52 protein-coding genes, 2 tRNA genes and 3 rRNA genes are annotated in these 50885 nt (G+C 48.3%); 54 read left to right on the forward strand and 3 right to left on the reverse strand.

All coding sequences use genetic code 11. The features are described from left to right. The 13 genes from GLV97_RS18250 to rsmI all read left to right on the forward strand — a co-directional run. Positions 1-189 (forward strand): 23S ribosomal RNA (locus GLV97_RS18250); the annotation flags it as partial. 78 nt (positions 190-267) lie between these two features. Beyond that, positions 268-381, forward strand: a 5S ribosomal RNA gene (rrf, locus tag GLV97_RS18255). 140 nt (positions 382-521) lie between these two features. Further along, positions 522-704: a sigma factor G inhibitor Gin gene (locus GLV97_RS20190; protein ID WP_160839864.1), complete on the forward strand. Its 183-nt coding sequence runs from the start codon at positions 522-524 to the stop codon at positions 702-704. 157 nt (positions 705-861) lie between these two features. Next, positions 862-2277, forward strand: coding sequence for an aminotransferase class I/II-fold pyridoxal phosphate-dependent enzyme (locus GLV97_RS20295; RefSeq protein WP_160890272.1), 1416 nt, complete (start codon positions 862-864; stop codon positions 2275-2277). Between the two features lie 2 nt (positions 2278-2279). After that, complete coding sequence (gene tmk / locus GLV97_RS18270) at positions 2280-2909, forward strand: dTMP kinase (RefSeq protein WP_160839866.1); 630 nt, start codon at positions 2280-2282, stop codon at positions 2907-2909. Between the two features lie 55 nt (positions 2910-2964). After that, a complete protein-coding gene (locus tag GLV97_RS18275) occupies positions 2965-3294 on the forward strand; it encodes a cyclic-di-AMP receptor (RefSeq protein WP_160839867.1) in 330 nt (109 codons plus the stop codon). Between the two features lie 9 nt (positions 3295-3303). Next, complete coding sequence (locus GLV97_RS18280; RefSeq protein WP_160839868.1) at positions 3304-3744, forward strand: YaaR family protein; 441 nt, start codon at positions 3304-3306, stop codon at positions 3742-3744. A 13-nt stretch (positions 3745-3757) separates the two neighbouring features. After that, entirely contained in the window at positions 3758-4744 is a 987-nt protein-coding gene (gene holB, locus GLV97_RS18285; protein ID WP_160839869.1) for a DNA polymerase III subunit delta', read from the forward strand. 7 nt (positions 4745-4751) lie between these two features. Further along, entirely contained in the window at positions 4752-5579 is an 828-nt protein-coding gene (locus GLV97_RS18290; RefSeq protein ID WP_160839870.1) for a PSP1 domain-containing protein, read from the forward strand. 16 nt (positions 5580-5595) lie between these two features. Then, positions 5596-5946 carry a DNA replication initiation control protein YabA gene (yabA, locus tag GLV97_RS18295; RefSeq protein WP_160839910.1) on the forward strand — a complete coding sequence of 117 codons (351 nt, stop codon included), beginning with the start codon at positions 5596-5598 and terminating at the stop codon, positions 5944-5946. 73 nt (positions 5947-6019) lie between these two features. Next, on the forward strand, positions 6020-6763 hold the full coding sequence (locus tag GLV97_RS18300; RefSeq protein WP_160839871.1) for a tRNA1(Val) (adenine(37)-N6)-methyltransferase: 744 nt from the start codon (positions 6020-6022) through the stop codon (positions 6761-6763). After that, complete coding sequence (locus GLV97_RS18305) at positions 6753-7037, forward strand: GIY-YIG nuclease family protein (protein WP_160839872.1); 285 nt, start codon at positions 6753-6755, stop codon at positions 7035-7037. The genes GLV97_RS18300 and GLV97_RS18305 overlap by 11 nt, the downstream gene beginning before the upstream one ends. Further along, complete coding sequence (gene rsmI, locus GLV97_RS18310) at positions 7015-7893, forward strand: 16S rRNA (cytidine(1402)-2'-O)-methyltransferase (RefSeq protein ID WP_337194117.1); 879 nt, start codon at positions 7015-7017, stop codon at positions 7891-7893. The genes GLV97_RS18305 and rsmI overlap by 23 nt, the downstream gene beginning before the upstream one ends. 122 nt (positions 7894-8015) lie before the next feature. Here rsmI and GLV97_RS18315 read toward each other — a convergent pair whose 3' ends face one another. After that, positions 8016-8291, reverse strand: a complete 276-nt coding sequence (locus GLV97_RS18315) for an AbrB/MazE/SpoVT family DNA-binding domain-containing protein (protein WP_027953495.1) — start codon at positions 8289-8291, stop codon at positions 8016-8018. A 414-nt stretch (positions 8292-8705) separates the two neighbouring features. On the opposite strand from GLV97_RS18315, the gene metG reads away from it, so the two are divergent. The 27 genes from metG (at position 8706) to GLV97_RS18450 (ending at position 35152) form a co-directional block, all read left to right on the forward strand. Further along, complete coding sequence (gene metG / locus GLV97_RS18320) at positions 8706-10664, forward strand: methionine--tRNA ligase (RefSeq protein WP_160839874.1); 1959 nt, start codon at positions 8706-8708, stop codon at positions 10662-10664. Positions 10665-10737: 73 nt separating this feature from the next. Next, on the forward strand, positions 10738-11511 hold the full coding sequence (locus GLV97_RS18325) for a TatD family hydrolase (protein ID WP_160842428.1): 774 nt from the start codon (positions 10738-10740) through the stop codon (positions 11509-11511). 211 nt (positions 11512-11722) lie between these two features. Next, positions 11723-13012 (forward strand): G5 and 3D domain-containing protein, encoded by a 1290-nt coding sequence (locus GLV97_RS20195; RefSeq protein WP_160890273.1) that lies wholly within the window; start codon positions 11723-11725, stop codon positions 13010-13012. Positions 13013-13112: 100 nt separating this feature from the next. Then, positions 13113-13676: a ribonuclease M5 gene (gene rnmV, locus GLV97_RS18335; RefSeq protein WP_160839877.1), complete on the forward strand. Its 564-nt coding sequence runs from the start codon at positions 13113-13115 to the stop codon at positions 13674-13676. Beyond that, a complete protein-coding gene (gene rsmA / locus GLV97_RS18340; RefSeq protein WP_160839878.1) occupies positions 13666-14535 on the forward strand; it encodes a 16S rRNA (adenine(1518)-N(6)/adenine(1519)-N(6))-dimethyltransferase RsmA in 870 nt (289 codons plus the stop codon). The genes rnmV and rsmA overlap by 11 nt, the downstream gene beginning before the upstream one ends. A gap of 60 nt (positions 14536-14595) precedes the next feature. Next, entirely contained in the window at positions 14596-15468 is an 873-nt protein-coding gene (yabG, locus tag GLV97_RS18345) for a sporulation peptidase YabG (protein WP_160839879.1), read from the forward strand. A gap of 245 nt (positions 15469-15713) precedes the next feature. Next, positions 15714-15974: a biofilm formation stimulator Veg gene (gene veg, locus GLV97_RS18350; RefSeq protein WP_160839880.1), complete on the forward strand. Its 261-nt coding sequence runs from the start codon at positions 15714-15716 to the stop codon at positions 15972-15974. 182 nt (positions 15975-16156) lie between these two features. Further along, entirely contained in the window at positions 16157-16336 is a 180-nt protein-coding gene (locus tag GLV97_RS18355) for a small, acid-soluble spore protein, alpha/beta type (RefSeq protein WP_160839881.1), read from the forward strand. 126 nt (positions 16337-16462) lie between these two features. Further along, positions 16463-17329: a 4-(cytidine 5'-diphospho)-2-C-methyl-D-erythritol kinase gene (gene ispE / locus GLV97_RS18360; RefSeq protein ID WP_160839882.1), complete on the forward strand. Its 867-nt coding sequence runs from the start codon at positions 16463-16465 to the stop codon at positions 17327-17329. Between the two features lie 61 nt (positions 17330-17390). Then, positions 17391-18209: a pur operon repressor gene (gene purR, locus GLV97_RS18365; RefSeq protein ID WP_160839883.1), complete on the forward strand. Its 819-nt coding sequence runs from the start codon at positions 17391-17393 to the stop codon at positions 18207-18209. Between the two features lie 174 nt (positions 18210-18383). Then, positions 18384-18683 carry a septation regulator SpoVG gene (gene spoVG / locus GLV97_RS18370; RefSeq protein ID WP_027953484.1) on the forward strand — a complete coding sequence of 100 codons (300 nt, stop codon included), beginning with the start codon at positions 18384-18386 and terminating at the stop codon, positions 18681-18683. Between the two features lie 146 nt (positions 18684-18829). Beyond that, on the forward strand, positions 18830-20209 hold the full coding sequence (glmU, locus tag GLV97_RS18375; RefSeq protein WP_160839884.1) for a bifunctional UDP-N-acetylglucosamine diphosphorylase/glucosamine-1-phosphate N-acetyltransferase GlmU: 1380 nt from the start codon (positions 18830-18832) through the stop codon (positions 20207-20209). Between the two features lie 15 nt (positions 20210-20224). Beyond that, positions 20225-21178 (forward strand): ribose-phosphate diphosphokinase, encoded by a 954-nt coding sequence (locus tag GLV97_RS18380; protein WP_160839885.1) that lies wholly within the window; start codon positions 20225-20227, stop codon positions 21176-21178. A gap of 79 nt (positions 21179-21257) precedes the next feature. Continuing rightward, positions 21258-21914 carry a 50S ribosomal protein L25/general stress protein Ctc gene (locus tag GLV97_RS18385; protein ID WP_160839886.1) on the forward strand — a complete coding sequence of 219 codons (657 nt, stop codon included), beginning with the start codon at positions 21258-21260 and terminating at the stop codon, positions 21912-21914. Between the two features lie 173 nt (positions 21915-22087). After that, positions 22088-22651: an aminoacyl-tRNA hydrolase gene (pth, locus tag GLV97_RS18390; protein ID WP_160890274.1), complete on the forward strand. Its 564-nt coding sequence runs from the start codon at positions 22088-22090 to the stop codon at positions 22649-22651. Positions 22652-22732: 81 nt separating this feature from the next. After that, positions 22733-22963 carry an anti-sigma-F factor Fin family protein gene (locus GLV97_RS18395; protein WP_160839888.1) on the forward strand — a complete coding sequence of 77 codons (231 nt, stop codon included), beginning with the start codon at positions 22733-22735 and terminating at the stop codon, positions 22961-22963. A 50-nt stretch (positions 22964-23013) separates the two neighbouring features. Next, positions 23014-26550 carry a transcription-repair coupling factor gene (gene mfd, locus GLV97_RS18400; protein WP_160890275.1) on the forward strand — a complete coding sequence of 1179 codons (3537 nt, stop codon included), beginning with the start codon at positions 23014-23016 and terminating at the stop codon, positions 26548-26550. 267 nt (positions 26551-26817) lie between these two features. Next, on the forward strand, positions 26818-27354 hold the full coding sequence (gene spoVT, locus GLV97_RS18405) for a stage V sporulation protein T (protein ID WP_160842433.1): 537 nt from the start codon (positions 26818-26820) through the stop codon (positions 27352-27354). A gap of 84 nt (positions 27355-27438) precedes the next feature. Next, complete coding sequence (locus tag GLV97_RS18410) at positions 27439-29016, forward strand: putative polysaccharide biosynthesis protein (protein WP_160890276.1); 1578 nt, start codon at positions 27439-27441, stop codon at positions 29014-29016. Between the two features lie 5 nt (positions 29017-29021). Next, entirely contained in the window at positions 29022-30485 is a 1464-nt protein-coding gene (mazG, locus tag GLV97_RS18415) for a nucleoside triphosphate pyrophosphohydrolase (RefSeq protein WP_160890277.1), read from the forward strand. 3 nt (positions 30486-30488) lie between these two features. Then, positions 30489-30752 carry an RNA-binding S4 domain-containing protein gene (locus GLV97_RS18420; RefSeq protein ID WP_160890278.1) on the forward strand — a complete coding sequence of 88 codons (264 nt, stop codon included), beginning with the start codon at positions 30489-30491 and terminating at the stop codon, positions 30750-30752. A gap of 229 nt (positions 30753-30981) precedes the next feature. Continuing rightward, positions 30982-31287: a sporulation protein YabP gene (gene yabP, locus GLV97_RS18425; protein WP_160839892.1), complete on the forward strand. Its 306-nt coding sequence runs from the start codon at positions 30982-30984 to the stop codon at positions 31285-31287. Beyond that, positions 31284-31874 carry a spore cortex biosynthesis protein YabQ gene (gene yabQ, locus GLV97_RS18430; protein ID WP_160890279.1) on the forward strand — a complete coding sequence of 197 codons (591 nt, stop codon included), beginning with the start codon at positions 31284-31286 and terminating at the stop codon, positions 31872-31874. Before yabP ends, yabQ begins: the two co-directional genes overlap by 4 nt. Positions 31875-31890: 16 nt before the next feature. Beyond that, positions 31891-32274, forward strand: coding sequence for an FtsB family cell division protein (locus GLV97_RS18435; RefSeq protein ID WP_160839894.1), 384 nt, complete (start codon positions 31891-31893; stop codon positions 32272-32274). A gap of 76 nt (positions 32275-32350) precedes the next feature. Further along, positions 32351-32737 carry a S1 domain-containing RNA-binding protein gene (locus GLV97_RS18440; protein ID WP_160839895.1) on the forward strand — a complete coding sequence of 129 codons (387 nt, stop codon included), beginning with the start codon at positions 32351-32353 and terminating at the stop codon, positions 32735-32737. Between the two features lie 196 nt (positions 32738-32933). Beyond that, positions 32934-34301 carry an aspartate aminotransferase family protein gene (locus tag GLV97_RS18445; RefSeq protein ID WP_160842438.1) on the forward strand — a complete coding sequence of 456 codons (1368 nt, stop codon included), beginning with the start codon at positions 32934-32936 and terminating at the stop codon, positions 34299-34301. An 8-nt stretch (positions 34302-34309) separates the two neighbouring features. Next, entirely contained in the window at positions 34310-35152 is an 843-nt protein-coding gene (locus GLV97_RS18450) for a MurR/RpiR family transcriptional regulator (protein WP_160890280.1), read from the forward strand. A 71-nt stretch (positions 35153-35223) separates the two neighbouring features. Here GLV97_RS18450 and GLV97_RS18455 read toward each other — a convergent pair. Together GLV97_RS18455 and GLV97_RS18460 are read right to left on the reverse strand one after the other, a co-directional pair. Continuing rightward, positions 35224-35295, reverse strand: a tRNA-Glu gene (locus GLV97_RS18455). 23 nt (positions 35296-35318) lie between these two features. After that, positions 35319-35392 (reverse strand) — tRNA-Met (locus GLV97_RS18460). Between the two features lie 283 nt (positions 35393-35675). Here GLV97_RS18460 and spoIIE point away from each other — a divergent pair. From spoIIE to GLV97_RS18530, 14 genes are all read left to right on the forward strand, one after another. After that, positions 35676-38123, forward strand: a complete 2448-nt coding sequence (gene spoIIE / locus GLV97_RS18465) for a stage II sporulation protein E (protein ID WP_160839898.1) — start codon at positions 35676-35678, stop codon at positions 38121-38123. 63 nt (positions 38124-38186) lie between these two features. Beyond that, positions 38187-38924, forward strand: a complete 738-nt coding sequence (locus GLV97_RS18470; RefSeq protein ID WP_160890281.1) for a VWA domain-containing protein — start codon at positions 38187-38189, stop codon at positions 38922-38924. Beyond that, on the forward strand, positions 38905-39825 hold the full coding sequence (locus tag GLV97_RS18475; RefSeq protein WP_160890282.1) for a serine/threonine protein kinase: 921 nt from the start codon (positions 38905-38907) through the stop codon (positions 39823-39825). Before GLV97_RS18470 ends, GLV97_RS18475 begins: the two co-directional genes overlap by 20 nt. A 73-nt stretch (positions 39826-39898) precedes the next feature. Further along, complete coding sequence (gene tilS, locus GLV97_RS18480) at positions 39899-41296, forward strand: tRNA lysidine(34) synthetase TilS (protein WP_160890283.1); 1398 nt, start codon at positions 39899-39901, stop codon at positions 41294-41296. 11 nt (positions 41297-41307) lie between these two features. Continuing rightward, positions 41308-41847: a hypoxanthine phosphoribosyltransferase gene (gene hpt, locus GLV97_RS18485; RefSeq protein ID WP_160839902.1), complete on the forward strand. Its 540-nt coding sequence runs from the start codon at positions 41308-41310 to the stop codon at positions 41845-41847. Positions 41848-41964: 117 nt separating this feature from the next. Further along, a complete protein-coding gene (gene ftsH / locus GLV97_RS18490; RefSeq protein ID WP_160890284.1) occupies positions 41965-43995 on the forward strand; it encodes an ATP-dependent zinc metalloprotease FtsH in 2031 nt (676 codons plus the stop codon). A 118-nt stretch (positions 43996-44113) separates the two neighbouring features. Further along, on the forward strand, positions 44114-44905 hold the full coding sequence (locus GLV97_RS18495; protein ID WP_160890285.1) for a type III pantothenate kinase: 792 nt from the start codon (positions 44114-44116) through the stop codon (positions 44903-44905). A gap of 6 nt (positions 44906-44911) precedes the next feature. After that, positions 44912-45793, forward strand: a complete 882-nt coding sequence (hslO, locus tag GLV97_RS18500) for an Hsp33 family molecular chaperone HslO (RefSeq protein WP_160839905.1) — start codon at positions 44912-44914, stop codon at positions 45791-45793. A gap of 154 nt (positions 45794-45947) precedes the next feature. Further along, a complete protein-coding gene (cysK, locus tag GLV97_RS18505) occupies positions 45948-46880 on the forward strand; it encodes a cysteine synthase A (RefSeq protein ID WP_272917358.1) in 933 nt (310 codons plus the stop codon). Between the two features lie 119 nt (positions 46881-46999). Next, positions 47000-47833, forward strand: a complete 834-nt coding sequence (folP, locus tag GLV97_RS18510; RefSeq protein WP_160842445.1) for a dihydropteroate synthase — start codon at positions 47000-47002, stop codon at positions 47831-47833. Next, the gene (folB, locus tag GLV97_RS18515; protein WP_160839908.1) at positions 47826-48194 is read left to right on the forward strand and encodes a dihydroneopterin aldolase; all 369 of its coding nucleotides are present in this window, start codon (positions 47826-47828) and stop codon (positions 48192-48194) included. The genes folP and folB overlap by 8 nt, the downstream gene beginning before the upstream one ends. Then, on the forward strand, positions 48187-48684 hold the full coding sequence (folK, locus tag GLV97_RS18520; protein ID WP_160839909.1) for a 2-amino-4-hydroxy-6-hydroxymethyldihydropteridine diphosphokinase: 498 nt from the start codon (positions 48187-48189) through the stop codon (positions 48682-48684). The genes folB and folK overlap by 8 nt, the downstream gene beginning before the upstream one ends. 191 nt (positions 48685-48875) lie before the next feature. Then, complete coding sequence (lysS, locus tag GLV97_RS18525) at positions 48876-50366, forward strand: lysine--tRNA ligase (RefSeq protein ID WP_160839912.1); 1491 nt, start codon at positions 48876-48878, stop codon at positions 50364-50366. A gap of 430 nt (positions 50367-50796) precedes the next feature. Continuing rightward, a 16S ribosomal RNA gene (locus GLV97_RS18530) occupies positions 50797-50885 on the forward strand; the annotation flags it as partial.

Here is a 50885-nt window from a genome sequence, read left to right on the forward strand (position 1 = left end):
TCGCTGGGTAGCTACGTGTGGTCGGGATAAGTGCTGAAAGCATCTAAGCATGAAGCCCCCCTTGAGATGAGATTTCCCTCTGCTTCGAGCAGATAAGATCCCTCAGAGACGATGAGGTTGATAGGTCTGAGGTGGAAGCGTGGTGACACGCGGAGCTGACAGATACTAATGGATCGATGACTTATCTATAAATACTTCGTGAATGATGTTTGATCAATAAATGTTTCCTTATCCAGTTTTGAGGGTTCACCTCAAACTTTATATCGATGTGGTGGTGAAGGCGAAGAGGTCACACCTGTTCCCATGCCGAACACAGCAGTTAAGCTCTTCAGCGCCGATGGTAGTCGGGTTTACCCCCGTGAGAGTAGGACGCTGCCACGTCACACAGAACCTTCAGGATTCTCCTGGAGGTTTTTTTGTATGCTTTTTTATAGCTGCTTGGAGAATCAAAGTATAAGATTCATAGTTTCGGTCATACTAAAGGTATAGGATTCAAATCGCACGGAAAGAAGGGGATAGCGGTGACCAGGAAGGATCAATGCAGCATCTGTGAAAGAGAAACCGACCAAGGATTATATCTATTGAAAATCTATATCTGCGAAGCTTGTGAATCAGAAATCAAGGACACGCCGGCGGATGATCCAAAGTATATGCATTTCGTGAAAAAGATGGCAGAGGCGCAGAAGTCGATGATTCTCTCGTAACCTTTACAAGGATATCGATGTATGTATTTTAGACCCTGAACGCAAAAAAGGATGACGGAAATACTCCGTCATCCTTTTTAATGTTGGAAACGGTCGTTGGATTGCCTGCGGCTTGGAAGTCCGGTAGGGTGTAGAGAGAAGAAAGGATGGAGTACACGTGAATGTGAAATCTACGCCGCTTTACGAGGCATTACAGAAGAATAGAGAGAGAGAACCTATTTCTTTTCATGTTCCCGGACATAAATACGGGAAATTATATAAAGGGATGCATGCTGATTTTCTTGGACTGGATGCGACAGAAATCTCCGGACTGGATGATCTGCATGCCCCGGAAGGCGTCATACGCCAAGCACAGGAGAAGGCTGCTGACTTTTTCGGAAGCGATGAGACGTTCTTTCTCGTTAATGGAACGACTGTGGGGAACCTAGCCCTGCTTTTAACGGTATGCGGTCCGGGAGATGAAATCATTGTGCAGCGCAACTGCCATAAATCCGTGTTGAATGGTATAGAACTGGCAGGGGCAAAGCCGGTATTTATTGCACCTGAATTTGAGGAAGATACAGGACGCTACAGCCGGGTGACACCGGGGTCTATTAAAAACGCATTGGAGCAGTATCCGGAAAGCCGGGCGGTTTTTCTCACTTATCCGGATTATTTCGGACGGGCTTATCCCTTAAGGGAAATCGCCTCCATTATCCACCAAATGGGCATTCCTCTTCTCATCGATGAAGCTCACGGTGTTCATTTCCATTTAGGCTCCCCGTTCCCGGAACCGGCCTTAACAGCGGGAGCAGATGCGGTCGTCCAGTCGGCCCATAAAATGGCGCCGGCGATGACAATGGCCTCTTACCTTCATATTCAAGGCAGGCGCATTTCTTCTTCCCGTCTGCGTCATTATCTGCAGATGCTTCAATCAAGCAGTCCATCCTATCCATTGATGGCGAGTCTTGATCTGGCAAGGGATTATTTACAACAGTGGTCGGAAGAGGATCGAAGAAGGCTGCTGTCATTTATTGAAGAAGTCCGTGCGGTATGGAAAGGTTATCCGGAGCATTGGCGCGTTCATTCCGGCAGTTCGAATGATGATGATTTAAAGATCATTCTGGAGCCTGAGAAGGACACAGGCTTTGCTGTAGCTGATGTGTTGGAAGAGGAAGGGCTGATCCCCGAGATGGCTTCATCGGATCAGGTGCTGCTTGTATTAGGTCTGGAGCCTTATTTTTCCTTGGATAACTTAAAGAAACAACTGGCTTTCGTTGATAACAAATTAAAAAAGATGGGAAACCATGCTACAATAAAGCAAGATCATATTTCGTTTCCACCTATTCAAACATTGGAATGGAGTTATTCAGAGATGAGGGAAAAACCGGCAGTGGTTATGGATTGGAATAAGGCGGAAGGCTGGGTAGCGGCCGAAGCCATTATTCCATATCCACCCGGGATCCCTTTGATTCTTAAAGGGGAACGCCTTTCCAGTACACATATCCAGGCCGTCCACTCTTTATTAAAGAAAGGCGCACGGTTCCAAAACTTAGATATGGCAACAGGGGTGCGAGTGTTTAAAGGAGAATGATTGTGAAGGGATTGTTTGTAACATTTGAAGGCGGCGATGGAGCAGGGAAGTCATCCATGCTGAAAGAAATGGCCGCCGATCTTCGGAGTGAAGGATACCCGGTTATGGAAACCAGGGAGCCGGGCGGGATTCGAATTGCAGAAAAGATTAGGGAAGTGATTCTGAACCCGGACCATACGGAAATGGATGCACGGACAGAGGCCCTGCTTTATGCGGCGGCCCGGAGGCAGCATCTGGTTGAAAAAGTATTCCCTGCGTTAGAGAAAGGGACTATTGTCTTGTGTGACCGTTTTCTCGATTCCAGCCTGGCCTACCAGGGGGCAGCCCGCGGGCTTGGCATGGATGAGGTTTACAAGATCAATGAATTTGCTATTGAGGACTGCATGCCGGATCTGACCCTGCTGTTTCAGATCAGACCGGAAGATGGTCTGGAGAGAATTACGCAGAATAAAGGCCGGGAACAGAATCGTCTCGATCTTGAACATCTTGCTTTTCATAAAAAGGTGCATCAGGCTTATGAGGAGCTCGCTGCACGCTATACCGGGCGTATTCAAGTTATCGATGCCGGGCGGGCGTTTGATGAAGTAAAAAAGGATGCGTCACGGGTGCTGCGCGCGTCCTTACCCTCATAAACCTTCCGCCATTTGTTATAATAGGAGAAAACACCCAAACAGGAGGGCTGTTCTCATGAAAATGATTATTGCGGTCGTCCAGGATAAGGACAGCAGCCGTTTAAACGATGCATTATCCAAAAATGACTATAAAACAACGAAACTGTCGACGACCGGCGGTTTCCTGAGGGAAGGAAATACCACATTTATGATCGGCTGTAACGATGATGATGTGGATAATGCCCTCGATATCATCCGGGAAAACTGCAGTCAGCGCGAACAGATGGTAGCTCCGATTTCCCCAATGGGAGGGAATGCCGATTCCTATATACCAAAGCCTGTAAAAGTGGAAGTCGGCGGAGCGACGGTCTTCATCCTGCCTGTTGATTCTTTTTTCCAGTTTTAAGAAGACGCTATGAAAATCAATCAGGATTTAAGATCAAAGGTCGAAGCACCTGTCAAAAACGCTGAAAAGCCCCCTCGTGGAAACCGGACGTTCGGCACTATGATCCAGTCCCAGACCCAGCAGCTGCATCAGCATCAGCTGAATCAGCTCTTAGAGACCATTACCGCCCAGGGGGAACGTGTCGCCCGCTCCCGTTCTTTCAGTGATCTCGCTAAGTATAAGCGGCTGATCAAGAGTTTCATCAAGGAAGCGGTGCAATACGGAACGAACCTCAATCAGTCCCAGCATTGGAGCCCGAATGGACAGCCGCGCAGGCTCTCGCTCATTGAAACCATCGATGAGCAGCTTCTGGAACTTACGGAAATGGTGATGGATCAGGAGAAGCGTTCGGTCGACCTGCTTGGGCTCATGGGTGAAATGAAAGGTCTGCTGATCAATCTTTACACATAAGGACGGTATGTACATGCAGACGTGGCAGGATATGAAACAATTACAGCCGTTAGCGGCCCAGATGCTGGTCAACAGCTTCAAAAAAGACCGCATCTCCCACGCCTATCTGTTTCAGGGAGACCGCGGCACCGGAAAAAAAGAAATGAGTTTACTATTTGCTAAAAGTATTTTCTGTAAAAACAAAGACGGGGCGGAACCGTGCCAAAACTGCCGGGACTGCCACCGTATTGATTCAGGCAACCATCCGGACCTGCACTGGATCGAGCCGGATGGACAATCCATTAAAAAAGATCAGATCCTTCACCTGCAGAAGGAGTTCACGTATACAGGACTGGAGTCCAACCGTAAGGTATATATCATCGTGGATGCAGAAAAGATGACCGTCAACGCATCGAATCGTCTGCTGAAGTTCCTGGAGGAGCCAAGCCGCCAGACGACAGCGATGCTGTTAACGGAAAGCGGCGCCACGATTCTTGATACCATCCGCTCCAGGTGTCAGCTTCTCGCTTTTCAACCACTTCAAGCGCATGTCATCGAGAAAAAATTAGTTGAAGAAGGCGTTTCCAACTCAAACGCCCGCCTGCTTGCGGCTTTGACGAATAACATGACGGAAGCCCTGGAGATGAATGAGGATGAGTGGTTTGCGAATGCTAGAAAATTAGTGATACAATTAATTGAAGTGCTTCAAAATAAACCAAATGAAGGACTTTTGTTTATCAACCATCAATGGATGCCTCACTTTAAGGAACGCACGCAGCTGCAGCGCGGTCTTGACGTGCTCATGCTCTGGTTTCAGGATATGATCCATCAACTTCTGGACCGGGAAGATTCGATCGTTTTCACTTCAGAGAAAGAGAAACTGAACCAGTCGGTAATGAGGTGGTCACGACAGTCGGCAGCCCGCGGTCTTTCCAGCATTCTTGAGGCAAAAAGAAAGATAAATCAAAATGTCCATCCTAATTTAGTGATGGAACAACTTACCCTTCAACTACAGAGGTGATGATCATATGATCGAAGTTGTAGGTGTCCGATTTAAACAAGCTGGTAAGGTCTACTATTTTGATCCGGGTGGACTGCGCATGACGACGGAGGATTATGTCATTGTTGAGACAGTCCGCGGGATTGAATTCGGAAAAGTTGTCATTGCTAATAAATCCATAGATGAAGAAGATGTGGTGCTGCCTCTTAAGAAAGTGATCCGCATGGCGGATGACAAGGATAAACTCACCGTGGATGAAAACAAGGACAATGCGCAAAAAGCCTACCAGGTTTGTGTGAAAAAAATCCGTGAACATAAATTGGACATGAATCTTGTCGATGTTGAATATACATTTGATCGCAATAAAGTGATCTTTTATTTTACAGCCGATGGACGCGTCGATTTCCGGACACTCGTCAAGGATCTCGCGTCTGTTTTCAAAACGAGAATCGAGCTTAGACAGATCGGTGTCCGTGACGAAGCCAAGATGCTCGGCGGCATCGGCCCCTGCGGAAGAATGCTCTGCTGTTCTACATTCCTCGGGGACTTCGAGCCGGTATCTATTAAAATGGCGAAGGACCAGAATCTATCGCTCAACCCAGCCAAAATTTCAGGCCTGTGCGGCCGTTTGATGTGCTGTCTGAAGTACGAGAATGATGATTATGAAAGTGCGAAAAAAGAGCTTCCGGATCTCGGCGAGAATATATCAACTTCTTATGGGAAAGGCAGAGTGGTCGGTCTCAACATGCTTGAACGCATGGTTCAAGTTGAATTCCGCGAGAAGGAACGTGTATTGGAGTATTCCCTTCAGGAACTGATCGATGAAGGAGTCCTTCAAACCGAAGCCTCAGAATAAAAGGGTGAAATCGACCGTGAACAAGAAAGCCATTTTTGAACAAGTATCCCATTTCGAAAGTCAGATCGGCGAGCTGTATGAACAGCTGGGAGATCTGAAAAAGCAGCTGGCCTACCTATTGGAGGAGAACCAGCATTTATCACTTGAAAATCATCATCTGCGGCAGCGGCTGGAGAAGGAAAATGAGAAACAGGAGACCGCTTCCTCTCCCTCGTCGAAACAGGACAAAGGCACGGTCGTCGGAGAAGGCTATGATAATCTGGCCAGACTCTATGAAGAAGGCTTTCATATTTGCAACCTGCATTTCGGCAGCCCGAGGGACGAGGATTGCTTGTTCTGTCTATCATTTTTGAACAAAAAGAAATAAATCCAGGTCCAGGCCCTTTCCTTGCTTGTTCGAGGAAGGGCTCTCTTTATATCGGGAAGAAAGGAACAGACGGATGGTACAATTGAAAGATGATGAACGAATTGACGATTTATTAGCCAAGGAAGACAGAAGGATTATCCAAAGCCCGAGCGCTTTTGCCTTTTCGCTGGACGCTGTTCTGCTGGCCGACTTTACGTACGTACCGAAGACAAGGGGGAAGATTCTTGACTTGTGTACGGGAAACGGCGTCATACCGCTGTTTCTGTCGACACGCTCTTCCGTACCCATAACCGGAGTGGAAATACAGGAGCGGCTGCATGATATGGCGGTTCGGAATGTGGAATTGAATGGGCTCGATGACCAGCTTCAGATGATCCATGGTGATTTAAAGGAGATGCCGGCTTATTATGGCAACAACAAGTTTGACCTCGTCACCTGTAATCCCCCCTATTTCCCAACACCCAAATCAGATGAGCACAACTTGAATGAATACCTGGCTGTCGCACGCCATGAAATTCACTGTACCCTTGAGGATGTGGTGTCCGCGTGCAGCCGTCTGGCTAAATCCGGAGGCAAGGTATCCATGGTGCACAGACCTGACCGTCTGGTGGAGATTATCGAACGCTTCAGAGCTCACAAACTGGAACCGAAGCGGATGCGGCTCGTTTATCCGAAAGAAGGAAAGGAAGCGAATATTCTTTTGATTGAAGGGGTGCGTGATGGCCGGCCTGGTTTGAAAATCCTTCCGCCTTTATATGCCCTTCAGGAAAGCGGCGGTTACACCGATGAATTGAAGGAAATCTTAAATGGCCGGTAGTCATTATGTCTATATGCTCCGCTGCGGGGACGGCAGCCTTTACACCGGGTATACGAATAACCTCGAAGACCGTCTGCAGAAGCACCGGGAAGGTAAAGGGGCCAAGTATACCAGGGGACGCGGCCCACTCGTGCTGGAAGCGTGGCAGTGTTATGATCAGAAGAAAGAAGCCATGCGGGAGGAATACCGATTAAAACAGCTGGCCAGAACGAAGAAAGAACGATGGATTGCACAGCGGAAGGAGGAAGCTGGTGAAGATTCAAAAGAGCTTTAGTGAACACTCGACAGGTACGCTTTATATTGTCCCTACACCGATCGGGAATCTGGAGGATATGACGTACCGTGCGGTATCCACTTTAAGGACTGCCGATGTGATTGCGGCGGAAGATACCCGGAATACAAGGAAACTGCTGAATCATTTCGATATCCAGACATCGCTGATCAGCTACCATGAACATAATAAGCATACAAAAGGATCCCAGTTGATTGAACACATGCAGGAGGGACAGACGATTGCTCTTGTCAGTGATGCAGGAATGCCGGGAATTTCAGACCCGGGTACGGACCTTGTCGCTGAAGCGGTGGAAGCAGATCTTCCTGTCGTTGTTCTCCCGGGGGCTAATGCGGCGCTCCCTGCCCTGGCCGGATCCGGTTTACCTACGAAGGAATTTTATTTTTGTGGCTTTCTGCCACGTAAAAAGAAAGACCGGGCAGCTGTATTCGGACGCTTGAAACCATATCAAGCGACACTGATTTTCTATGAATCCCCCCATCGTTTGAAGGAAATGCTCTCCCATATGAATGAAGAGCTGGGAGCACGGAGGGCGTCGCTGGTAAGGGAGTTGTCCAAGCGCTTTGAGGAATATGTACGCGGCACCCTCCCTGAACTGGTTCAATGGGCAGATGAGCAGGAAGTACGCGGGGAATTCTGCATTATTGTAGAAGGGTCTTCGGAAGAGGAAAGACAGGAAGAAGCATGGTGGACGGGGATTTCGCTGATTGACCATGTCGAATACTATATCGAGAAAGAAAGCATGAAAAGCAAGCAGGCCATTAAGCAGACGGCCCTGGACAGGGAACTGCCTAAACGGGATGTTTACCAGGCGTATCACGTCAACCAGGATGAATAGATAGAAGAACCCCCTTACTGTCAGGCCTTCACAGTAAGGGGGTTGTTTTTGGAGCATATGTCAGACTGATTATCTCTCTATTCGTTAACCAGTAAGTGTCGTCGTCTTTTGTTTATCTCTTTTTATTTAAGGTTGTCTTGTAGTTCATTAAGAAGCATTTGAGCTCCTTCTTTGCTTAGTACCAAGTTGCCGTTGGCCAGTTTCATGTTGTCGTCTGAAACTTCGCCAGTAATATGACATGTCATATTCGGCTTGTACTTTTTGAGAACGATGCGGTCATCGTCCACGTAAATTTCTAATGCGTCTTTTTCATTGATCCCCAGTGTGCGGCGAAGTTCGATCGGGATAACAACGCGACCAAGCTCGTCCACCTTACGTACAATACCTGTAGATTTCATTTTTCTATCTCCCCTCAATCAAAAGTTTGATCGTCATGTTTCGACATATGTCTCGACATAATAGTACCAACCATTCCCAGACGTGTCAATTACTAAAAAAGGTGCAGAGATTTCCATATCCCTATACGAGGTGAGGTATATAAAATGGGTGGGAGGAGTGAATTCCACAGGCCTGACCTCCTCTTCCCCACTTATATCGGTTCCAAATATGGATAGTTTATCCACTTTGGTTATATATGTTCTATTTTACCATGGTATTTACAGATGTGAAGCACTAATGTGTGCTTCTTTTGACAGTTTTACACAACTTTCGGTATATTTTAATGTTAGGAATGGAAATAAAAGAAATAAATCGATAGAATGATACCATGACCTTTCATGGCGTAAGGATGATTTTTTTTAGGAGGGAACAGGATGCCAGAGGAAAAGAAGACGTTCTATATTACGACACCAATCTATTACCCAAGTGGTAATCTGCATATTGGACATGCCTATACAACGGTGGCCGGCGATGCCATGGCCCGTTACAAACGCCTGCGGGGGTACGACGTAATGTACCTGACAGGGACGGATGAACACGGACAGAAAATCCAGAGGAAAGCCGAGGAGAAAGGGGTTTCCCCACAGGCGTACGTCGATGATATCGTCAGCGGAATCAAACAGCTGTGGGATAAGCTGGATATTACGTATGATGATTTTATCCGTACGACACAGGACCGCCACAAAGTAGTCGTGGAGAAAATCTTCGACTATTTAATGAAAAAAGGGGATATCTATCTCGACGAATATGAAGGCTGGTACTGTACATCCTGTGAGTCTTTCTTTACAGAGCGCCAGCTTGATGACGGGCACTGCCCGGACTGCGGTGGTGAAGTGGAGAAAGTGAAAGAAGAATCCTACTTCTTCAAAATGAGCAATTACGTGGATCAGCTTCTTGAATTTTACGAGAAGAATCCAACGTTCATTCAGCCGGAAAGCCGGAAGAATGAAATGATCAACAACTTCATTAAACCAGGGCTTGAGGATCTGGCGGTTTCCCGGACCACCTTTGATTGGGGAATCGGCGTACCGGGCAATGAAAAACACGTCATTTACGTATGGATTGATGCGTTGAGTAACTACATTACAGCCCTTGGCTACGGTACAGATGATGATACACGCTATCAGAAATACTGGCCGGCTGATGTCCAGCTGGTAGGGAAGGAAATCGTTCGTTTCCATACGATTTACTGGCCGATCATGCTGATGGCGCTTGATCTTCCACTTCCGAAAAAAGTGTTTGCCCACGGGTGGATTCTGATGAAGGACGGCAAGATGTCCAAATCCAAAGGGAACGTCGTCGATCCCGTTCAGCTTAGTGACCGCTACGGCCTTGATGCTCTGCGCTACTATCTGCTTCGTGAAGTACCGTTCGGATCTGATGGTGTCTTCACTCCGGAAGCGTTCGTAGAGCGGACCAATTATGATCTGGCCAATGATCTTGGGAACCTGCTGAACCGTACGGTGGCGATGATCAGCAAATACTTTGATGGACAGATCCCGGCTCTTACACTGGCTGAGGATTCCTTTGATGAAAGTCTGGAGAGTCTTGCCCGTGAAACGCTTGACGGTGTTGAAGAGTCATTGGAAAACATGGAGTTCTCTGTGGCGCTTTCCACTCTGTGGAAATTCATCAGCCGTACGAACAAATACATTGATGAAACGCAGCCATGGGTGCTTGCCAAAGATGAAGCGAAGCGGGAGCGTCTTGGGAATGTCATGGCTCACCTGGCAGAAGCACTCCGCCATACTGCAGTGATGCTGCAGCCGTTCCTGACACAGACTCCGGATCGGATTTTCCAACAGCTTGGCTTGAATGAAGACCGCTTCAAATCATGGGAAAGCCTTGCTGAGTTCGGATTGATTCCAGCAGGAACGACGGTCCAGAAAGATGAGCCGATTTTCCCGCGCCTTGACGCAGAGGAAGAGACGCAGATCATTAAAGATATGATGAAGCAGCCGGCTCCGAAGGAAGAAGAGAAGAAGGAAGCTCCGGCGGCCGACCTTGCTGATGAAGTCACCATTGAAGACTTTGCAAAACTGGATTTCCGTGTAGCGGAAGTTCTGCAGGTGGACAAAGTGAAAAAGGCCGATAAACTGCTGAAAATCCAGCTGGATCTTGGCTTTGAGCAGCGTCAGGTTGTGTCAGGCATTGCCGAGCATTATTCACCGGACGAACTGGTTGGTAAGAAGGTTATCTGCATTGCCAATCTGAAACCCGTGAAGCTGCGCGGAGAATTGTCCCAGGGGATGATTCTTGCCGGCGAAGATAATGGAAAGCTTTCCCTTGCTTCAGTCGATCAGACGTTAAGCAACGGGACAAAAGTGAAATAACCAATGGATAAAAAGGGAAAGCTCTAATCAGCGCTTTCCCTTTTCCAATGAAAAAAAGAAAGGCGGGACAACGATGCTTTTTGATACACACGTTCATTTGAATGCCGATCAATTCGAAGAAGATCTGGAAGAAACGATCCAAAGGGCACGTCAGGCCGGTGTCACTTATATGACTGTCGTCGGTTTTGACAGAAAGACGATTCCTAAGGCACTGGAAATTGCGGAATCTGATGAGAATATTTATGCAGCGGTAGGGTGGCACCCGGTGGACGCCATAGACATGACAGAGGAAGACCTTGCCTGGATTGAAGAGCTGACTTCGCATCCGAAAGTAGTCGCCCTCGGAGAAATGGGGCTCGACTATCACTGGGATAAGTCGCCCGCTGATGTGCAGAAGGAAGTCTTCCGGAAGCAGATCAGGCTTGCTAAAAAAGTCCGCATGCCGATTATCATTCATAACCGGGAAGCGACAGAGGATATCGTGCAGATATTGAAAGAGGAGAATGCAGCGGAAGTCGGCGGGATTATGCACTGTTACAGCGGACCAGTGGAAACGGCCCGGGAATGCATCGACATGAATTTCCTCATCTCCCTGGGCGGACCGGTGACATTTAAAAATGCCAAGCTTCCGAAAGAAGTCGCCAAAGCTGTTGACTTAAAGCATATGCTTGTGGAGACGGACTGTCCATTTCTCGCTCCTCACCCAAATCGAGGCAAACGGAACGAACCGGCTTACGTAAAGCTTGTGGCCGAACAGGTCGCTGAATTGAAGGGGATCTCTTATGAAGAGGTCAGCCGTGTCACGACAGAGAATGCCCTGTCCTTCTTTGGTATTTCCCATTCGTAATGGAGGACTTTGGTCATAATATTACAGGGGAACGACAATTGTATGGGAATTGTAACACAGCTGTTATGTTATTCTTCTGGGCATAAATGCATAATGGAGGAGTCAGTGATCGTCAACTGACTCCTCCATTTTATTTGCAGGGGGATTCGGTTGACATCATTTTGTCACTTGAATACAATGGAACGCGTGCTTTAGAGAGGGGGCCATTAGGATGAATAGAATAGAAATTATAAAAAAAGCTGTCAGTCAAACGACTTTCTGGGCCGTATTATCTGTTGTCCTGGCATCCGCCTTTTTAGTGACCGTTACCTATGAAGCGACAAAAGCTTCTGTGCAGGTGACTCAGAACGGAGAAAAAGAATTGATTCGAACACATGCGGATACTGTAGATGAATTGATGTCTGAGATGGACATTACGGTGCAGCCGCATGATGAACTATCACATAAATTATCTGATTCAGTTGAATACGGTATGGATGTTGAATACATAACATCAAAATCGATTCACCTGGCCATCGATGGCGGGGAACAGAAAGACTATTATACAACGGCAGATACTGTCGGGGAGTTTTTCAAAGAGAATGATCTGGAATTCAAGGAACACGATCAGCTGTCCCATCAATCCGGTGAACGTCTCGCTGATGGCATGAGTATTGAGGTCGCTGAAGCCTTTCAGGTTACCCTGAATGATGGCGGAGACGAAGAAAGTGTATGGACGACGAAGTCCACCGTGGGAGACCTGCTGGATGAACAGAGAATTGAACTCAATGACCTGGATGAACTGAACCTTGATGAAGAGGCTTGGCTGACCGCAGATACACCGCTGGAAATCACGCGGGTGGAAAAGGTCACCGAGATTGTGGAAGAAGAAACGGATTATTCGGTTGAAGTGAAAAAGGACGACTCCCTTCCGAAAGGGGAGCGCAAGGTACTGGAAGACGGGCAGGAAGGTCTTGTGACGAAGGAGTATGAAGTTACGATTGAAAATGGGGAAGAGGTCAGCCGTGAGCTTGTAGAAGAGACGGTGGATCAGGAAAGCCGAAGGGAAATCGTAGCGCTTGGTACAAAAGTGGATGAACCGGATCCTCAGCCGGCCATGACCGCGTCCGCCTCCCAACCGGAAGAAGAGCCTTCATCTTCCGGTAAAGTCGTCCAGACTTCTGCTAAAGTTTCAAAAAGCAGTGAAGAGACAAGCCGTGAAAAAGAATCGAGCCAAACACTGCAGATGCATGCGACCGCCTACACCGCTGAGTGCACGGGCTGCTCCGGCATTACAGCAACAGGGATTGATTTGAACGCAAACCCTGATAAGAAGGTTGTAGCTGTAGATCCGAGCGTTATTCCTCTGGGCAGCCGTGTCTGGGTGGAAGGCTATGGAACTGCCGTTGCAGGTGATACAGGCGGAGCGATCAATGGTAAACGCATTGACCTTCACGTGCCTTCCAAGAGTGAAGCCTACAGCTTTGGTTCAAAAACGGTAAAAGTGAAAATACTGGATTAGTGAAGACAGCAGAGGAACCGTTCCTCTGCTTTTTTCCGTGTATAGACTCGTGGTATGCTAGGGAGAGGTTTATAAACGGACGTGCAGGGAGGATACATCATTGAAAATTAAAGAGGTCATCGTCGTGGAAGGCAGGGACGATACGGCCAAAATAAAACGGGCTGTTGATGCAGATACCATTGAAACGAACGGGTCTGCTATTGATGAAGGTGTGCTGAAACGCATCAAGCATGCGCAGGAGAAACGGGGCGTCATCATTTTTACAGACCCTGACTACCCCGGGGAACGGATCCGGCATATCATTACGCAGCACATTCCGGACTGCAAGCATGCCTTCCTTCCGAAACAGCAGGCCAGAGCCAGGCGGGATAAAGGGATTGGCATTGAGCATGCCTCCATTACAGATATTCAAGCTGCTTTGAGCGTGGTCTACGAATTGATGGATGAAAAGGCGGGCGAAATTTCAAAGCAGGATCTGATTGACCTCGGTTTAATCGGAAGCCCTCATTCGGCTGAGTTACGAGAAAAGTTAGGGATGGATTTAAATATAGGAAAAACCAATGGAAAGCAGCTGCTCCGCCGGTTGAATATGTTTCATATCACCCGCCGACAGCTTGCAGAAAGTATAGATAGAATCAATCAGGAGGAAAGTCATGAACAATAAAGCGGTTGCGACACCATCACGTACAAAGGAAATTCTCGGGAAGTATGGATTTTCGTTCAAGAAAAGCCTCGGACAGAACTTTCTTATCGACGTAAACATTCTGAAAAACATTATTGAAGAGGCGGGTATTCATGAAGAGGCCGGTGCCATTGAAATCGGACCGGGAATCGGAGCCTTGACGGAACAATTGGCGCGTCATGCCGATCGTGTTGTTGCTTTTGAAATCGACCAGCGTCTGCTTCCGATTTTGGAAGATACGCTGAGTGCTTATGACAATGTCCATGTCATCAATCAGGATATTCTCCAAGCTGATGTGGAACAGGTGATCCAGGACCAGTTCAAGCAGGGGCAGCCGGTCAGAGTTGTCGCCAATCTTCCTTATTACATCACGACCCCGATCCTGATGAAGCTGTTGATGAGCCGTCTGCCGATTGACAGCATCACGGTCATGATTCAGAAAGAAGTGGCGGATCGTATGGCCGCTGAACCTAATACGAAAAGCTACGGTTCGTTATCCATTGCTGTCCAGTACTATACAGAAGCGAGCGTGGCTCTGACTGTTCCAAAAACCGTCTTCATGCCGCAGCCGAATGTGGATTCATCTGTCCTCCACCTGGAGATGCGTGACCAGCCTCCGGTACAGGTGGAAGATGAGGACTTTTTCTTTGATGTAGTCAAAGCAACCTTCGGGCAGCGCAGGAAAACGCTGATGAATAACCTTGCCCGTCATTTTAAAGGTCGTATGGATAAAACGGAACTGCGCACCCGTCTGGATGAGGTGGGTATTGATCCTTCCCGCCGCGGGGAGTCGTTGTCGATGGAAGAGTTTGCGGCCCTTGCCAATCGACTGTATAAGTAAAGCACAAAGCCCACCTTTTCACATACACTAATGTAGTGCTTAGAGTAAGGTGGGGTAGAAATGATATCAAATGGAGACCTCGTAACGAGAAAGTCTTATCAGCACGATGTAATCTTCCGTGTGAAGGAGAAATCCTCTTCCATCGTCCAGCTGATGGGCGAGCATATCCGTCTCGAAGCGGATGCCCCGCTTGAGGATGTGGAAGAAGTCACCGGGGCTGAATACCACCGTAGAAAAAGCCGGGTGGAGGAACAGGAAGCTTATTCCTACCGCTTGTTCAGGCAGGATTACCGGCTCTTAAGGGAACAAAGGGAGGCGGACGCAGGGAGCGGCTATGGAACGGAAGAGGAAACGAGCTACTTTCAGATTCCTCCCCGAATCCTTCATATTGATGGGGATCCTTTGTTCTTGAAAAAATGCATTGCCTTATATGAGCAGCTCGGCCTCCAGGTGCACGGGCAGTATCTTCATGAAAAGGAAATGCCTCACCAAGTCCTGCCTCTAATTGAAAAAGTCCATCCGGAAATCGTCGTTTTAACGGGACATGACTCGTATTCGAAAGCGAAGGGCCCGGTCAGGGAACTGGAATCGTACCGCCATTCCAAGTACTTTGTCGAAGCGGTGAGAAACATCAGGCGCAGCTACCCTAATTTCGATCAACTTGTCGTATTTGCAGGGGCCTGTCAGTCCCACTTCGAATCGATTATCCGTGCCGGGGCCAACTTTGCGAGCTCCCCATCCAGGGTGAACATCCACGCCATTGATCCTGTGTATGTAGCCGCCAGAGTGGCATATACGTCGTTCAAGGATCATATAAATATATGGGAGGTTATCCGCAACACCATCAGCGGTCAGGATGGTCTGGGCGGAATCGAGACGAAGGGGCTTCTTCGGATCGGCATCCCCTATACGAAAAATCAGGAAGAAATATAGCCGTTGTTTCCAACAAACAACGGTTATTCATTTTTTTGGATCGCCCATGGCTTACCCACTACTATCCTATCCCGCAGAAATTTCCCATAAAAACTACATACTTTTCCTACTTATGGATAACCTAACCAAGAGTAATTATTTATATCATTCTGTTGCAATGTTTTCGTTCAGTTGGTATAATTGATAACTTTATTTGACTTTGTCCATAGTCTGTGGTATTCTTATAAACAGTGAGGTGGAGTGCAGTGGCTAAAACGTTAGGTGAAATTAAGCAGTCCTTAGAAGGACAGATTGGTAAACGACTAACTTTGAAAGCAAACGGCGGGCGCCGCAAGACCATTGAGCGTTCCGGTGTTTTAGCAGAAACTTATCCTGCAGTTTTCATTGTCGAGCTTGACCAGGAAGAGAATGCTTTTGAACGTGTATCATACAGCTATGCAGATGTACTTACAGAGACAGTCGAACTGACCTTTGATGACCTGAAGACTATGGCCCTTGAGCAGTGAACCTTCCGTTTGCTGCTTTTTTATTTTGCCTTCGTTTGGATCAGTCATGGGTCTGCCCTGTACGAGCGGCTTGATTGCAGAAGTTCCTGCCAGACCTGCATAGAACTACCGGTTATCCGCTGAGAGGTTTGACACATACTAACGTTGTCGTAGCTGAGTGAAAGCGAAAGGAGCTGAGAACGATGGGACGTAAGCGCAGCATGATGTCCGATTCGTTTAAGGAAGAGATCGCGAAAGAACTTGGGTTTTACGACAAGGTACAGAAAGATGGATGGGGCGGCATCTCTGGGCGCGATGCCGGAAACATGGTCAAACGGGCGATACAAATGGCAGAAGAACAAATGGTGAAAGACCGAAATTGAACGTTCCCCTTGATGCCGGGCATCAAGGGGTTTTACAGGTTTGTCTGTTTTACAGGTCCTTCTTCCTCTTCACGGTGCGAAATATGGTACAATGCTTTCAGATAATCCAGAAGAAGAGGTGCTTATATGCAGATTTTAGAAAAAGCTCCTGCCAAGATCAATTTGTCCTTAGATGTTTTACATAAACGACCGGACGGCTTCCACGAAGTGGAGATGGTGATGACGACTGTAGACTTAGCGGATCGGATTCAGCTGACCCTTCTCCATGAGCCTGTGGTGCAGGTCGAATCGGAAAGCCGCTTCGTTCCGAACGATGAGCGCAACCTTGCCTACCGCGCAGCAAAGCTGATCCAGGATCGTTTCCGTGTGAGAAAAGGTGTTCATATTCATATTGAGAAAAACATTCCTGTAGCCGCCGGGCTTGCCGGGGGAAGCAGTGACGCAGCAGCGGTCCTGCGCGGGGTTAACCGGATGTGGAATCTCGGTCTGTCTATGGATGAACTGGCCGTCCTTGGTGCTGAAATTGGGTCGGATGTATCGTTTTGTGTATACGGAGGAACGGCGCTTGCCACCGGTCGTGGTGAACAGATTCAATCCCTCCCGGCGCCGCCGCCCTGCTGGGTGGTTCTTTCAAAGCCGACCGTCGGTGTTTCAACCCAGACGGTCTATCAGAACCTGAACCTTAAAGGGGCCCATCATCCTGACACGGATGCCATGGTCGAATCCCTGAAGGACGGAGATTACGACGGAATCTGCTCGCATGTCGGCAATACACTGGAAGGTGTAACTCTTGATCTGCATCAGGAGGTGGGGCAGATTAAGGAACAGATGAAGCAGGCGGGAGCGGACGCTGTGCTTATGAGTGGAAGCGGGCCGACGGTCTTCTGTCTCGTTGATCAGGATGCCCGGGCCCAGCGGATTTATAACAGCCTGAAAGGGTTCTGTACGGAGGTTTACATGGTAAGGATGCTGGGGTATCGGGAAACCACTTGATAAATTCCGTACATATTTGTTATATTTAACTAAAATATTCGGATTTTGAGGTGTCCTTACTATGAAAAGAAGTGAAAGGCTCGTTGCGATGACGCATTTTATCCTGGACCAGCCGAGAACGTTGATTTCCCTTCCCTTTTTCTCGGAAAAGTACGGAGCTGCCAAGTCCTCCATCAGTGAAGACCTTGGCATTATTAATACAATGTTCCAGCATGAGGGGATCGGTTATTTAGAAACGATATCCGGTGCAGCCGGGGGAGTGAAATACATCCCTGTATTCTCGGAAGATTACAGCCGTACGTTCGTCAATCAGCTCTGTGATCGTCTGGAGGATCCGGAACGTCTGCTCCCCGGGGGTTATTTGTTTATGAGTGATATACTCGGCGATCCGGAGACGACAAGGAATATCGGCCGCATGTTCGCTTCTGCCTTCCGTGACAAGGGGGTCGACGTCGTCATGACTGTGGCCACCAAAGGCATTCCCCTGGCCTATGCCGTAGCTTCGTACTTGAATGTTCCGGTTGTCATCGCCAGGAGGGATCCTAAGATTTCGGAGGGATCCACGGTGAGCATCAACTATGTGTCCGGGTCCACCCGTAAAATTCAAACGATGGTGCTCACAAAACGATCCCTGCAGGAAGGTTCAAGAGTCTGCATCATCGATGACTTTATGAAGGCCGGTGGAACCATCAACGGCATGCGCAACCTGTTAAAAGAATTCAATGCGGAACTCGCCGGTATCGGTGTCCTCGCAGAAGCGGAGGATGAAGAAGAGGATCGTGTGGTGGAAGAGTATTTATCGCTCGTTCAAATCGTCAATGCAGACGACCGCCGCTCGACCATCGAAGTCCGTCCGGGGAATCTGCTTGAAAATATCTAACCTTTTCCAAAGCTCTCATTCTTTTGTATGAGGGCTTTTTTCATGGGATGAAATTCTACGGGGGACGTAAGTTCATTGAATATAAAAATTTTTTAGAAAACAGGCAGGAATTTTTCCCGTTTTGTGGAATTTGTGTTACATAAGTTCTTTTGGAATAAAAAGGTGGTGAAATTAATGGAAGTAACTGACGTAAGACTGCGACGCGTGAATACTGATGGAAGAATGCGAGCAATTGCTTCTATTACCTTGGACCAGGAATTTGTTGTCCATGACATACGGGTGATTGATGGCAACAACGGATTGTTTGTGGCGATGCCGAGCAAGCGGACTCCGGATGGAGAGTTCCGCGACATTGCACACCCGATCAATTCAGGTACACGTGGAAAGATCCAGGACGCTGTACTTGAAGCCTATCACCAGGCTGGTGAAGAGGAAGGAGCAGAGGTGGAATTCGAAGAAGCCGGAGCCTCCTGATACTTAGGAAACAACGAGAGTCTAACCGATGTGGTTAGGCTCTTTTTTCTGTTCTGGTAAAACCTTCATCCTTTGTCCTATATTGTTGAAATCGCCCTTGGATTAAGATATGATTCAAAGTGGATAATTAGGATGGAGGTTCTTTCATGACGAATCGATATGCCGTCGTACTGGCAGCTGGACAAGGGACACGTATGAAATCGAAACTGTACAAGGTTCTGCACCCTGTAGGTGGAAAACCAATGGTTCAGCATGTCGTCGACCAGTTGAATACATTAGATCTAAGTGAATTGATTACAGTAGTAGGATTTGGAGCGGAGAAAGTTCAGGAACAGCTTGGTTCGGACAGTCATTATGTCGTCCAGAAAGAACAGCTTGGCACAGGCCATGCCGTTCAGCAGGCCGATGACATCCTTGCGGATAAAGAAGGAACCACTGTTGTCGTCTGCGGCGATACGCCTTTATTGACAGCTGAAACCCTTCAGAAACTTCTTGATCATCACGAAGCACAGCACGCAAAAGCCACCATATTAACCGCTCATGCTGAAGAGCCCCATGGATACGGACGTGTCATCCGTGGAGGAAACGGCCAGGTGGAGCGTATCGTTGAGCAGAAGGATGCATCAGAAGAAGAACAGGCCATTCAGGAAATCAATACAGGAACCTACTGCTTTGATAATGCCCTGCTTTTTGACGCACTGAAAAACGTCTCCAATGACAACGTGCAGGGAGAGTATTATCTTCCCGATGTTGTTGAAATCCTTAAAGACCGTGGAGAAACGATCAGTGCCTATCAAACACCGGAATTCTCTGAATCCCTTGGAGTCAACGACCGTGTAGCTCTGGCAAAAGCAGAAAAATTAATGAAAGCACGTATTAACGAGAAACATATGAGAAATGGTGTCAGTCTGATCGATCCGGATCAGACGTATATCGGTCCTGATGTCACAATCGGACAGGATGTCACCATCTATCCGGGGACCGTCATTGAAGGAACGACAACGATTGAAAATGATGCTGTCGTTGGTCCCCACACAACGATCAGCAACTGTTATATCGGAGCGGAAACGACGATCAGGCAGAGTGCCGCCTCAGACAGCCGTATCGGCAATCGTGTGCAGATCGGACCATTCGCCCACATCCGCCCGCAGTCTGAACTCGGAAATGATGTGAAGGTCGGAAACTTTGTGGAAGTGAAAAAAGCCTCCTTCGGTGATGGAAGCAAAGCCTCCCACCTCAGCTACATCGGAGATGCAGAAGTCGGGAGCGGAGTGAACATCGGCTGCGGCACGATCACGGTCAATTACGATGGTCAGAACAAGCATTTGACGACGATCGAGGATGATGCCTTTATCGGCTGCAACTCCAATCTGATCGCACCGGTGACGGTCGGGCAGGGGGCCTATGTAGCGGCTGGATCCACCATCAATAAAGATGTACCATCAGAAGCGCTTTCAATCGCCCGTTCAAGACAGACGAACAAAGAGGGCTATGCAAATAAAATGAAATCGATCAAAAAAGATTAACGGAGGGTAACATCCATGGCAACTGGATATAAAGATTCAAAACTGAAAGTATTCTCGCTTAACTCGAACCCTGGACTGGCTGAGGAAATAGCGGACAACATTGGAGTGGAACTTGGGAAGTGTACAGTAACAAGCTTCAGTGACGGGGAAATTCAAATCAATATCGAAGAAAGTATCCGCGGCTGCGATGTCTATGTCGTCCAATCGACCTGCGAGCCTGTCAACCAGCACATCATGGAACTGTTGATTATGATCGATGCTCTTAAACGTGCGTCTGCCCGTACCATCAATATCGTTATGCCTTACTACGGCTATGCCCGTCAGGATCGTAAGGCCCGCGCCCGTGAACCGATCACAGCCAAGCTGATTGCCGATCTGCTTGAAACAGCCGGGGCTTCCCGTGTCCTTATGCTGGATCTGCACGCGCCGCAGATCCAAGGGTTCTTCAACCTGCCGATCGATCACCTTGTCGGAGTACCGATTCTTTCCGACTACTTCGAAGAGAAGAATTTTGACGACCTCGTCATCGTCTCTCCGGACCATGGTGGTGTGACCCGTGCCCGTAAAATGGCCGACCGCCTGAAAGCTCCGATTGCGATTATCGATAAGCGCCGTCCGCGTCCGAACGTTTCGGAAGTGATGAACATTGTCGGGAACATTGAAGGCAAGACAGCCATTCTGATCGATGACATCATCGATACAGCCGGGACGATTACGCTTGCGGCCAATGCCCTTGTGGAAAACGGGGCAACAGAAGTCTATGCGTGCTGTACGCACCCTGTCCTTTCCGGACCGGCCATCGACCGTATAGACAACTCTAAAATTAAAGAACTGGTCGTGACCAATACGATTCCACTCGGTGAGGAAAAAGCCAGTGATAAGATTACGGAACTTTCTGTAGCCGGCTTGATTAGTGAAGCGATCATCCGTGTTCACGAACGCCAGTCCATCAGCATACTATTCGATTAATTTACGAAAATACGTTTAGCTCTCTGCTTTAATGGGAAACTTTTATTAATGATTGGTAAATTAATGGAGGTTGATTATTTTGGCTATTACGTTGAAAGCGAAACAAAGACAAAATCTCAAACAATCCGTCACGCGTGAACTGCGCCAGGAGGGAGATATCCCGAGTGTTGTTTACGGAAATGACAAAGAACCGATCACGGTTGCTGTTAACAGCATAGAGTTACTTAAAACTGTTCGTGATGAAGGGAAGAACGCGATCATTTCCCTGAATATCGAAGGTAAAGATACAGTTGATGTGATGCTGCATGACTATCAGGTGGATCCTTTGAAGGATGAATTGATCCATGCCGACTTTTATGTCGTGAACATGTCCCAGGAGATGGACGTGGAAGTACCGGTTCGTCTTGAGGGTGAAGCCGCCGGAAGCAAAGAAGGCGGTGTCGTCCAACAGCCACTTTATGATCTTGCCGTACGTGCAAAACCTGCGGATATCCCAGAGGAAATCCTCGTGGATATCTCTGAACTGAACATCGGCGACAGCGTGATGGTCAGTGATTTGAAGGCTTCCCGTAATTATGAAATTACAGAAGATGACAATACGACCATTGTTTCCGTAACACCACCGGAGGAAATGCCGGAGGAAGAGCCGGAACCATTGGAAGTTGATGCTGATCCAGAAGCGTCCGAAGAAAAATTCGAGGATGAAAAAGCTGGAACAGATGAAGCGAAACAGTAAAACAGGATCCCATGGATCGAGGGGCGCGGCCATAAAGGCCCGCCCCTTTTCTCTGTTTAGAAACGGTGGAAAAGGGGATGGTAGGAATACAAATGCCTTTCCAGCGTGTTTTGACATTATTTTTGAATCAGCTTTGCTATAATAGATGGTAGTAGAAAAAAAGGGAGTTCATTATGAAATGTATTGTTGGTCTCGGTAACCCGGGAAAGAAGTATGACCAGACCCGTCACAATGCCGGGTTTATGGTGCTCGATGAATGGGCGGAACGAAACAACTGGTCATTCAGTCAAAAGAAATTTAATGGTTTATATACGATGGAGCGGATAGACGGTGAGAAAGTGGTGCTGTTAAAGCCGCAGACCTACATGAATCTGTCAGGGGAATCGCTCAGACCGCTGATGGATTATTACGATCTGGATGTGGAGGATATTCTTGTCATTTATGATGACCTGGACCTTCCACCCGGAAAAATCCGCCTGCGCAAAAAAGGCGGTCATGGAGGTCACAACGGCATCCGCAGTATCATCGACCACCTTGGCACGAAGGAATTCAAACGGCTTCGTGTCGGTGTAGGCCGTCCGGAAGGCTCCAAAAGCGTCATCGATCATGTGCTCGGCACGTTCACAAAGGAAGAGAAGCCATATGTGGAAGACAGCGTTGATTATGCCGTGAAAGCGTGCGGGGCGTGGGTCAGCCAGACTTTCGACGAAGTGATGAATACGTACAATATGAAATGAGACCTGTTTACTTTTGAGTTCGTATAACGGACCACAAGGACGGTAACACTATCTACCATCACCCCTTCAAGGAGGATGGACATGAAAATTCGATACTTCTGCCGTCACTGTGAGAATCAGGTTGGAGAATTAGATGCAGCACACGTGGATGTTTCTCAACTAGGGTTTGATCTGTTGAATGATCAGGATCAGGAACAGATGGTTCATATGACCGCTGATGGCGATATGAATATACGGACGATCTGTGACTCATGTAAAGAATCATTGGACGAACATCCACATTACCATGAACTGGACCATTTTATTCAGTAAATCCCGACCCACAGCTTGAGCTGAGGGAAAAGGTGGTGGAGGAATTCGTTATGCAAGGGATAAAGGATTATTTACATCCGAAGGAAGATGTACAGTCCGTGATTGAAGGTTTTCAATCCGGGATGAAAGAACAAATGGTGGCAGGTCTTTCCGGAGCCTCCAGGAGCCTGATGATTTCTCTTCTTCAGGAATCACTGGACCGACCGGTCATTCTTGTCACTCACCAGCTCATACAAGCACAGCAGCTGTATGAAGACATGCAGGAGCTTGCAGACCCTGATCAGGTTCATCTGTATCCGGTCAATGAACTGATCGCTTCGGAAATCGCTGTAGCGAGTCCTGAACTCCGCAGTCAGAGAATCGAAGCGCTCAGCCAGTGGCTTTCACAGGAAAAAGGTGTATTGATCGCACCTGTAGCTGCTTTAAAGCGCATGATGCCGCCGCAATCCTATTGGGAGCGTAACCTGCTCCCTTTTCGTGTTGGTGAAGAAATCAACCTGGAGGATTATTTAGACCGCTTTATCAGCATGGGGTACGAACGTACGGAAATGGTGGCGACTCCAGGAGAGTTTTCCCTCCGCGGAGGGATTCTGGATGTATATCCATTAACCGCCGAATTCCCGTACCGGATCGAGTTGTTCGATACAGAAGTGGACTCGATCCGAACGTTTGATTCAGAAACCCAGCGTTCCCATCAAAAGGTGGAGACGGTTACGATCGGCCCGGCGACCGAACTGCTGTTGACGCCCGAGGACTTTACAAGAGCGCATCACCGTCTGGAAAACGCCCTGGCCCATTCCTTGAAGAAGCTGACGAAGACAGAATCCAAGGAAACCCTGAGCAGGGTGATTGATCATGACCTGGAGCGCCTGAATCAGCAGGAAAGATTCCAGGAAATGTATAAGTACATTGAAATGTTCTATGAGGAGCCTGTCAGTCTACTAGACTACTTGTCTAAGGACGGGCTTGTCGTTTTAGATGAGATGAGCCGGATTCAGGAAACCGCTCATCGTCTGGATCAGGAGGAGGGTGAGTGGCTGCAGAGCATGCTGGAGGCGAATCAGGCGGTACGCGATCTGCATTTATCCTTTGACTGGCAGGATACGTGGAATAAAATCGAACATCCCCGTCTTTATTTATCTGTTTTTATGCGTCATATAGCCAACACCCAGCCACAGAACATCGTCAACATTTCCAGCCGGCAGATGCAGCAGTTCCACGGTCAGATGAACCTGTTGAAAAATGAGATGGACCGCTGGGAGAAGCAGGACTACTCTGTCGTGATTCTCGCGCCGGATGAGAACCGCCAGGAGAAGATTCAGGGAGTGCTCGCGGATTACGATATTGAAGCTGTTCCTGCTAAAGGGGAACCGCAACTCCCGCTTGTGAAACCGACCATTATGATCGGCAATATCAGCAGCGGTTTTGAATGGCCGATGCACAAGATGGCCGTTCTGACGGAAAAAGAGTTGTTCAAAAAGCGGACGGCCAAGCCGAAGCGCAGACAGAAAATGTCCAACGCCGAACGGATCAAAAACTATCAGGAACTTAAAGTCGGCGATTACATTGTGCATGCCAGTCACGGGATCGGGAAATACCTCGGAATTGAAACACTGAAAATGGGAGGAAGTCATAAGGACTTTCTGATGGTGAATTACTCGGGGAATGACAAATTATATGTACCGATCGACCAGATTGACATGATCCAGAAGTATGTCGGCTCTGAAGGTAAGGAACCAAAAGTCTATAAACTGGGCGGCAGCGAGTGGAAAAAGGTCAAAAGCCGTGTGCAGTCCTCTGTTGAGGATATTGCTGATGACTTGATTGAACTGTATGCCGAGCGTGAAGCATCCAAGGGGCATGCCTTTCAGGAAGACGGTGAAATGCAGCGTGAATTTGAAGCGGCTTTCCCATATGAGGAAACAGAAGACCAGCTCCGCTGTATCGAAGAGATCAAATCAGATATGGAGCAGATCCGTCCGATGGACCGCCTGCTCTGTGGAGATGTCGGATATGGAAAAACCGAAGTGGCGATCCGTGCTGCCTTCAAAGCGATTGCAGAAGGCAAGCAGGTGGCTCTGCTTGTGCCGACGACGATTCTTGCCCAACAGCATTATGAGACGCTTCAGGAGCGTTTTCAGGGCTTCGGCGTCAATGTTGGTCTTATGAGTCGTTTCCGTACGAAAAAGCAGCAGAAGGAGACGACAGACCGATTGAGAAAAGGCCTGGTCGATGTTGTGGTCGGTACACACCGGGTTCTTTCCAAGGACATCGAATTCAAGGACCTCGGTCTCTTAATTGTCGATGAAGAACAGCGTTTCGGAGTGAAACACAAAGAGAAAATCAAGCAGTTGAAAAACAATGTGGATGTTCTCACACTGACAGCGACACCGATTCCGCGTACGCTGCATATGTCTATGCTTGGTGTCCGGGATTTATCAGTCATTGAAACCCCGCCCGCCAACCGGTTCCCGATCCAGACGTACGTGCTGGAATACAACCCGATTTTCCTCAGAGAAGCAGTCGAAAGGGAGATGGCGAGAGACGGCCAGGTGTTCTTCCTGTTCAACCGGGTGGAGAATATCGAACGGATGGCGCAGGAGATTGCCGAACTCGTACCGGAAGCACGGGTGAACTTTGCTCATGGGCAGATGAATGAAACGGAACTTGAAAATGTCATGTTCTCCTTCCTCGGCGGTGAGTCGGACGTGCTTGTCAGTACGACGATCATTGAAACCGGGGTCGACATCCCGAACGTGAACACATTGATTGTCTATGACGCTGACCGCATGGGTCTCAGCCAGCTGTATCAGCTGCGTGGACGTGTCGGGCGTTCCAACAGAGTGGCCTACGCGTACTTTACGTATCAGAAGGATAAAGTACTTACAGAAGTAGCGGAGAAAAGACTGCAGGCCATTAAGGAATTCACCGAGCTGGGATCTGGATTTAAGATCGCCATGCGTGATCTGTCCATCCGTGGAGCGGGGAATCTGCTTGGCTCCCAGCAGCACGGCTACATCGATTCGGTCGGGTTTGATATGTATTCCCAAATGCTTAAAGATGCGATTGAGGCGAAGCGCCAGGGCAAAAAACCGGAGGAAGTCCAGCCGTTCCAGCCTGAGCTTGATTTGAGCGTGGATGCTTATATACCGGATGATTATATTGCTGATGAAAAACAGAAAATCGACATGTATAAATTGTTCCAGGCCGTGGAGTCTATCGAAGATATCCAGGATCTCAGGGATGAGCTCATCGACAGGTTCGGTGACTATCCGGAAGAAGTGGAAAACCTCTTCCGCGTCTCCAGCATCAAGCTTCAGGCGAAACGGGCCCGGATCGAGTCGGTCGCAGAGAAGAAGAAGAAAATTGAAATGCTGATGGAAGCCGAGCAGAGCCGGGACATCGACGGTTCGAAGTTGTTCGACTTTGCCAACTCCTACGGAAGGATGGTTCAGCTCGGTACCGAAGACAGCCAGCTGAAAGTCACCTTCACATGGGACCGCAAACAGGAATTCGACCGCTACAGGCTCGTGGAGGAATTCATCGGACGTCTTCCGGATATGATGAGAGAAACGACAACAGCCTGATCACTCCCGGGAGATTTCAGCCTGCAGAGAAACCCTTTTGTTTCTCTGCAGGCTTTTTTATGCTTCATGGAGCACTGATTCTCCTTTTCTGCTGGTTTCTTCTCCTGATCAGAGGGAAGCCTTACATTATTTATGAAAAAAACCAGACCAAGGGTGTATAGGTTTTTATTGCTGAACCATACTATCGTTAATCACCCGCTTGTTCTGCTTGCTCTTCAACAGGAGAAGGAAAGGTAGTCATCACAGAAAAGGAGGCAGCATAAAAGAATGAAAGCAACTGGTATTGTACGTCGTATTGATGATCTAGGCCGTGTTGTTATTCCAAAAGAAATCCGCCGCACTCTCAGAATTCGTGAAGGAGATCCATTGGAAATCTTCGTGGACAGGGAAGGGGAAGTCATCTTGAAGAAATATTCCCCGATTAGTGAACTGGGTGATTTTGCGAAGGAATATGCGGAAGCCTTAAGTGAGTCCCTGGAATCCCCTGTTCTTATTTGTGACCGGGATGAGTATATCGCTGTGGCTGGTGGAGGCAAGAAAGAATACATGAACCGGTCGATCGGATCAAAGGTGGAGGAAGTGATGGATTCACGGTCCATGGCTTCTGAGAAGCATCCGGACCCAGTGGAATTCGTCCGCGGGCAGGAAGAGGACGTCATATCCTATCTTATTCATCCTATCATCGCCCAGGGAGATCCCATTGGATGTGTGATTGCGTTTAATAAAGAAGGAGCACCTCTTGAAGACGGCGCAGATAAGGCGGTTCAGACGGCAGCAAGTTTTCTTGCCAAACAGATGGAATAACACAAAGGTCAGGCCGATGGTCTGGCCTTTTCCTGTGATATAATGAAAGTTCTGAACACATACATATGAGGAGAACGTTCCAAAATGATTCAAACATCTACACCATCTATTTTAAAAGGGGCCTTCATTCTTTCTCTGGCCGGTCTGATCAGCAAAATGATCAGTGCCGGCTACCGCGTTCCTCTGCAGAACTTGACTGGAGACCTTGGTTTTTACGTGTATCAGCAGGTCTACCCTATTCTTGGTATGGCGCTGGTACTGGCTTTGTACGGTTTCCCCGGAGCCATCTCTAAATTAATATCCGACACCCATCACATCAGTCGTCCGGTGTCGATCCCGTCGTTTTATCTGCCTGTCTTCGCTCTTCTTTTGGTTTTCAGTCTGATCGTCGCGGTCATTGGATGGCTGGAGGCGCCGCAGCTGGCCCGGTGGATGGGGGACCCGCGTCTTGTCCCATCGATCCGCACATCATTTTTCGTCTTTTTGTTTATTCCTGTGATTTCTGTCCTGCGGGGCGTATTCCAGGGAAAGAATGATATGACGCCTACCGCGGTCTCGCAGATTGTGGAACAGATCTTGCGGGTCGCAGTCATTATCGCGGCTGCTCTTATCGTTTCACGAGGGGGCGACCTGTATCATATCGGCGCAGGAGCGGCGTATGGAAGTATGGCCGGTGCGCTTGCTGCGGCTGTTTTCCTTATCATTTGGACAGTGAAAAAGCCGGGACTTTGGAGCTTCGACCGTTTTCCTTGCCGGACTCCTTTCAGCAGACACGTTCTGTTGTACGGTTTACTGATTTCCTTTAATTATATGCTGCTGTTGTCTCTTCAGCTTGTCGATGCCTTTACGTTGGTTCCGCAGCTGGTTCAGGCCGGCTATTCACCGGAGGAGGCCAAGGTCGTTAAAGGCATTTATGACCGCGGTCAGCCATTGATACAGCTGGGAACGATCCTGGCTTCCTCTCTCGCTCTTGCCTTGATTCCTTCCGTAACGCGAAGGCGGCTGGAGGAGAGTCCTGAACAAGTTCGGTTTTCCATTACAAGTGCGGGCAAGATTACGCTGTATATATCCACCGGTGCGGCCGCCGGTTTGATCTTCCTTTTCCCGGATGTGAACAAGGTCTTCTTCCAGGACGAGGCGGGGAGCGGTTATTTAAGGGTGCTCATGCTTGTCATCATCGGCAGCTCCCTCTCCATTACGACTGCCTCTGTCCTCCAAGGGCTTGGACGGGTCAGGCAGACGGCCTTTATCGTAATCGGTGGAATTGGAGTAAAGGCAGCGGTTAATCTCCTATGGATCCCCGCTGCCGGCATTTACGGAGCTTCTTTTGCCTCGTTAACCGCTGTTGCTTTTGTTTTGCTTGGAAATATCGTAATCTTAAGGAAAGATCTATCATTAAAGAAGCGGCATCATACGCCGGGGGTCTCCCTCGTATTGGCTGTTGCAGGAATGTCTGCTGCATTGTACATAAGCAGAGGAATGATCAAGGCACTGTTCGCTCTGGATGACCGGCTGCCGCTTCTTCTATATATTCTGGCCCTGTCTGCCGGGGGAGCTGTGGTTTTCGGCTTGATTCTGATCAGAACCGGCGGATTCACCAGACAGGAGATTGAAGTTCTCCCTTCAAGTAAACGGCTGATTCAATTATTACCGAAAGGATGAAAACGATGCAGACGATTAAGATTTTCGGACTGGGAGCCTCGGGACTGGACCAGCTACCGCTTGGTGTATACCGGCAGCTTACGCAGACGGGTGCTCCGCTCACCGCACGGACGCTGGATCACCCTGTGGTGAGAGAGCTTGTCCAGGAAGGGCTCTCCATCGAAAGCTTTGACACGGTTTACGAAGACCATCAACAGTTCGGCGGTGTTTATGAAGAAATCACCACCCGCCTTTTGGAGCGTCCGGAAGAAGTGATTTTTTATCTTGTACCCGGGCATCCGATGATGGCGGAGAAAACCGTCCAGCTTCTCTTGGAAAAGGAGAAGGATGGGGCGGTAAACGTAGAGATCGAGGGGGGGCAGAGTTTTCTTGATGCGACTTTCACCACTCTCGGTATCGACCCGATTGAGGGTTTCCAGCTTGTCGATGCGACTGATATCAAGCGTGAGCAGCTGACATATACCAGTCATCTGATTTTGTGTCAGGTGTATGATGCGATGACCGCATCCGAAGTGAAGCTGACGCTGTTGGAGGATCTGCCGGCTGCACATCCGGTGACGATCGTTACAGCGGCAGGCGGGACGGATGAGCATGTCCGTACGGTTCCTTTAGAGGATCTCGACAGAAGTGTGGAAGTCGATAACCTGACAAGTGTTTATGTCCCTCCTGTAGAGAAAACGCATCTGAACCACCAGTTTTTCCGGCTGAGGGAAGTAATCAGGGTTCTACGCAGTCCTGAGGGATGTCCATGGGATCGGAAGCAGACCCATGAGTCCTTGAGAAAGTATTTGATCGAAGAGACGTACGAATTCATCGATGCCGTCAACCAGATGGATGATGATCAAATGGTTGAAGAGCTTGGCGATGTGCTCCTGCAGGTGATGCTGCATAGTCAAATCGGCGAAGATGAAGGATATTTCACTATTGACGACGTAATAGTATCGGTAACGGATAAAATGATCCGCCGCCACCCTCATGTCTTCGGAGAGGTCCGGGCAGATACGACAGACGAAGTGCTGACGAACTGGGAGGCGATCAAACAGCAGGAAAAGGGAGAAGCTTCTCCGCGTCTGCTGGATTCCGTTCCCGAAAGCTTCCCGGCTCTCCTGCAGGCGGAGGAACTGCAGAAGAAGGCGGCGAAGGTCGGTTTCGACTGGGAGGATGTCACACCTGTTCTGGAGAAGGTGGAAGAAGAGTGGCAGGAGTTTCAGGAAGCGTTAACCTCTGGAGATCGGGAGGAAATGGAGAAAGAATTCGGGGATTGGTTGTTTGCTATTGCCAACCTCGCCCGTCATTACCGCCTGAACAGTGAAAATGCCCTGCAGCGCACCAATCGTAAATTCAGGATGAGGCTCTCGTCCATGGAGGAATCGGTGGAGCAGAGCGGCAGAAAGCTGGAGGACTATGATTTAGACGCTTTGGAAGAATTATGGGTACAAGCGAAAGCCAAACATAAAGGAGCGGAATAAGGCATGCGTTTAGATAAATTTCTAAAGATCTCGCGGTTAATTAAACGTCGTACGCTGGCCAAGGAAGTGGCGGACCAGGGGCGGATCAGCATCAATGGCGCTCAAAGTAAAGCAGCCAGTAATGTAGCCGTCGGTGACGAGCTGACCATTCAGTTCGGCCAGAAGGTACTGACCATTGAAATCAAGGATTTAAGAGAGAACGTCAACAAAAATGAAGCAGCTTCCTTATATGAAATCAAAAAAGAAGTACCTGTGAATCAGGATTAATCCGATGAACGGCCTCCCCCGGGAGGCCGTCCGACTGTCGAGGGCATTCCCGGCAGTCTTTTTTTGTGTGAGAGGACGGATCTGTGCGTCAGGAATATCTTTTCTTCAGCTCTTCCACCGCTTGGAGGCAGTGGTTTTACGTAGGGAATCCCTTCGACCGGAGCGCAGGGGCCAAGTCATAATCCTTCTCTTTTTCTCATAGTTTGTACAAGAGAAGGAGGCTGTTAAGATGGAGAGCTATGAGAAAAATCTTGGGGGTAGGACCCAGCAGCAGGTCGACCATAACGTGAAGGTGTGGAACCGGAGAAATATTGAAATATCAGGCGTTAAGGAAGTGGACAGCTTTGATAGTGAAGAATTTCTACTTCAGACGAATATGGGCTATCTCGTCATCCGCGGCCAGAACCTGCAGATGAAAAACCTGGACCTTGATTCAGGAGTGGTTTCCATAAAAGGGAAAATGTATGAAATGACTTATTTGGACGAGCACCAGGGGGAGAAAGCTAAAGGTCTGTTTAGCAAGCTGTTCAAATGACCCTCACCACTCAGTTTATGACGATCCTTTCCATGATTGGGGGAGGGATGTTCGTTGGAGCATCCCTGGATACATTCGAACGTTTTTTTCATAAACGCAATAAGCAGAGCTGGCTTGAACTGCTGTATCAGCTCATTTTCTGGCTGGTTCAGGCAGCCTTTCTTTTTTATCTGCTTTACCTTGTGAATTACGGGGAGCTGCGGGTGTATGTCTTTGCTGCGGTCGTCTGCGGGTTTGCTGCTTATCGTGCATTATTTCAGAACCTTTACTTACGATCGCTTGAGGTCTGGATCCGGATCTTTATGGCTGTTCTCACCTTCTTAAAAAAGACGGTGTATTATCTTGTTTATGTACCCGCGAAATCCATCATTTTCCTTATTATTTCTTTACTTCTTGGCGTTTATAAGATACTTTTAAAGGGTATCATTATATTGTTAATTGTCGCTTTTTATCCAATTAAACTGCTTTTTCGAGTGATTTGGCGGTTCCTGCCGAAAAACATGAAAAATTACTTAAGTAAATCAGCAGGTTTTTTAAAAAAGATGAAGAATATAATGATCAGTTGGATAAAACGATTCAAAAAGTAAAGGAGGACGAACTTACATGGCAAAGAGACAGCAGGAGTCGGTGGCTCGGCTGGATTCTACATACATGCAGCACTATGATGCCTATATGGACAGACATCAGCGGAAGAAGAAGCGCCTGATACGCCGTCTCGCAATGTTTGCCCTGTTAGTGTCGATCGTAGCCGGATCCATGGTATTTTACCATGTGAAACAGCAGTCACTTTATGCACAGAAACATGAGCAGTATGAACAGTTGAAACAGGATATGAGCGTTTTGGAAAAAGAGGAACAGGAATTGAAGGAGGAAATTGAGCTTCTGAACGATGAGGAGTACGTGCTCCAAATTGCACGGACCAATTATTTCTTCTCCAAAGAAGGCGAAATTATCTTTAAAATGCCTGATGAGGACCCGTCTTATTGACACTCTTTTCTAAGCTTATATATAATATATAAGAAGATATATTCTTATCGAATTTCTAAGGAGGAGCATTTTTTTTATGTCAATTGAAGTAGGCAGCAAGCTGCAGGGTAAGGTAACGGGAATCACTAATTTCGGAGCGTTCGTCGAACTGCCGGATGGCAAGACGGGTCTGGTTCACATTAGTGAAGTTGCCGACAACTACGTAAAAGACATTAACGAGCACCTAAGCCAGGGTGACCAGGTGGAAGTGAAGGTTATTAATGTCGGAGATGATGGAAAGATCGGTCTTTCCATCAAGAAAGCGAAAGAGAACCAAAATCGTCGTCCGCCAAAACCTCGTAAGCCGGCCGAATCATTCGAACAGAAAATGAACCGTTTTATGAAGGATAGCGACGAACGTTTAGCATCACTGAAGAAGCACACGGAGTCCAAACGTGGAGGTCGAGGTGCTAAAAGAGGATAGCTTGCTGTCTAGGACAATGAGTAAAAGGTGCGCATCTTTTATATAAAAGAAACCCATCCAAACGCGGATGGGTTTCTTTTTTTATTTCTTCAAAGCAGAAAAGGTTTACAGAGGTGGGATGCAGGAAATGTGTGAATATAACATTTCATTATCTCTTATATATGAAATAAATATTTCAATTCGTGGAGGTTTGGATATGAACAGACAGAAAGCGGGAAGTACAAGCCGGACGATGCAGGAGTCAGCGGATGCGTATACGAGAGCGGAAAAAGTCATTCCAGGGGGCGTAACGGCCAACATTAAGTATTTCGCTCCACATCCCATCTTTATGAAAAAAGCCGGCGGGAGCACCCTGTATGATGCTGATGGGAATCGGTATGTGGATTACCTTCTTTCCTACGGGGCGCTGATTCACGGGCACGGCCATCCTTCCATCAAAGAGGCGGTCATCCGTCAGATGGAGGAGGATGGAACGACGATTTACGGGACGCCCCATGAAAGGGAAATCGAGATGGCTGAGCGGCTGTGTTCTTTATATCCGGGGATGGATCAGGTGCGGTATACCAATTCAGGGCTGGAAGCGACTCTCCTCGCTTTAAGGGTAGCCAAAGCGTATACAGGCCGGCCGAAAATTGCGAAGTTTGAAGGCCATTACCACGGAGGATATGATCAAGTGTTATGGAGCATCAATCCGGATGAACAGGAAGCAGGAGAAGCGGCAGATCCGCAGCCGGTTCCTGAATCCATCGGTCTGCCGGAATATTACCAGGACCATATCATCATTCTTCCTTTTAACGACCTTGAATCCACTGAACGGATTCTCCGACGTCATGCCGATGAAATATCCACTCTTATGATGGAGCCGGTTCAAGGAGGATATATCCCGGCCACCCAGGCATTTATGGACGGGGTCCGGCGCCTGACGAAGGAACTCGGGATTCTTCTCATTATGGATGAAGTCAAAACAGGCTTCCGCTTATCGCTTGGGGGAGCTCAACAAACGTACGGCATCACTCCTGATCTCACGGCGCTCGGGAAAGTGCTTGGTGGAGGGTTCCCTGTCGGAGCTCTCGGGGGAGCTGAGGAAATCATGGAGGTCCTTAATCCAAAACAGGGCTGGGATGTGATGGCCGGAGGTTCTTCCAATCCAACCCGTGCTCTGTTCCACAGCGGCACCTACAACGGTCATCCGACTGTTCTGGCTGCCGGAATGGCTACGATTGACCGCCTTCAGCAGGAGGCGGTCATGGAGAATATGATGAATAGAACGAAGAAGCTCCGCCGTCAGCTGGAAGATGTGTATAAAAAGATGCATATTCCTATGAAAACCGTAGGGGCAGGAAGTATATTCAACCTCATGTTTACAGACGGCGACATCCGTAATTACCGTGATCTGAAACAAGTGGATATGGATTTACGGAGACGTGTAGACGAAGAGCTGCTTCAGCTTGGTGTATATACAAAACCGATGAACCGCTATTCCATGTCGACGGTCCATAGTGAAGAAGATATACAGTTTACGGTGGATGCGCATGAACAAGCCCTGCGAAAAGTGAAGGGATGAGAGGGAAGATGCTGAAAGAATCGAATGTTTATCAAATCATCCGCCGGGGGCTTCCGAACATGAGCCGCTCCCAGAAAAAAGTGGCCGCCCTGCTTCTCGATCGACCGGATGAAGTCGTCTTCTTAAATGTCAGCCAGCTTGCTGCTATGGCGGAAGTGAGTGATGCCACCATCACGCGGTTTGCTGTTTTTCTCGGTTACCGGGGGTTCACTGAACTTCAGGAAGAGATCCAATCGTCTTTAAAGCAGCAATGGAAGACAAGCGAACGCTTAAAAAAGAGAGAAAACACCTCACATTCGTTTCGTGGTGTTCTGGAACAAGACGTAAGCGACCTGGAAGAGACGATGAGCCTTCTCGATGAAGATGAACTGATGAAAGTGGTCCGCGCCGTATGGAGGGCCGATAAGATATGGATTGCCGCAAATCGAAGTGCGGAAGCTTTAGGTGTATTCCTTCAATATTATCTGGAAAAAGTGGTGGATGATGTCCGCATGATTCACTCCGTGGAAAGGGAGGCAGACCTTCTGGCGCATCTCGGCAGACAGGATGTGGTCATCGGAATCAGTTTCCCGCGGTACAGCAAAAGTACCGTCGACATCCTTGCTTATGCTCACGAGACTGGAGTGGAAACTGCAGCACTGACCGACACGCTTTCCTCTCCTCTTGCTGCTTATGCTGATACGGTTCTTACAGCCAAAAGCCGGATGCATTCCTATATTGATACGTTCACAGCACCGCTCAGTGTCATTCAGGCACTGCTCGTACAGGTAGGGAAAGAAAAAGAAGAAGAGACAGAAAAGCGTCTCGAACATTTGGAATCCATCTGGGAGAAGTTCGATGTCTTTTATTGAAACTCCTGAAAAAACATAGAAAAAACGCCTTCCAATTTGGAAGGCGTTTTTCTGGACAAGAATGTTTCCGATGACCCGTACGGGATTCGAACCCGTGTTACCGCCGTGAAAGGGCGGTGTCTTAACCACTTGACCAACGGGCCGGTATAACGTTTTGAAAAAATAGTAGCGGCGGAGGGGATCGAACCCCCGACCTCACGGGTATGAACCGTACGCTCTAGCCAGCTGAGCTACACCGCCATGTGTTTGAAGTGATGTTGTCTCGCAACGTCACAAAAAATATAGTACACCATGATAGAAAAAGAGTCAACAACAAATAAAAATATCAGACAACTCTGTTTATTTCGCTAGGGAAATGAGGGGGTTTTTGGGAGGGGGTGGATGCGCCCGGCATACATTTTGTAGAATCCCATGCAGCTTGTGAGAAAAGCATCGAAGTTTTTGTTTCTGCTCTCCTGTTGTTTTGACAAAATGCTTCTTCTTCATGTGGTTTAATAGGTTTCACAAAGAAGGAGTGATAAACATGTTAGAAACAGTTTCCAAACGAGAAAGTCGTCAATCGGCCGTCCGAAATTCAAGAATGGCTCACGGTATCCAGAGAGCTTCCTACCGCACGGTTTCCTTTATGGCTGACAAAGGGGTCTTCCACATGGTCCTTGCCCTGCTGCTTGGACGAGCTATTATTCTATCATCCATGGCCCCGTTCGGTGTTGCTTTCCTGTCGGTGATCTGGTGGATGAAGCGTCCGCTCGTCATTCCCGTAACGATCATGATGGCAGCAGGAGCATCTACATACAGCTACGCGCATGCGGGTTTTATTGTAGGAGCGTCGACGGCTTTTTTGCTCTTAAGCCTGGGGCTGCGCAGAACAAGTCACCCCCAGAAGTGGCTCCCGGCTTTGGCATTAATGGCTAGTTTGATCCCCCGCACCGTCAGCCTCGCATTACTCGACCGCTGGCAGCTCTACGAAATTACTTTGATGGCTGCCGAAGGGATACTCAGTTTTATCCTTGTCCTTATCTTTATGCAGAGCATACCGATTTTAACACCCCAGAGATTTCAGCCCACGTTAAAAAATGAGGAGATTGTCTGCCTCATCATATTACTCGCTTCCGTTTTGACAGGATTGATCGGGTGGCAGATCCAGGGAGTAGCGGTCGTGGATGTATTTGCCCGGTACCTTGTCATTCTGCTCGCTTATATTGCCGGAGCCGCCATCGGTTCAACGGTGGGAGTCGTGACAGGACTTGTGCTCAGCTTATCGAATATGGATCATATCTATCAAATGAGTCTGCTGGCTTTCTCAGGCCTGCTGGGAGGGCTGTTGAAGGAGGGGAAAAAAGCAGGGGTCAGTGCCGGTCTGGTGGTCGGCACCCTTTTAATCGGTTTTTATATGGGCAGTGACACAGAACTGCCGGCTTCCTTATGGGCGACGGCCTGGGCCGTGGCGTTGTTTGTGCTAACGCCGAATTCCTGGGTGAAACAGTTGTCCAAGTATGTTCCGGGGACAGATGAACATTTTTCGGAACAGCAGAAATACTTACAAAAAGTTCGGGACGTCACGGCTGTACGGGTCGGGAAATTCTCGGACGTTTTTCAGGCTTTATCAAGAAGTTTCACATATTTAGAGTCTCCAAAGGAGGAAAGCGGTGAAGCGGAGGAGATCGACTACTTCTTGAGCCATGTCACAGAAAAGACCTGTCAGTCCTGTTTTATGAAGGAAAAGTGCTGGGTGCGGAACTTTGATGACACCCATAATCTGATGACGGATTTGATGCACGAACTGGATGAGAAAGGAGAGGCGGGGCGGGGCCTGAGGAAAAGTGTGGACCAGCACTGCGTGAAGCCGCAGAAGCTGATTGATACGATGAACCATGAGTTATCTTTTTATCATGCCAACCGGCAGCTGAAGCGGCAGGTGCTGGAAAGCCGGCGCTTTGTGGCGGAACAGCTGCAGGGGGTTTCGGAGGTGATGGATAATTTCGCGCAGGAAATCGTGAAGGAACGCGAGCATCATGAAAAAAAGGAGCATGTCATTTACCGTGCTCTTGAGCGAATGGGGATGAGCATTCAGAAACTTGAAATTTATTCACTGGACGAGGGGAACATGGATCTTGAATTGATAGTGGAAATTGATAATTACCGCGGGGAAGGAGCGAAAATTATTGCACCGGTATTGTCCGACATTCTTGGGGAGACGATTGTCGTGACGATGGAGGAAATCTCTCCGTATCCACAGGGCAGGTGTTACCTCTCGTTTGGCTCTGCCAAACATTACGCCATTGAATCCGGAGTGGCCCATGCCGCCAAGGGCGGCGGATTCGTATCCGGAGACAGTTTTACGATGATGGAACTGGGCAGAGGGAAATATGCCCTGGCGATCAGTGATGGAATGGGTAACGGGGAACGTGCTCATGAAGAAAGTATGGAAACGCTGCGTCTGCTCAAGCAGATTCTACAATCCGGCATCCAGGAGTCGGCAGCGATCCAGTCGATCAACTCCATCCTGTCGCTTCGTACGAATGATGAAATTTTTTCAACGTTGGATTTAGCTGTGATTGATCTGCATCAGGCGACATCCAAGTTTATTAAAGTCGGGAGCACCCCGAGTTTTATAAAAAGAGGAGATAAAATCCACACCGTCGAAGCCGGAAATCTGCCTATGGGCATCATTCCGGACGTGGATGTAGATGTAAGGAGTGAACAGTTGAAAGCCGGTGACTTTCTCATTATGATGAGCGACGGCATTCTGGAAGCGCCGCGACAGATTGAAAACGTGGAAATGTGGATCAAACGGAAGATCCGCGAAATATCGAGTCAGGACCCGCAGGTTATGGCTGACCTGCTCCTGGAAGAGGTGATCCGTACCCATTCGGGTGACATTGTCGATGATATGACGATCATCGTCGCGAGAATCGATCATTATCTGCCGGAGTGGGCGTCGATTCCTTCAGAGAAAAAAGAGGCCTGACCGAGTATAGAACCCCTCCTTTTCGGCGAAGATGGAACCAACGAAACAGGAGGGAGCATCATTATGAAAACAGGGCGGCTGAAGCAGATACTTTTGTTAACCGACGGATGTTCAAATCATGGGGAGGATCCTGCCGCAGTGGCGGCGCTGGCGAGAAATCAGGGGGTAACGGTAAACGTGATTGGTGTTCTTGACGACCGGCAGAACAGCAGGCCCAAGGGGCTTGATGAAGTAGAAGGGATCGCCGAAGCAGGCGGGGGCATCAGTCAGATCGTTTATCAAAAAAGTCTATCCCAGACTGTGCAGATGGTAACAAGACAGGCGATGACCCAGACGATACAGGGAATCGTCAACAAAGAGCTGCAGGAGATTCTAGGGAAAAATCAATCGCTCGAGGAACTTCCTCCTGAGCAGCGGGGAGAAGTTGTAGAAGTCGTTGATGAGCTTGGAGAAAGCAGTGCTCTTGAAGTACTCGTGCTTGTAGACGTGAGTGCAAGCATGCACCACAAGCTTCCTACAGTGAAGGATGCTCTTTTTGATCTGTCCTTAAGCCTGAATGCAAGATCCGGATCCAATCAGTTCAGTGTCTACTCCTTCCCGGATCCGAAACATACGATTACGCAGATGGTGGACTGGACCCCGGAGCTTGGAGCGGTCAATCGTCTGTTTTCTAAATTGAACAGCGGCGGATATACACCGACGGGACCTGCACTTCGGCAGGCTTTGTACGCATTTGCTGCCAAATCAGCCCCTTCCTGCCTGGAAGATGGAGAAGATCCTTATGAAGAAACAGGCTGGTAACTTTGCGCCGGGTCACCAGATCATAGGCAGGTGGAAGAAGCGTCCTTACATCATTTTGGGAAAGCTCGGTTCAGGAGCGTGCGGCACCGTATATAAATGCCGCTCGACACGGGGGGAGACGTATGCGCTCAAAATAGGAACCGACAGTTCCAGGCTGATGCTTGAGGTGAACATGCTAAAGAAATTCAGCAAGGTCCAAGGGGAAAAACTTGGGCCTTCTTTTGTTGATGTGGATGACTACCGGATACCTGAGGGGCCTCAGCTGCCTTTTTATGTGATGGAATACATAGAAGGAAAACCTCTGCCTCAGTTTCTGGCAGGGAAGCCGAAAGAGTGGATCGGTCTATGTGCGGCACAGCTTCTCGGGGATATTGCAAAACTTCACAAAGCCGGGTATGTGTTCGGAGATTTAAAGACGGATAACCTGCTCGTATCCGGATCGCGCGTCCGCCTTATTGACGTCGGAGGTGTGACAGCGGCAGGGAGAGCGATAAAGGAGTACACGGAATTCTATGACCGCGGGTACTGGGGGATGGGTTCCAGGAAAGCTGAGCCCTCCTATGATTTGTTCGCCATTACGATGATTATGCTGGAAACGGCCGGAGCAGGACGGTTTGAAAAGGGCGGATCCCCGAAAAAAACACTTGAACAGAAGCTGGCAGCGGTTCCTTTGCTGAAGCCGTACCGCACGGTTATACAAAAGGGCTGGAAAGGAAAGTACAGAGATGCCGGAGAGATGCAGAAGGACTTGAGTGGTGTGCTGCTCTACAAGGCGCCGGCACCGACGCGTGTCCATTTCCGCGCTGATAAGAGAAGCAGCTCGGATGCAGGGGAACGAACAGCCATTGCCTTATTTTCCGTCCTTCTGATGGGAGGGTCTCTCGTTCCTTTCTTCTTGTAACAGCTATCCTTTTGCAGATGGAGAGAAGAGTGATACGATAGGGGAAGATAGAGATAGACAGGAGGAACGTCTGATGGATCACGTTGTCCATTCGTTCATCTCAAAACATCAATTGATTCGTCCGGGGCAGACGGTTCTTGCTGCTGTATCCGGGGGGCCTGATTCCACAGCCCTGCTTCATCTGCTGACGCGGCTGAGGGAAGAGTTTCCGTTTCATCTCAAAGCCGTTTCCGTAGATCACGGACTGCGCGGGGAAGAAGCCAGGGAGGATTTGAGCTTTGTGCAGGAGCTCGCGGATCAGTGGGGTGTCGAATTTCATGGAACTTCCGTGGATACAGCCTCGTATAAGAAGGCCACGGGCAAAGGAACACAGGAAGCGGCCCGGGAACTCCGTTATCGTTTCTTTGAAGAGCAGATGCTTGCCCACGGGGCGGATGTCCTCGTCATGGGGCATCACGGAGACGATCAGGCAGAGACGGTCATGATGCAGATGGCTCGCTCTGCGAGGCCGGAAGCGGTCCAGGGGATGCCTTTGAGGAGACCGTTTGCGTGTGGGGAAATCGTACGGCCGCTGCTCTGCGTCTCCAAGGAACAAATTCTCCACTATATGAACGACCGGTCCCTCCCCAGCCGCCATGATCCATCGAATGATCGGACGGACTATACGCGCAACGCATTCCGTCACCGGGTGATGCCTTTTCTGAAAGAGAAGAACCCCCGGATCCACGAACATGTGCAGGCATTCAGCGAGAGAGCCGCGGAAGAACGTTCATACATAAACGAACAGGCGCAGAAGGTGCTGGAACATGTTCATTTTTCGGAGAATGTTGAGAAATTCGTACAATTTTCAAAACAAACTTTCAAAACATTTCCGCTTGCTTTACAAAGGACAGCCTTTCATCTAATATTGAACTATCTGTATGTGAAGCAAAACGAAGACATTTCCTATCTTCATGAAGAAATGTTCATGAACCTGTTAAGGGACGAAAAACCGAACCGTTCCCTTGATTTTCCCGGGGGGTTGAAAGTGATCCGCGCTTATGATGAGATCACCTTCACATTTGCGGATAAAAAGCAGGAGCAGTCCTATCATTTTATTCTGCAGCCCGGGGCTTCTGTCACTCTTCCGGATGGTTCATCCATGGAAGCGGAATGGAGCTGGTCGCCGGAAGAGCCTGACGCCTTCACCTATATATGTGAGGACTATCACGTAAATCTTCCACTCATCGTCCGCTCCAGAAAGCCTGGAGACCGTATGGAAGTAAGAGGGATGAATGGGTCAAAAAAAGTAAAAGATATTTTTATTGATCAGAAAATCCCCGCCCGCATCCGCGGGACGCTGCCGGTCGTAACAGATCAGACAGGAGAAATCCTCTGGCTGGGCGGCCTGAAAAAAGGCGGCAGCCGGGACGGCAGGTCCTCAACAGGTCCATGGCTTCGGTTACATTATAAAAACAAAGCAGACGCGTAGGAGGAGCAATCATGCACAACGAAATTGAAAAGGTCTTGATTTCCGAAGAGGAGATCCAGCAGAAATGCAAGGACATGGGAGCCCGTTTATCCGAGGAGTATAAGGATCGCTTTCCTTTGGCTATCGGAGTACTGAAAGGGGCCACTCCATTTATGACAGACCTTTTGAAACGTATGGAGACGCATTTGGAAATGGACTTCATGGATGTGTCCAGTTACCACGGGGGTATGGAATCCTCCGGAGAGGTCAAGATTGTCAAGGACCTTGATACAAAAGTAGAGGGCCGGGATATCCTGATCATCGAAGACATTATCGACAGCGGCCGCACACTTGCCTATCTTGTCGACTTGTTTAAATATAGAAAAGCGAATTCGATTAAAATCGTTACGCTTCTTGATAAACCGACAGGGCGCAACGCCGATGTGAAAGCAGATGTTGTCGGCTTTGAAGTACCTGATGAATTCGTTGTAGGGTACGGTCTGGATTATCAGGAGAAATATCGGAATCTTCCTTATGTAGGGGTGTTGAAACCTGAAGTTTATGGTGGATAGTCCCAGATACTCCGTAAGTGGTTTCAAGCGGTTCGTTTCAAGGGTAATTAGTTGTGTCGTCCGTTTTTGTTATGGTAGTATTTACTATAGTTTTTCTCGTTTGGGAGGAGGTAGGCAATGAACCGGATCTTTCGTAATACCATATTTTACTTACTTATCTTCCTCGTTGTTATCGGCGTGGTCGGTTTATTCCGAGGTCAAGGTGATCCGCAGCAAGAGTTAAATGTAAATCAGTTTTACGATAAATTGAACAGCGGTGCCATCGAAGAGATGACAATTCAGCCTGTTAATGGAGTGATTCGAATCACTGGTCAGCTGGAGGGTGCTGAAGAAGGGGAGGAAACCTTCACCGCACAGATTACAGCTAACGACCAGACACTTTCCAACATTACCGAGACGGCTCAGGAGCAGTCGATCTTAAATGTGGAACAGGAAGAGCAGCCGAGCGCATGGGTGACATTCCTGACATCGATTATTCCGTTTGTCATTATCTTCATTCTCTTCTTCTTCCTGCTTAACCAGGCTCAGGGCGGCGGAAGCCGTGTCATGAACTTCGGTAAGAGCAAGGCGAAGATGTACACCGAAGAGAAGAAGAAAGTACGCTTTAAAGACGTTGCTGGTGCAGATGAAGAGAAGCAGGAGCTTGTGGAAGTGGTTGACTTCCTTAAGGACCCGCGCAAATTCTCTGCCGTTGGCGCACGTATTCCAAAAGGTGTCCTGTTAGTAGGACCACCGGGTACAGGTAAAACATTGCTGGCCCGTGCTGTTGCCGGAGAAGCAGGCGTTCCATTCTTCTCCATCAGTGGTTCGGACTTTGTTGAAATGTTTGTCGGTGTCGGAGCTTCCCGTGTCCGTGACCTGTTTGAAAATGCGAAAAAGAATGCCCCTGGTATCATCTTTATTGATGAGATCGATGCTGTCGGACGTCAGCGTGGCGCAGGCCTCGGCGGCGGTCACGACGAACGTGAGCAGACATTGAACCAGCTCCTTGTTGAGATGGACGGTTTCGGAGTCAATGAAGGAATCATCATCATTGCTGCAACCAACAGACCGGACATTCTTGACCCGGCCCTTCTTCGTCCCGGCCGTTTTGACAGACAGATTACTGTCGATCGTCCAGACGTCAAAGGTCGTGAAGCTGTTCTCGCCGTTCATGCGAAGAACAAGCCATTGTCTGAAAATGTCGATCTTAAGACCATTGCTCTCCGTACACCAGGATTCTCAGGTGCAGACCTCGAGAACCTGCTGAACGAAGCAGCTCTTGTAGCTGCCCGTGGGGACAAGAAAAATGTCGACATGGATGATGTCGATGAAGCTATTGACCGTGTTATTGCAGGACCGGCTAAGAAGAGCCGCGTCATTTCTACAAAAGAGCGCGACATCGTTGCCAACCACGAAAGTGGACATACGGTTATCGGTATGGTGCTTGATGATGCCGACATGGTTCATAAAGTAACGATTGTTCCACGAGGTCAGGCCGGCGGTTATGCGGTCATGCTTCCGAAAGAAGACCGTTACTTTATGACAAAACCTGAACTCTTCGACAAGATTACAGGTCTTCTGGGTGGCCGTGTAGCCGAGGAAATCATCTTTGGTGAAGTAAGTACAGGTGCCCACAACGACTTCCAGCGTGCGACAAGCATTGCACGTAAGATGGTTACAGAATACGGAATGAGTGAAAAACTCGGACCGCTTCAGTTCGGTTCAAACTCCGGAGGTCAGGTCTTCCTTGGCCGTGATATCCAGAACGAACAGAACTACAGTGACCAGATCGCATACGAAATCGATCAGGAAGTGAAGAACTTTATCCAGTACTGTTATGATCGTGCGAAGACGATTCTGACAGAGAACAGAGATAAATTAGAGCTGATTGCTAAAACATTGTTGGAAGTAGAAACCCTTGATGCAACTCAAATTCGTTCCCTGTTTGATAAAGGGCGTCTTCCGACAGATGAAGAGCTTGAAGCACTCGCAAGAGAACACAATGCTAAAATCAAGAACAACACTTCTTCTGGCAGCGATGAAGATGTACGCGTCAACATCCAGTCCAAAGATGAAGAAGCTGCTGAAGAGGAACAGGATACAGAAGCTTCCTCCACAAATAACGAAGAAGAGAACGAAACAGATTCCGACGATCGCCGTTCTTAATTCGATGAAAAAACCACACCAGCTCCGGCGGTGTGGTTTTTCGTGTCTCATTACAGCAGACGGTTCGGCTCTTGTGGTATGATGGTAGCCGAAGGAAATGACACAGGAGGCTTTTTGTATGAATTTTGTCCTTGATGTGGGAAATACCAATACTGTCTTAGGTGTGTTTGAAAATGGCGCGTTAAAGTATCAATGGCGTATTAAGACAGATCGACATAAAACAGAAGATGAATTCGGGATGTTAATCAAATCCCTGTTTGATCATGAAGGTTTGACCTTTGAGGATATGGACGGTGTCATCATCTCTTCCGTTGTCCCGCCCATAATGTTTGCACTTGACCGTATGTCTCGTTATTATTTTAAAAAGCAGCCCATGATTATCGGAGAGAACAATGTCGACCATGGTCTGCCGATGAAGTATCCGAACCCGGCTGAGATTGGGGCGGACCGGGTAGTGAATGCTGTCGGGGCAATTGGTGAGTACCCGCTTCCTTTAGTCATTATAGATTTTGGGACAGCGACCACCTACTGCTACATTAATGCAGAAGGGGAGTATCTGGGGGGCGCTATTGCACCTGGAATCAACATTTCCATGGAAGCTCTCTATGCCAAAGCAGCTAAACTTCCGAAGATTGAAATTAAAAGTCCGGAGCATGTCATCGGACAGAGCACTGTAGAAGCTATGCAGTCCGGAGCGTTTTATGGATATGTCGGACAAGTGGATGAGGTTGTCCGAAGAATGAAGGAAACATCCGACCATACCCCGACTGTTATCGCTACCGGCGGCCTCGCGAATTTAATTGCCGGCCAGTCCAGGACCATTGACCATGTGGACCCCTATCTAACATTGAAGGGGCTGCATAAGATATATCAGCGCAACAAAGAGAAAAAAGTATTTAAAGGAGAATGATGATTCATGTCAGATTATTTAGTGCGGGCGATGGCATTTGATGGACAAGTGAGAGCATACGCTGTTCAGTCCACTAATACCGTCGAAGAAGCCAGACGCAGACAGGATACGTGGGCGACAACATCAGCCGCTCTGGGTAGAACCTTGACGATCAGCTCTATGATGGGAGCTATGCTTAAAGGAGATAACAAAATTACAGTGAAGGTCGAAGGCGGCGGTCCAATCGGGGCCATTGTGGTCGATGCCAACGCTGACGGGGAAGTACGCGGCTATGCGAAGAATCCCCATGTCGACTTCGAGTCCAATGCGCAGGGGAAACTGGATGTATCCCGTGCGGTCGGTACATCCGGGACATTAAGTATTGTGAAAGACCTCGGAATGAGAGACCATTTCACCGGGCAGGTTCCAATCGTATCCGGTGAAATCAGTGAAGACTTCACGTATTACTTCGCAAATTCCGAGCAGGTGCCTTCAGCTGTTGGTGCCGGCGTTCTGGTGGACACAGATCACAGTATCCTTGCTTCCGGCGGATTCATTATTCAAATGATGCCGGGTGCCGATGATAAGACGACAACGGAAATTGAGAAACGCCTCTCTGACATGCGTCCGATTTCCACGCTTGTACAGGAAGGGAAGACACCAGAGCAGATTCTTCATACCGTTCTTGGTGAAGAAAATGTCCAGCTGCTGGATACCAAGCCTGTGAAATTTCAGTGCCACTGTTCGCGTGAACGGGTGGAGATGGCTATTTCCAGCCTGGGTGATGAGGAGATTCAGCGTATGATCGAAGAGGATAATGGAGCGGAAGCGAAATGCCACTTCTGTAACGAAGATTATCAATTCTCTGCTGATGATCTGGAAGAACTGAAATCTCAGAGCACCAGCTGATTTTTTTCATCATATGACAGCTGGAGGGATATAAATAAAAGACGGGACTTTCGTTCCGTCTTTTTCTATTTTTCCGGCATGAATTGTTTGACAATTGTAGTGGAGTTCAGTAAGTTAAACTTAAATCCTATTTAAATACTTGGTTTTAGGAGTGATGGTGTTGAGAATCGTAAATAACGTAAGTGAACTTGTAGGACAGACTCCGCTGGTTAAACTGAATGGCAGTGCTGAGGAAGACAGTGCGGACATTTATCTTAAACTGGAGTATATGAACCCGGGGAGTTCTGTAAAAGATCGTATCGCTTTATCCATGGTGGAAGAGGCGGAAAAAGATGGACGTTTGAACGAGGGTGACACGATTGTAGAACCAACCAGTGGAAATACAGGGATTGGTCTGGCTATGATTGCTGCGGCCAAAGGGTACAAAGCGATTCTCGTTATGCCGGATACGATGAGTCAGGAACGTCGAAACCTGCTCCGGGCCTATGGGGCGGAACTGGTCCTTACACCAGGGAGCGACGGCATGAAGGGAGCAATTAAGAAAGCTGCTGAACTTCATGAAAAGCATGGATACTTCATGCCGCAGCAGTTTAACAATGAAGCAAACCCTCTCATCCATGAAAAGACAACAGGACCTGAGATCATCGAGCAGATGGGTGATCAGCTGGATGCTTTTGTTGCTGGTATCGGTACAGGTGGAACGATTACCGGAGCCGGGAAAGTGCTGAAAGAAAAGTATCCCGATATGAAGATCTACGCGATCGAGCCTGAAGAATCTCCGGTGTTATCCGGTGGGAATCCAGGGCCTCACAAAATCCAGGGAATCGGCGCCGGGTTTGTTCCGGGAATCCTGAACACGGAAATTTACGATGAAGTCGTGACGGTTTCCAAGGAAGACTCCTTTAAAGCCGCCCGCGAAGCCGCGAGGAAAGATGGAATCCTTGGAGGAATCTCTTCCGGTTCAGCGATCCACGTAGCAAAACAAGTGGCTAAGCAGCTTGGAAAAGGGAAGAAAGTGGTCGCTGTCATTCCAAGTAACGGAGAAAGGTACTTGTCTACTCCTCTTTACCAGTTTGATGAAGAATAAAAAAGAGCGCACTCCTTGGAGAAAGGAGTGCGTTTTTTTATTAAAGGGGTTCGTGCCATGATAGAACTCATGAAATGATGTAAGATAGGGAAAGAGTCATAAAGAAACGAGGGAAGCACATGTCCTTATACTTACACACACGCACGAAAACATATAATTTAGCCGAGGAAACGCTTGTGATGGGCATTTTGAACGTCACACCCGACTCTTTTTCAGATGGTGGTCTGTACACAGATGTGGACCGTGCTGTCCACCAGGCAGAAAGAATGGTGGAAGAAGGGGCCCGGATTATCGATATTGGTGGTGAGTCCACACGGCCGGGACATGAACCGGTGACAGAAAGGGAAGAGTTACAAAGGGTTATCCCTGTGATCGAAGCGGTAAGCCGTACCGTGGATGTGCCGATCTCCATTGACACGTATAAGTCGGAAGTAGCGAAACAGGCGGTGGAGCATGGAGCTTCCATCATTAATGATGTGTGGGGAGCCTTAAAAGACCCCGCCATAGCCGATGTTGCTGCCCGGTATGATGTGCCGATTATATTGACGCATAATCGCGAGGATCGGAACTATACCCATTTAATAACTGATATGAAACAGGATCTAAGGAATATGGTAGACAGCGTGAAAGCGCGTGGAGTAAAGGATGCGCAGATTATCCTGGATCCGGGGATTGGTTTTGCCAAGAGCCAGCAGCAGAATCTTGTTGTCATGCGTCACTTGAAAGACCTTCGGGACCTTGGGTATCCACTGCTGCTCGGTACTTCAAGGAAATCGTTTATTGGTACGGTTCTGGATCTTCCTAAAGAGGAACGAATGGAAGGGACGGGCGCAACGGTCTGCTATGGAATCTCCCAGGGAGTGGAGATCGTAAGAGTCCATGATGTCCAGCCTGTGTCCCGTATGGTGAAGATGATGGATGCTATGATTGGAAAGGGTGGAGGAATTGGATAAAATCTATGTTAATCAAATGGAATTCTGGGGCTATCACGGCCTTTTTCCGGAAGAAAATAAACTGGGGCAGCGTTTTTACGTTGACCTTGAACTGGAGCTGGATTTAAAACCGGCCTCCCAATCTGACGATATGACAAAGTCCATTGATTATGGGGCCATTTATGAATCAACAAAAAAAATTGTAGAGGGGAAAGCCTGTTATCTTGTAGAGTCTGTAGCTGAACAGATCTCACGGGAGTTATTCTCGTCTTTTCCGCTGTTGGAAGGATGCCTCGTAAAAGTGATCAAGCCCGACCCGCCCATCCCCGGCCATTATCAATCGGTAGCTATTGAGATATACCGGAGCCGGTCTGATGAATAAAGCATATATTGCCCTCGGTTCCAACCTTGCTGAACGGGAGCAGTATCTTCGTGACGCTGTATCATTATTGGATGAAAACGGAGCGGTCCAGGTAGAAGAGAAATCCGGGGTATATGAAACGGTTCCGGTAGGCTACACAGACCAGGGAGACTTTTTAAATATGGTGATTGTCGTGAAAACGTCCCTCCCTCCGGAAGAGCTTCTGAAGGTCTGCCAGTCCATAGAAGACGGTCTCGGGCGAAAAAGATTGGTGAAATGGGGGCCGCGGACCATTGATCTTGATATTCTTTTGTATAACGAAGAAAACAGGAAGGCCGCCGACTTGACGATCCCTCATCCCCACATGCATGAGCGGGCCTTTGTTATCGTGCCTCTGGCAGATGTGGATCCCCGTGCATATCTTCCCCACCTGCAGAAGCAGGCGGTGGAACTGCTGCATGAACTGCCGGATGCCGAAAGAGATAGTGTTGTGTTATGGGGATACCTCTGACTAAAAAGGGTGGGGGGATAAGGGGAGAGGCACCTCAGCAGGTAACAAGGGCTGAGCTCCGCATGAGCGTTGACACACCCATAAGACTTTTTTATACTAAACCATAGTTAGATGCTGCCAGTCCTTTGCTGGCAGTTTTTGTTATTGTGGCGGCACAGTACAAGGAAAAGATGAGGAATGGAGTGATAGCAGTGTCAGAAGAACTGAATGAATATATGCAGGTGCGCAGAGACAAGATGAACGCTCACCGTGAACAGGGCCTGGATCCGTTCGGCGACCGTTTTGACCGTACGCATTATGCGGACCAGTTGAAAGAACAATATGATGCCTATACAAAAGAAGAACTGGAAGAGAAACAGTTCCCGGCTACCGTAGCAGGACGAATCATGACCAAGCGCGGAAAAGGGAAAGCTGGTTTCACACATATCCAGGATGTCACAGGGCAGATCCAGCTGTACGTCCGTAAAGATGAAATCGGAGAAGAGGCTTATGACAACCTCTTTAAAACAGCAGACTTGGGCGATATCGTCGGAGTGACCGGAGTGATGTTTAAAACAAACGTCGGTGAACTTTCTGTAAAAGCGGGGGAATTCCATCTGCTTACGAAATCCCTGCGCCCGTTACCTGAAAAGTTCCACGGACTTCAAGATGTAGAACAGCGCTATCGTCAGCGATATCTTGACTTGATTACGAACCCTGACAGCAGAGACACATTTGTTCTGCGCAGTAAAATCATTCAATCCATGCGCCGCTACCTGGACGGTCTAGGTTTCCTTGAAGTGGAGACACCATTAATGCACGGTATTCCGGGAGGAGCTTCCGCCCGTCCGTTCATTACCCATCACAACGCGCTTGATATGCAGTTGTACATGCGTATAGCCATCGAGCTACACTTGAAGCGTCTGATCGTCGGCGGAATGGAAAAGGTGTATGAAATCGGACGCGTCTTCCGTAACGAAGGGGTATCCACGCGTCATAACCCTGAATTTACAATGATTGAGTTGTATGAAGCTTACGCAGATTATAAAGACATTATGGCATTAACAGAAAATATGGTTGCTCATATTGCTAAAGAAGTACTCGGTACGACAACCGTGATGTATGACGATCAGGAAATTAACCTGGAGCCGGAATGGGCCCGCCTGCACATGGTGGATGCCATTAAAGAATATACAGGCGTTGATTTCTGGCAGCCTATGAGTAACGATGAAGCAAAAGCACTTGCACATGAACATGGTATTGAAATTAAAGATACGATGACATTCGGTCATATCGTCAATGAATTCTTCGAGCAGCGCGTGGAAGAAAAGCTTGTCCAGCCTACCTTTATTTATGGACATCCAATAGAGATCTCTCCACTCGCCAAAAAGAATCCTGAAGATGAACGCTTTACGGACCGCTTTGAATTATTCATCGTTGGACGCGAGCATGCCAATGCGTTTTCTGAGTTGAATGATCCGATCGATCAGCGCGAACGATTCGAAGCTCAGCTTAAAGAGCGTGAAGAAGGAAATGATGAAGCGCATATGATGGATGAAGACTTCCTGGAAGCTCTTGAGTATGGTATGCCGCCGACTGGTGGATTGGGAATCGGCGTTGATCGTCTTGTTATGCTTTTAACCAATTCTGCTTCCATTCGTGACGTATTATTGTTCCCTCAAATGAGACATCGCGACTCTTGATTTAGTCAGCCTCCGCCTTTATAAAGGCGGAGGCTTTCTTTTTACAAGAAAATAATAAGTTATTGAAAAAAACTATTGCGCAATCGGTATATCCGTGATAAATTATTACTTGTCGCTTTAAGAGAGCGATGCGGTGTTGAAAGACGCCGAAACAAATCACAAAAAAGTTGTTGACATTAACAACCCAGCGTGATAAATTAGTATTTGTCGCCAAAAACGACAGCAACAACGCTTTCTCAACTTCATCAAAAAAGTTGTTGACATAAAAATCAACACATGATAAGATGATTAAGTCGCTGTTTTCAAACGGCAGACAACATTTGATCTTTGAAAACTGAACGAACCAACCAGTACGTCAAAACATTTCTTCTTTAATGAAGGAATTTGAAACAAAGCACATTCGGTGTGCAGATGAGCAAGTCAAACTACTTTTATGGAGAGTTTGATCCTGGCTCAGGACGAACGCTGGCGGCGTGCCTAATACATGCAAGTCGAGCGCGGGAAGCGAGCGGATCCCTT

Origin of the sequence: Halobacillus litoralis, assembly GCF_009856355.1 — a bacterium.
Taxonomy (GTDB): domain Bacteria; phylum Bacillota; class Bacilli; order Bacillales; family Halobacillaceae; genus Halobacillus; species Halobacillus litoralis_B.

What these genes read in the sequence shown, in the direction of transcription:
- yabG (WP_160839879.1), top strand. Translation starts at nt 14,596, where the DNA reads ATGATATCAAATGGAGACCTCGTAACGAGAAAGTCTTATCAGCACGAT.
- glmU (WP_160839884.1), top strand. Translation starts at nt 18,830, where the DNA reads ATGACGAATCGATATGCCGTCGTACTGGCAGCTGGACAAGGGACACGT.
- ispE (WP_160839882.1), top strand. Translation starts at nt 16,463, where the DNA reads ATGCAGATTTTAGAAAAAGCTCCTGCCAAGATCAATTTGTCCTTAGAT.
- folP (WP_160842445.1), top strand. Translation starts at nt 47,000, where the DNA reads ATGTCCTTATACTTACACACACGCACGAAAACATATAATTTAGCCGAG.
- GLV97_RS18300 (WP_160839871.1), top strand. Translation starts at nt 6,020, where the DNA reads ATGGTACAATTGAAAGATGATGAACGAATTGACGATTTATTAGCCAAG.
- mazG (WP_160890277.1), top strand. Translation starts at nt 29,022, where the DNA reads ATGCAGACGATTAAGATTTTCGGACTGGGAGCCTCGGGACTGGACCAG.
- GLV97_RS18410 (WP_160890276.1), top strand. Translation starts at nt 27,439, where the DNA reads ATGATTCAAACATCTACACCATCTATTTTAAAAGGGGCCTTCATTCTT.
- GLV97_RS18305 (WP_160839872.1), top strand. Translation starts at nt 6,753, where the DNA reads ATGGCCGGTAGTCATTATGTCTATATGCTCCGCTGCGGGGACGGCAGC.
- pth (WP_160890274.1), top strand. Translation starts at nt 22,088, where the DNA reads ATGAAATGTATTGTTGGTCTCGGTAACCCGGGAAAGAAGTATGACCAG.
- GLV97_RS18280 (WP_160839868.1), top strand. Translation starts at nt 3,304, where the DNA reads ATGAAAATCAATCAGGATTTAAGATCAAAGGTCGAAGCACCTGTCAAA.
- GLV97_RS18495 (WP_160890285.1), top strand. Translation starts at nt 44,114, where the DNA reads ATGAATTTTGTCCTTGATGTGGGAAATACCAATACTGTCTTAGGTGTG.
- hpt (WP_160839902.1), top strand. Translation starts at nt 41,308, where the DNA reads ATGCACAACGAAATTGAAAAGGTCTTGATTTCCGAAGAGGAGATCCAG.
- GLV97_RS18445 (WP_160842438.1), top strand. Translation starts at nt 32,934, where the DNA reads ATGAACAGACAGAAAGCGGGAAGTACAAGCCGGACGATGCAGGAGTCA.
- spoVG (WP_027953484.1), top strand. Translation starts at nt 18,384, where the DNA reads ATGGAAGTAACTGACGTAAGACTGCGACGCGTGAATACTGATGGAAGA.
- metG (WP_160839874.1), top strand. Translation starts at nt 8,706, where the DNA reads ATGCCAGAGGAAAAGAAGACGTTCTATATTACGACACCAATCTATTAC.
- GLV97_RS18355 (WP_160839881.1), top strand. Translation starts at nt 16,157, where the DNA reads ATGGGACGTAAGCGCAGCATGATGTCCGATTCGTTTAAGGAAGAGATC.
- GLV97_RS18450 (WP_160890280.1), top strand. Translation starts at nt 34,310, where the DNA reads ATGCTGAAAGAATCGAATGTTTATCAAATCATCCGCCGGGGGCTTCCG.
- GLV97_RS20195 (WP_160890273.1), top strand. Translation starts at nt 11,723, where the DNA reads ATGAATAGAATAGAAATTATAAAAAAAGCTGTCAGTCAAACGACTTTC.
- GLV97_RS18440 (WP_160839895.1), top strand. Translation starts at nt 32,351, where the DNA reads ATGTCAATTGAAGTAGGCAGCAAGCTGCAGGGTAAGGTAACGGGAATC.
- holB (WP_160839869.1), top strand. Translation starts at nt 3,758, where the DNA reads ATGCAGACGTGGCAGGATATGAAACAATTACAGCCGTTAGCGGCCCAG.
- spoVT (WP_160842433.1), top strand. Translation starts at nt 26,818, where the DNA reads ATGAAAGCAACTGGTATTGTACGTCGTATTGATGATCTAGGCCGTGTT.
- GLV97_RS18315 (WP_027953495.1), bottom strand. Translation starts at nt 8,291, where the DNA reads ATGAAATCTACAGGTATTGTACGTAAGGTGGACGAGCTTGGTCGCGTT.
- yabQ (WP_160890279.1), top strand. Translation starts at nt 31,284, where the DNA reads ATGACCCTCACCACTCAGTTTATGACGATCCTTTCCATGATTGGGGGA.
- GLV97_RS18470 (WP_160890281.1), top strand. Translation starts at nt 38,187, where the DNA reads ATGAAAACAGGGCGGCTGAAGCAGATACTTTTGTTAACCGACGGATGT.
- GLV97_RS18380 (WP_160839885.1), top strand. Translation starts at nt 20,225, where the DNA reads ATGGCAACTGGATATAAAGATTCAAAACTGAAAGTATTCTCGCTTAAC.
- GLV97_RS18475 (WP_160890282.1), top strand. Translation starts at nt 38,905, where the DNA reads ATGAAGAAACAGGCTGGTAACTTTGCGCCGGGTCACCAGATCATAGGC.
- mfd (WP_160890275.1), top strand. Translation starts at nt 23,014, where the DNA reads ATGCAAGGGATAAAGGATTATTTACATCCGAAGGAAGATGTACAGTCC.
- GLV97_RS18395 (WP_160839888.1), top strand. Translation starts at nt 22,733, where the DNA reads ATGAAAATTCGATACTTCTGCCGTCACTGTGAGAATCAGGTTGGAGAA.
- cysK (WP_272917358.1), top strand. Translation starts at nt 45,948, where the DNA reads ATGGTGTTGAGAATCGTAAATAACGTAAGTGAACTTGTAGGACAGACT.
- GLV97_RS18275 (WP_160839867.1), top strand. Translation starts at nt 2,965, where the DNA reads ATGAAAATGATTATTGCGGTCGTCCAGGATAAGGACAGCAGCCGTTTA.
- purR (WP_160839883.1), top strand. Translation starts at nt 17,391, where the DNA reads ATGAAAAGAAGTGAAAGGCTCGTTGCGATGACGCATTTTATCCTGGAC.
- GLV97_RS18420 (WP_160890278.1), top strand. Translation starts at nt 30,489, where the DNA reads ATGCGTTTAGATAAATTTCTAAAGATCTCGCGGTTAATTAAACGTCGT.
- spoIIE (WP_160839898.1), top strand. Translation starts at nt 35,676, where the DNA reads ATGTTAGAAACAGTTTCCAAACGAGAAAGTCGTCAATCGGCCGTCCGA.
- ftsH (WP_160890284.1), top strand. Translation starts at nt 41,965, where the DNA reads ATGAACCGGATCTTTCGTAATACCATATTTTACTTACTTATCTTCCTC.
- hslO (WP_160839905.1), top strand. Translation starts at nt 44,912, where the DNA reads ATGTCAGATTATTTAGTGCGGGCGATGGCATTTGATGGACAAGTGAGA.
- folK (WP_160839909.1), top strand. Translation starts at nt 48,187, where the DNA reads ATGAATAAAGCATATATTGCCCTCGGTTCCAACCTTGCTGAACGGGAG.
- GLV97_RS18325 (WP_160842428.1), top strand. Translation starts at nt 10,738, where the DNA reads ATGCTTTTTGATACACACGTTCATTTGAATGCCGATCAATTCGAAGAA.
- rsmA (WP_160839878.1), top strand. Translation starts at nt 13,666, where the DNA reads ATGAACAATAAAGCGGTTGCGACACCATCACGTACAAAGGAAATTCTC.
- GLV97_RS18290 (WP_160839870.1), top strand. Translation starts at nt 4,752, where the DNA reads ATGATCGAAGTTGTAGGTGTCCGATTTAAACAAGCTGGTAAGGTCTAC.
- GLV97_RS18435 (WP_160839894.1), top strand. Translation starts at nt 31,891, where the DNA reads ATGGCAAAGAGACAGCAGGAGTCGGTGGCTCGGCTGGATTCTACATAC.
- yabP (WP_160839892.1), top strand. Translation starts at nt 30,982, where the DNA reads ATGGAGAGCTATGAGAAAAATCTTGGGGGTAGGACCCAGCAGCAGGTC.
- tilS (WP_160890283.1), top strand. Translation starts at nt 39,899, where the DNA reads ATGGATCACGTTGTCCATTCGTTCATCTCAAAACATCAATTGATTCGT.